Below are 57671 nucleotides of genomic sequence, written 5' to 3' on the forward strand. Positions count from 1 at the left end.
CCTTGGGGTAGGGTTAATCGAAGCAATCCCAATCATGGCTGTGGTTATTGCATTTATTTTGGTCTTCAGATAATAAAATAAGAAATGGAGTGAATTAATTATGTCAGCTATATTGGGATCGACCCCGATAGGGACAATATTAATGACTTTAATTTCATTTATTTTAGTTATTTATATTGTGTATAAATTTGCGTGGCTACCGATTGATAAGATTTTGAAAGAACGTCAAGATCAAATTACTAAAGATATCAATGAAGCTCACCAATTAAAAGAAAATAGTCAGAAAGAAATTCAAGACTCTAAAGTAGAAGTTGAAAAAGCTCTTAGCCAAGCTCAAGAATTAGTAAAGAATGCGAAGGCTCATGGTCAAGAAATGGCGGATAAAGTCATTGAAGAAGCAAATGTTAAAGCAGAAGGACTGATTGAAAAGACCAACGCCGACTTGAATCGTCAACGGCGTCAGTTCCATCATGAAATGGAAGAAAGTGTGATTAATATTTCAGTCATGATGGCCCAAAAGGTTCTTCAACGTGAAATCACAGAAGCTGACCATCGCGAATATATCCATGAATTCATCAATAGATTGGATGCTGAGTTCAAATGAGATCAAGTATCAAGAAGAAAGTTAAACAACATCAAGATGTCCTGACCATACGTTCTGCAGTTCCGCTCTTAGAAGAAGAACGTCAACAAATTATTCAAATTGTTTCAAAAAATACGGATAAAAACTACGATAAAATTGTATCCATTATCGACCCACGTTTAATTTGTGGAGTCAGTGTGAAATCTGATTCGATTGGATTTGAATACAGTGGTCGTCGAATTATTAATGAAATGGTTGACGAAATCAAACAAAGTAAGGAAATCAGTGCGATGGTTGACGAAATCTCCAGTCAATCCTAGGAGGCATACAAATGGATATAAAATCTTTTGAAAAGAATATTTTAGATAAAATCGACCAGTTCGATGTCGAGGCTGAAGTTGAGAACATAGGAACGATCGTCTCTGTTGGGGATGGGATTTCGAATGTGACTGGCTTAAATCGTGCGCGTTACGGAGAAATGGTCGAATTTTCTAATGGAACGATTGGTATGGTTCAAAACTTAGAATCCGATCATGTTGGAATTATTATGTTTGGAAATTATGACGATCTTGGTGAAGGTGACGTCGTCTACCAAACCGAAAAAATGATGGAAGTGCCGGTGGGTGAAGAACTATTAGGTAGAGTCATCAATCCGCTGGGTCAGCCAATTGACGGTTTGGGTCCGATTCATACCCAAAAGACGCGGCCGGTTGAAGCTGAAGCCCCTGGAATCATGGAACGCAAATCAGTCGATCGCCCCTTGCAGACAGGAATTAAAGCGGTTGATGCCCTGGTTCCGATTGGAAAGGGTCAACGGGAATTAATTATTGGTGACCGTAAGACTGGGAAGACGACCATCGCTGTAGATACCATTTTGAATCAAAAAGGAAAAGACGTTATCTGTATTTATGTGGCAATTGGCCAAAAAGCTTCAACAGTTAAAAATATTGTAGCAACTTTAAGTCGGTATGAAGCTTTAGATTATACCATTGTGATGTCTGCTTCCGCTTCACAAGCAGCCTCTTTATTATATCTTGCCCCTTATGCGGCGACGGCGATGGCTGAAGAATTCATGTATAATGGCCGTGATGTATTGATTGTTTATGATGATTTATCAAAACAAGCGACTGCTTATCGTGAAATGAGTTTATTATTGAAACGTCCGCCAGGTCGAGAAGCATATCCTGGGGATATTTTTTATTTACACTCTCGCTTATTAGAACGATCTGCTCAATTAAGTGACGAATTAGGTGGAGGGTCCCTAACTGCCTTACCGATTATTGAAACTCTAGCTGGAGACATTTCAGCTTATATACCTACCAACGTTATTTCGATTACCGATGGTCAAATATTCTTAGAAAGCGATTTGTTCTTCTCTCGGGTCTTACCTGCGATTAATGCAGGGCTCTCAGTGTCTCGGGTGGGGGGATCTGCCCAAGTTCCAGCCATGAAGAAAGTTGCAGGAACCTTACGGATTGACTTAGCAAGTTACCGTGAACTTGCCGCTTTTAGCCAATTTGGTTCTGATTTGGATGATGATACCCAACGCGCCCTAAACCATGGAGAGAAAACCGTCGAAATTCTAAAACAAGCAGCTCACCATCCAATCGCCGTAGGTAAGCAAGTGATTCTGATCTATGCTTTGACCCATCAATTTATGGTTGAGCTCAAAAGTGAACAAGTAAAATTATATGAAGAAAAATTGTATGAATATCTAGACACTAATTATTCTGACCTTGTTAAACAAATCGAAATCGATGGAAAATTACCGGATGCAGAAATCCTAAATCAATTGTTATCCAATTTTAATGAATGGTTTAAAGTAGAAAGTCAACGAGGATAGAGGATGATTGCATGTCATTATTTCAAATTAAAAAACAGATTGATTCGATAAATAAAACCAAACAAATTACCAATGCAATGCGTCTAGTTTCCACTTCTAAATATAATCGGATGGTTCAAGAGGCTAAGAATTATGATTTATATAGTTTAATGGTGCGTAAGTTGGTTTATCATATTATTTCGCGTAATATCCCTCGTTTTGTAAATACGGATCTTCAAAGTAATATTGGACTCGATCCAATTGATTACCACCATATGTTAGTTCAAAGACCTGTGGTTAAGACTGCTTACTTGGTAATTAGTTCGGACAAAGGTTTAGCCGGCGATTATAACTCTTCCTTGATTAAGAAATTCGATCAATATCTAAAGACTCATCATGAGGATTTTTCTGAGATCGTCGTACTGGGAATTGGGGATCCGATTATCAAGTATTGCAAAGCAAATGGCATCACAATGACTTTTGAAACGCATAATATCTCTGACTATCCAACCTTTACTGAAGTCCAAAAAGTGATTAAAGAAGCTATCGAGGGTTACAATAATAAAACTTATGACGCTTTGAAAGTGGCTTATAATCACTCTGAAAATATTATGCAGACCCAATTACGCTTAGAAACTATTCTTCCCTTAGGAAATATTGAATTCCCTGAGGACAGTGCTAATGAAGATATTGATTATATTATTGAACCGGATCCAGAAGTGGTTCTGGATGAGCTATTGGTTAAATTCGTTGAAAGTCAAATTTATGGAGCCATTATTGATGCCAAAACCGCTGAGCAAGCTAGTCGGATGCAAGCCATGAACCAAGCTACCCAGAATGCTGAGGATTTAATTTTTAATTTGAAGAAGCAATACAATCAACAGCGTCAATTAAGAATCACTAATGAGATCTTAGACATTATCAATGGATCGGCAGCACAGCAATAAGTGAAAGAAGGCTAAAGAATGAGAATTGGACATATCGAACAAATTATGGGGCCGGTAATCGATGTGAATTTCCCGGTGGAAGGAGGGTTCCCCGATATTCACAATGCCCTAGTAGTCTATCCAGACTTAAATGATCAAGAATTAACTGAAGAGAATATGGCCCAAGCTCACTCTATTGTGTTAGAGGTAGCTTTAGATATGGGCGATGGCTTAGTTCGAACAATTGCCATGGAAGCCACCGAAGGATTAGCTCGGGGGATGGTTGTGGTTGATTTAGATCGAACCATAGAAGTTCCTGTGGGTCGCAAAACTTTGGGGCGGGTCTTCAACGTATTAGGAGATACTATCGATGGATTGGAAGATCTAGAAGAACCTGTTCAAAGACAATCGATTTATCGGGCTGCTCCCACCTATGAAGATTTAACCAATGATTATCAAATCCTTGAGACCGGTATTAAAGTCATTGACCTACTTGCTCCATATTTAAAAGGGGGTAAAATTGGCCTCTTTGGTGGAGCCGGTGTCGGTAAAACTGTACTGATTCAAGAGCTGATTCACAATATCTCCGAACAACTGGGCGGGATTTCAGTCTTTACTGGTGTTGGAGAACGGACACGTGAAGGAAATGACTTAGTCTATGAAATGCGCGAATCTGGAGTAGATAAAAATACTGCCTTAGTATTTGGTCAGATGAATGAACCGCCTGGGGCGCGGATGCGTACTGTTCTTACAGGTTTAACAATGGCAGAGTATTTCCGTGACACCATGAAACAAGACGTCTTACTCTTTGTAGACAATATCTTCCGGTTCACTCAAGCAGGTTCTGAAGTATCCGCCTTATTGGGACGGATGCCTTCAGCAGTAGGTTATCAACCGACGCTAATGACTGAGATGGGCTCAATGCAAGAACGGATTGCATCTACTTTAGATGGATCTATTACTTCGATTCAAGCCGTCTACGTGCCAGCAGATGACTATACGGACCCTGCTCCAGCAACGACCTTTACCCACTTGGATGCGACGACTAACCTCGATCGTAAATTAACTGAGCAAGGAATTTACCCAGCGGTGAATCCTTTAGACTCTACTTCTATAGCCTTATCAGAAGAGATTGTGGGAGAGCGTCATTATCGTATCGCTCGTTCAGTTCAAGCAACCTTGCAACGTTATAAAGAATTGCAAGATATTATTGCTATCCTCGGGGTCAATGAATTGAGTGATGAAGAACAGATTATCGTTAAAAGAGCTCGACGGATTCAACTTTTCTTATCACAAAACTTCCATGTGGCAGAATCCTTTACGGGTATTCCTGGTTCCTTTGTGAAAGTATCGCAAACACTTGATGGATTCGAAGGCATTCTACAAGGTAAGTACGATAACTATCCTGAAGAAGCTTTCCGAAATGTCGGCCCGATTGAGGATGTGATTGCTAAAGCCCAATCAATGACGGATAAAGGGAGCGATAGCTGATGACTGAGACGAAGAAACGCTTCATGCGTTGTGAAATTATTACCCCCCAAGGGTTAATTTATTCTCATCGGGTCAAAAGTATCTCCCTCCAATCGCAAAACTCCGGTATGACCTTACTTTATAATCACATGCCGATTGTTACAACGGTTGATATCGGAGTGATAAAAGTGATTCGGGTGACCGATGATAAGGAATTACCAAATTATATCGCCGTTAACGGGGGTGTGCTAGAAATGCACGATAATGTGTGTACCATTGTCGCTACCTATGCCATCAGAGCGCGCGATATTGATGATGGGGCTGTATTGATTGAGAAGCAAGAAGCTGAAGCTGCAGCAGCTGCAGCATTGAGTCGTAAAGATGTCGTAGCTTACAAGCGGGCTCAACTCAGTCTGAAACGCGCTTTGAATATGCTCGAAGTCAGCAAGTTAAAACCCTAAAAATTTTCCTTATTAGTCTAGTTTGTTTCATTGGCTAATAAGGAATTTTTTGCTTATAATGTTACTTATTAACTTATCGTATTAAGTAGAATTAGAAATAATGAATAGAAGGAGCAGGATACGATGTTATACAATAATATTGTCGAAGCGATTGGAAATACTCCACTCATTAAATTAAACGGATTAGATGAAGAAATGGCCAATATCTATGTAAAATTAGAAAGCAGAAACCCAAGCGGAAGTGTTAAGGATAGACCCGTTCGTGCGATTCTTGAAAACATGTTAGAAACTAATGCGATTCAAGAAGGTGGCGTGATTGTTGAACCAACCAGTGGGAATACTGGGATTGCCTTAGCAGCAGCTGGAGCTGCCTTGGGATTAAAAGTGGTTTTAGTGATGCCTGAATCGATGAGTATTGAACGTCGCAAATTAATGACGGCTTATGGCGCTGAGATTGTTCTTACCGGAGAGGGTGGAATGGCGACTGCAGCTAAGAAAGCACAAGAAATTGCTGAAGAGCGTCAAGGTCTAATTTTTGGCCAATTTACCAATCAGCTGAACCCACAATCTCATGAAGAAACTACCGCTAAAGAGATCCTAGCCGATTTGAATCAGGTCGATGGATTCGTTGCTGGCTTTGGAACAGGGGGAACTGTCACTGGGGTCAGTAAAGTGCTTAAGGCTAATAATCCAGATACTTTAGTTTGGGCTTTAGAACCCAAGGATTCACCATTAATTAGCCAAGGAAAAGCAGGTGGCCATAAGATCCAAGGAATTGGAGCGAACTTTGTTCCTGATGTATTAAATTTAGAACATATCGACGAAGTGAAAGTGGTTGCGAATGAGGACGCGATTAATACTGCTGTAGCCACAGCCAAAGAACAAGGCATCTTGGCCGGAATTTCTTCGGGCGCTAACATCTTTATGGCGTTGCAAATGGCTAAAGAATTAGGAAAAGGAAAGAACGTAGTAACGATTGTAGCAGATACTGGTGAGCGTTACTTATCTTCAGGTATTTTCGGAAATGAAGGCGAATAAGCAGAAATGGAAGGAACTAGCTCATTATATCATGGCCAATGATCCGGCGAATCCTTCTTACCGTGAAGTGGTTCAATTATATCCAGGATTTAAAGCCATAAAAAATCATGAGCCAGCCCATCGCGCTTATTTGAAAGGACGTCACTTTCTTGCCCGCAAGCTTTCAGAACGTAATCGACATCAGACAGGCATTGAAATTCACCCAGGAGCTGAATTGGGCGATAATATCTTTATTGACCATGGTATGGGTGTTGTGATTGGTGAGACCGCGATTGTTGGTGACCGTGTTAAGATGTATCATGGGGTAACCCTAGGTGGACTTCATGGACATGCCGGTGAAAAGCGCCATCCAACTGTTGAACATGATGTCGAAATTGGAGCCCATGCGATTCTTCTTGGTGATATTACTATAGGCCACCATAGTAAAATTGGGGCTGGAGCGGTAGTCTTGGAAGATGTCCCACCTTATTCAACGGTGGTGGGGGTACCCGGTCGTGTCATTCACCGTCATAAATAAGTGAGGCCTATACTGATCAAACCCATTATGACAAACTTTGACCAAGCTCGTTTAGTGAGAGGTCATTCGTTCAATTCATAAAATATGGAATTAACTTCAAGCAAAAGCTGAATATTTACCCATCAGATGTGAAATTTATCTCGGCGTTGACTGATATTTGTCCTATCTAAGTCAATCTCGGATATATTTTCAAGAATATTACTGGTTTCTTCAAGTAATTATTATTGGGTAAATATTCAGTTTATTTTGCTTGATGAATGATTGATCGATGATGGGCAGACTCAATCATATTTTTTGTTATTTGGATTCGTTTACATTTGTCAAGACTTTTACATTCTTTTTTAAATAAGCTATTATATTAGTTGACTGGTATAAAGGAGGCAAGGGATGCAGACTTATCAATATCCGATTGATCCAGATTGGACCACCGATGAAATTATCAAGGTCGTATCGTTCTTAAATGTGGTCGAGAAGGCCTATGAATCTCAAATTTCTTGTCAAGAATTTGACCAGCATTATCAGGCCTTTAAAGAGGTCGTAGATAGTATTGCTGGTGAGAAACAAATCGACCGCCAATTTAATGAGGTTAGTGGCTATTCAATCTATCAATTAGTTAAGAAACGAAGAAGCCTTGATCAGGCAACTGTATTGAAGATGAACTAGGAGGAAGAATGGATTTTTTATTACATCAACGGATAGGGGTTTGGATGAAACAAGCTGGCCAACTCTTACTTGAATCCCTCAACGAATCATTACATATTGAAGAGAAGAAGAGTCCTCGTGATTTGGTTACTGAAATGGATCGATTAGTTGAACGCTTCTTCCGTGATAAGATGCAGACATATTATCCAAGTCATCGAATGATTGGTGAAGAAGAGACAGGCAAACATTTACAAAGTACCCAAGGGTATCTTTGGCTACTGGATCCAATTGATGGAACGATGAACTTTATTAAACAAAAAGATAAATTTGCAATTATGTTAGGCATTTATAAAGATGGCCAAGCACTGGCGGGCTATATTTATGACGTTATTCAAGGTAATTATTATTATGGCCTAGTGGGTGAAGGAGCCTACCTTAATGATGTTCCGCTGGAGCCTTTGCCAGTAAGTCAACTTGAAGATTGTTTGATTGCTGGGAATCCTTTTCACTTTATGGATCATGAAGATGCCTTCTTCCATATTTATCGTAAATCCTTAGGGATTCGTTATTATGGTTCAGCGTCTTTTGAAATCATTGGTGTCCTTAAAGGGGAATTGGGTGCCTATCTATCGGTTGGTTTACAACCCTGGGATTTTGCGGCTGGTTACGCAATTTGTCAAGCCCTTGGTTTTAAAGTGACAACCTTAGATGGATTGCCTCCCGACATCCTTCGAGCCTCTACAATGATCTTTGCACCGCCCCTAATCCATCGAGAAATCATGTCGATGGTTGAATCAACGAATAAATAGGAGAAATAAATATGAAAACAAGAGAAACGATTCGAAATATTGCCATTATTGCTCACGTTGACCATGGTAAGACTTCCTTGGTCAATGAATTACTCAAGCAGTCTGACACCTTGGACGCCCGTACTGAACTTGGCGACCGCGTGATGGATAATAATGATATTGAAAAAGAGCGCGGTATTACCATTTTGGCCAAAAATACAGCTGTTCAATACAAAGGGCATCGAATTAACATCTTAGATACTCCTGGGCACGCGGATTTCGGTGGAGAAGTAGAACGGATTATGAAGATGGTTGATGGGGTGCTCTTAGTCGTAGATGCTTATGAAGGAACCATGCCTCAAACTCGTTTCGTACTCATGAAAGCCTTAGAAGCTGGGGTAACCCCGGTAGTTGTGGTAAATAAAATTGATAAGCCTTCTGCTCGCCCTCAAGAAGTTGTTGACGAAGTTCTTAATTTATTTATTGAGCTCGGAGCAGATGATGAACAAATTGAATTTCCAGTCGTATATGCTTCTGCTCTTAATGGAACCTCAAGTTTATCTGATGACCCAGCTGATCAAGAAGCAAGTATGGATGCTATTTTTGATACTGTTCTAAAATATGTTCCAGCGCCGATTGATAATTCAGAAGAACCGCTACAATTTCAAGTTTCCCTGTTAGACTACAACGATTACGTGGGTCGAATTGGGATTGGTCGGATCTTCCGGGGGAAAGTCCGGGTAGGTGATGCGGTAACCTTGATTAAGTTAGATGGTAGCAAAAAGAATTTCCGAGTTACCAAATTATTTGGTTTCTTTGGTTTAGATCGGGTAGAAATTCAAGAAGCGAGTGCGGGTGACCTCATCGCTGTTTCCGGTATGGAAGATATCTATGTCGGTGAGACCGTGACAGCTCAAAGTCATCCTGAACCGCTACCTATTCTCCATATTGACGAACCAACTTTACAAATGACTTTCTTAACTAATAATTCTCCATTTGCCGGTCGCGAAGGAAAATTTGTGACTGCTCGCAATTTGGAAGATCGTCTGATGAAAGAACTTCATACTGATGTATCCTTGCGTGTTGAACCGACGGATTCACCCGATGCCTTTATCGTATCTGGACGGGGTGAATTACATCTATCGATTCTCATTGAGAATATGCGTCGACAAGGCTATGAATTCCAAGTGTCACGGCCAAAGGTAATTATTCGTGAAATCGATGGCGTTCAACATGAACCGTTCGAAAGTGTTCAAATTGATACACCAGAAGAATATATGGGGTCTGTTATTGAAGCCTTAGGCCAACGAAAAGCCGAGATGGCAGATATGATTAATACGGGAACGGGTCAAGTTCGTATTATCTTCTTAGTACCTGCCCGGGGCTTGATTGGCTTCTCTACCGAGTTCATGTCTATTACGCGTGGATACGGAATTATGAACCATACTTTTGATGAATACCGTCCAGTGGTTCCAGGTAATATTGGTCGACGGCGTTCAGGAGCCTTGGTGTCAATTGATCAAGGTCAAGCCACGACTTATTCTATTATGAACTTGGAAGATCGAGGAACTATCTTTGTCGAACCCGGTACTGAAGTATACAGTGGTATGATTGTGGGAGAACACAGTCGTGAGAATGATTTAACGGTCAATATTACTAAAGCCAAACAGTTGACGAACGTTCGTTCAGCGACCAAAGATCAAACTGCCGTCATTAAACAACCTAGAATCTTAACCCTCGAAGAGTCCATTGAATTTATGGATGATGATGAGTACTGTGAAATTACCCCAGAATCCATTCGTCTGAGAAAAATTATCCTAGATAAGGGAGCCCGGGAGAAATCGAATAAAAAAGCCAAATAAGTCTTGAGCATTTTCTTTTGGTTGATGGTCGGTCGATGCTATACTTAGGTTAGCAAGCCAAAAGATACAGGAGGAATTAGAATGACTTTCAAATTACCAGATTTACCTTATGCTTACGACGCTTTAGAACCTGTTATTGATGCAGAAACAATGAAATTGCACCACGACAAACACCACAACACTTATGTTGAGAATCTTAACAAGGCAGTAGAAGGTACTGAATTTGCTGATAAGAGTATCGAAGATTTAGTTGCTCATCTTGATCAAGTTCCAGAAGACATTCAAACCGCAGTAAGAAATAATGGTGGCGGTCACTTAAATCACAGCTTCTTCTGGGAAACGTTAGTATCTCCAAGTTCACAAAAAGAAATGCCAAAAGAACTTGAAGATAAATTAGTCGATGCCTTTGGTTCGGTGGACGCTTTCAAAGAAAAGTTTGAAGCCGCAGGCAAAGGTCAATTCGGTTCTGGTTGGGCTTGGTTAGTTGATAATCAAGGAACTTTAGAAGTAGTTTCAACTCCAAATCAAGACAACCCAATCAGTGAAGGAAAAACTCCGTTATTAGCTGTAGACGTGTGGGAACATGCTTATTACTTAAAATATCAAAACCGTCGTCCTGAATACTTAAAGGCTTTTTGGGATGTTGTTGACTGGGATAAAGTTGCTTCACGTTTAGCATAATGCCTTGTCCTCGTATTCATCATTCACTTGAAAATATTTGAGATAACTCGTTTTATAAGCTAATTTTTAAGACCTAAGTGCCTGTACTTAGGTCTTTTTTTGGTTTATTGTAATGGTTGGCTGAGGGATTTAAGCAGAAAGCTTGAATGACAAAGGAATTAGTCAGAGGTCGTTGAGGCGAGAGAAATTGTTTGCTATAATGAGACGGATAAAATTGAAAGGGGAGAACAGTGAATGACGTCAAATCATTTTTATGACGAAACCGAACATTCTCCTGTACGAAAACATGATCGATTTACGGGATATTGGTCACAGTTTAAGACCAATTTTGATTGGCCAATTTTCTTCTTTATGGCAACTTTAATTATTTTTGGTTTGGTCATGGTTTTCTCATCTACCATGTTTTTACCGATAAATGGGGGGCCGGCTGACCCATTTTCAGCTTTATGGCGGCAAATAGCCGCAGTAATGGCAGGTTTATTGTTAGGCGTCATTGCTTTTGTCACGCCGAGTCGTTATTATCGCAATCCAGTGATCTTATTGCTTGCGATGACAGTCATTATTTTATTATTGCTTTATACTCGTTTTTTTGGTCAAGAAGCTTTCGGAGCTAAGAGTTGGATTTTTCTTTTTGGATTTTCTTTTCAACCTTCTGAATTAACCAAAGTCTTCGCTATGTTATCGATCGCTTGGTTATCGGAATATACAAGTCGAGAAGTCCGCTTAACTCAAGAAGCTTTTCGCAAGTTTCCCATTCCTAATTTACTCGTCGTCTCTTTGATCATCACATTAGCGCTGATTTTCTTACAACCTGACTTGGGCATGTTATTGATTATTGCCTTATCGCTTGGGTTTTTTTGGTTGATTCAGAAAGAGAAACAAAGTCGGAATTTAATTGCTTATGTGGCCTGTATCGTCTTATTTGGGGTCTTTTATGCGTTTTCGTCTTATTTTTCAACTTATTTAATCCAATCAGGTACCCATTTTCTTGAAAGATTGGGAATTTTTGTGAATCCTTTCGCTGATCCAAGTGGGGTGGGCTACCAATTAGTCAATGGTTATACAGCAATGAGCAAAGGCAGTTGGTTAGGTCAAGGTTTAGGCCAAGGCACTATGAAATATGGCCAAATTCCAGCGATTAATAATGATTTTATCTTGGTTAATATTATTGAAGAACTGGGTTTCATTGGGGGTATTATTTTATTAATAATATTCTTGATGTTCTTTATGCGACTCTTCCGTAAAGCGGCCTTGATGGTTGATCCCTATCGTTCTAAAGTTATTACTGGTCTTGCTTTGGTTTTAGTGATTCAAACAGCTACCAATATTGGTGGTGTGCTAGGCATTATTCCGCTAACAGGTGTAACCTTACCCTTTATAAGTTCGGGCGGTTCAAGTATCATTATAAGTATGGTTGGTGTTTTCTTAATATTAAAGATGATATATATAGATAATAAAGAACAGGCAATTCAAGAAAAGTAGGTGATAAGATGGAATTAATTAAGCGGCAGGGTCTCATTGTTTGGTTGTACACATTGAAACATAGCAATGTATTAAAACGTTATGGGTTTGTTCACTATATCAGTCAACGATTAAAGTATGCTGTGATGTATGTTGACCAAGATCAAACCGATAAAACCATCAAACAGTTGGAGCAATTACATTTTGTAAGAAATGTTGAACTTTCTTATCAGGACGATATTGATATGACCTTCGCAGATGTCTTTGACCAGGAAGATCAGGATGATAGCAATCACGAGAACGGTGAATTCTTCTTACAAATTGCCGAGCAAATTCGTGAAAATCAGGCTCAAGATTAGGAGAAGAGCATGCGAATTATTTCTGGAAAATATGGGAGTCGTCATTTAAAAGCTGTTCCCGGTAATCATACTCGGCCGACGACAGATAAAGTTAAAGAATCTATCTTTAATATGTTAGGGATGAACTTTAGTGGAGGCAGCGTCCTCGATTTTTATGGCGGATCGGGAGCCTTGGCCATCGAAGCGATTTCACGAGGGATGGACCATGCTGTGATTTGTGATAATTATCGACCAGCGATTGAGACGATTAAAGCAAATGTGTCAGTAACCAAAGAAGCTGATCGCTTTACTATTTTGGCTGGCGACCATTATCATCGTTTGAAGGTCTATCTTAGTGAGCAGCCAAGCCAATTCGATTTGATTTTTCTAGATCCACCTTATAAGCAAGCGGCTATTGAGAAAGATGTTAGCTTTTTTGAAGAGATGGATTGTGTCAAAGTGGGCAGTTTAATCGTGGTTGAAACTGGAAAAGACACTACTTTGAGAGAAGAGATTGGTGCTTTTTCTTTATTAAAAGAGAAGATTTACGGTGAAAGTTACATTAGAATATATCAGAAAGGTGAAAGCAATCATGACTAAGAAAAAAATTGGGATTTATGCTGGAAGTTTTGATCCGCTGACCCATGGACACATTGATATTATTCGGCGAGCTAGCAAGATTTTTGATGAATTGATTGTCTTGATTGCCATCAACACAAGTAAGAAAACCTGGTTCACTGCTGAGGAGCGGGTCCTCTTAACTCAGCAAGCCGTGGATCAAATTTCGAACGTTCGTGTCGACACCTTAAGAAATGGACTGATTGCTAATTATTATCATCGGGTCGGCGCATCGGCTTTGGTTCGCGGAATTCGTAATTCCACCGATTTTGAATATGAATACGGAATTGCTTCAGCTAACAAAAAACAATGCGCGAATTTGGATACGGTGGTTCTATTCGCGTCAGATCAATATCGCTATTTAAGTTCTAGCTTGATTAAAGAAATTGCCTATTTCGATGGAGATATCACTGATATGGTTCCAGAGAATGTGAATCAGGCCATGCAGATTCGTAAGAAAGAATTAGCTCTACAACAGAGCAAGTAAAGGAGTGAAGGCGGAATGTCTCATAAAGAAGCTGCCTTAAAATCGTTTATTGGAATTCGGCGGACATCAGACCGATTACTTAAACTGGCAAAAAATGATGCAAAACAATATGGTTTAAATATCAATGAATTTGCCGTGCTTGAGGTACTCTATCATAAGGGGCCTTCTACGGTTCAATTAATTACCGAAAAGATTCTGATTGCCAACTCATCAACGACTTATATAATCGATCAACTGTGTTTGAAAGATTTGGTTTATCGCGAGAGTTCTTGTCAAGATCGGCGGGTCTGTATTGTTCATTTGACTGAGAAAGGGCGAGAATTGATTGCAAAATCTTTCCCGTGTCATGCTGATCGGATTGAAGAAGCTTTTGAAGATTTAGAAGAAAGTGAAATGAAGACATTAATTAGTCTGTTGAAACGCATTAAATAGAAGTTACCATATTTATTATGCAGAAAGAGATTCATTAAAATCTCTTTTTTTTTTGCATTATGGGTCGTTCGTCGCTATCTTTCTAGGAACTGATTCGGAGTCAGACATGTTAGTTTTAGCCAGCAATTTATTAAATGCTTCTGATTTAAATAAAGTGAGCTCGTTCTAATGACCAATGGGTAAAATATTTTTGATAAAAAATATTCATTTTACTGCAACTATTAGCTCACGGAATTGATCAAGCTAGGTTTTATGTGATAGTCATCAGGGAATGGGTTGGAAATTTTATAAATTGCTTTTTAAACTCGTATCTCATCTTTTTATCGGGTAATTGCTTAATGAGGTGGGGTGAATGGATCAATTACAAGGAATGATTAAGAAGCCAATCTTTCTGCTGATTTTATTGGGTTTAGTCCTGGTCGTCTATTTACAGCCGAATCAATCAGATGATCAACTAACTTTAGTTTCAGAGAAATTAGCAGAATCATCGACTGAGCAAAATCAGACCAATAGTGAAAAAATAGAAACAAGCAACCACTCTTTGATTTTTGTCGACCTTCAAGGTGAAGTCGAGCGTCCTGGTGTTTACCAATTGGAGCTAGGAAGCCGGATGGTTGATTTATTAGAGAAAGCCGGCGGTCTAACCCAAGAAGCCTATGACCGTAATATTAATCGGGCTATGATTCTAGAAGATCAAATGTCGATATATATAGAAAACATTCATGAGATTAATCAACAGGATGCTATAAATATTGAGGCGATTGTTCGACCAGAGGATCCTGACAAAAAAGAAGACAATTCATCGGCCTTGATTAATATTAATCTAGCGGAAGTTGAAGAATTACAGACACTGAAAGGAATCGGCCCGGCAAAAGCACAGGCTATTGTTTCGTTTCGTGAAGAGAATGGGGCTTTTGAATCCATTGAATCCATCAAAGATGTTCCAGGAATCGGGCCAAAAATCTTTGAAAATATTAAAGCGATGATTGTGGTGAAATGATGCAAACTTTCAAAGCTTATAAATATCTCTGGTTTCTGGTCTTGATGTTTACTTATTCAGGCCTATATCTTCTGTCAGAGAGAAATCTTCTCGCTCTCATGATCATCCTTTTATTAACTTATCGATTCGCACGTTATTATCCAAAATTATTAATCATTTCAGTCATTCTGACTTTATTGGCTAGCTTCAATCTTAATGCTAGCAAAAGTGAAATGAACCAATTTTATCAGGATTATAAGGCCAATCAGCAAGTAGATTTGATTACCCAACCTTATAATCTAAAAGAAACTAAATATTATCTTCAAGGATCAGCCGATATCATCACAACAGAAGGACGCCAATTTCCAGTGGTGTTTAAGGTTAAGCAATCTGGCTTTGAAGCTTGGTCCAAAGCATTAAAACAGCGTGCTTTAAAAAGCAAAGTTTGTATAAAGCGGACCGATATAGAAACTTTCAGAAATTTCTATGTGTTTGATTATTCGGCTTATCTTAATCAACAGCAGATTTTGGGACCTTTTGAAATTGTGCAAGTGAATGCAGTGAAGCCAGCAGACTCGGGCTTGTGGTCAATAAATTGGATGAAGCAAGCGATCTTATTTTGGCTTAACCAGCGGGGGACAGATCCGCTCATCAGTTTCTTTAATAAAATGTTTTTCAATATTGATAGTTTGACCTATCAAGAAACAAAAGATGAATTGATTGAATGGGGGATTATTCATTTCTTTGCTATCTCCGGCTTTCATGTCAGCTTAATCATCAGGAACGGTGAATATTTGTTGCGGCGGTTTCTACCTAGAATTGAATATCTTCCCCTGGTTTTGATATGTTTATTAATGGCTTACGGATGGTTAATTTCATGGCCAGTCGGTGCGTTTCGAGCCATAATGACCTATCTCATCGCTAACTTAGTGCGCTGGTTCAAGTTGCCTTTGTCGGGACTAGATCAGTTATCTTTGCTAGCTTTATGCATGTTAGTCTATCATCCAGTTTATTATCATGATTTGGCCTACATTTTAAGTTTTTTGATGGCTTTTATCTTATTTTTTTATCAAGAAGGTTCAATCGAGGCTTCCTATTCAGGAAAAATTTTGAACACTGCTTCAATAACCTTGGTTTGTTCCTTGTTTTCTTGGCCTATCCTGATTAACGTGAATCATCAGTGGAATCCCCTGCAGTTATTAGCGGTCATCGTCTTTAGCCTCTTCTTTGATTTAAGCTTTTCCTATTTATTAGCCATCATTGGCTTAGTTTTCTTATTTCCCTCTTTTAAGTTTGTTTTGGCTGATGTTTGGTCTTTAACCGATAAACTATGCTTCCCTCTCTGGCAATCCGTCAAGCAAGTTTATCAAGCATTCAATTACCATGTGGGTCAGTTATCTTTATTTTGGTGGATTGTCTTGATGGTTGGAGCCATTGTCTTTTTAAAGTATTTTACAAGTCATCAGAGGAAACGAGCCTTACAATCGGTATCAGTGATTTATATAATTTTTTGGTCAAGTTTCTTTTGGCCGAGGTATCAGGGTTATCTGACAATATTAGATGTGGGACAGGGGGATGCTACATTATTTCAACCAGCCATGTCGAGGGAAAACTGGTTGATTGATACTGGAGGCAAAGTGATTATGACGGAAACTTTGACGGCGAAGGAGCGTGAGATCCAAGAGCAAAAATTTGCTCAGAGGTCCATTATCACAGCCTTAAAAGCACTCGGTGTCCAGAAAATAGATTATTTAGTGCTAACTCACTTGGACCAAGACCATTGTGGGAACCTAGCTTACTTGGTTGAGGAATTTCAGATTGGCCAAGTCATTTTAAGTCTGAAAAGTGTTCAAGACTTAAGCGCATCAATGAGAAACTTGCTAAAAAATTATCCATTAACAGTCGTTTCGCCCGGAGAGGTCTTTAGTGATGTCAATAGCCAGATACAAATCCATTATCCGCCTACGGTTTTATCGGCGGACAGGAATGATCATTCATTAATGGTTCGCGTCACTTTGAATGGAAATTATTTTTGGAGTTTAGCAGACTTGTCCCAAGAAGTTGAAGATCAGACCATCCATCTTCTAAGCAAAGAAGGAGTAGATTATCTTAAGTTGAGTCATCATGGAAGCGCGGGTTCTAGTTCAGAAAAATTCTTAAAAAGCACTCAAGCAAAAATGGCTCTAATCTCGGTTGGTCAGAAAAATTATTATGGTCATCCGAGCCCTGAGGTTTTAGAACGACTAGATATATTGGCTATTCCGTATTATTCGACAGCGGACTATGGTGCCCTGAGATTCATTATCGAACCCTGTCAACAAAAAGTATATTTTAAGACCTGTGTGGAAAGATCGCCATTTAATCGCTGACTTCTGACATCCATCAAGCTAGCTATAGCATACCTATCCTTTAATTTGTTATAATGGGGAGCAAGGAGGTCAGAGGATGCGATTTAATATCATTCATACCAATGATTTACATGGTCACCTTGAACATTGGCCAATCATTGAAGAATTTATTCGTCGAAAAAAAGACCAATTTCAAGTTGCTGGAGAAGCTTATTTCATCGTTGACGATGGTGATGCGATGGATACGGTACATCCTCTGGTTGAAGCTACACAGGGACAAATTATGGTCGATTTATTTAACCAGTCTGCTTATGACGTGGTTACAATCGGTAATAATGAAGGCCTGAATTTTACCCAAGAACAATTAGGTCAGCGTTATCAACAAGCAGATTTTCAGGTTGTTATTGCAAATTTAGTGAATCAAACGACCCTTCAAACACCAGAATGGGCACAACCGTATTTGTTGAAGGAAGTTGACCAGTGCCGGATCGCCTTTCTGGGTGTTACTGCACCTTACCAAACTTATCAGCTGAATCATTATGAAATCATTGATCCCCTAGTAGCCATCAAACAGACCTTGGTCCAGATTCAGCAAGAAGGGGCAGATATTATCATTCTTTTGTCGCATCTCGGCTTAGATGTAGATCGAGACATCGCTGAAATTTTCCCAGAAATTAACCTAATTATTGGAGGACATACCCATCACCTGTTAGCTCAAGGAGAATGGGCCAATCAAAGCTTATTAACTGGCGCCGGAAGATATGGAGATTTTATTGGGGAAGTAACGATTGAATGGGATGCCCATCATCATCAAGCTGATCTTGTTGCCCAAACCTATGACATTCGCCATCTAGCTGAGCAATTTCAAATTGAAATTGGCCAGGACCCCTATTTTCAGCAGGGGCAGAGAGCACTTCAACAGATCAAAATAGCGACCTCGCCGCAAAATTACTTAGTGATGGATACACACAGTTCTGAATCTTTCATTCAGCTTGGTTTAGAGGCTATTTCTTGGGCAACAGACTGTCCCTTGGCCATGTTGAATACAGGCTTATTTCTTAGTGATCTGGCTCAGGGGACGATTAGTCTAAAAGAACTTCATGAAGCCTTACCACACCCCATGCATTTAGCTAAATTACGTTTCACTGGGAAACAGCTCACCGAGCTATTATATGAGGTGGCTGATCAGGTTGAAGATTTACAATACCAAATGGTGAATGGTCTGGGTTTCCGAGGTAAAGTCTTCGGGGAAGTAATCTTTAAAGGGATTGAATATCATTACCCTCAGGATCGCTGGCTAGTCGAAGGAGCTTATATTGATGATGATCAAATTTATCATTTAGTTACCGTCGATCATCTTTGGTTCCTGCCTTTCTTTCCAGCCATTGACCAATATGGACAGCCTGAGTTAATATTCCCTGATTTTCTTCGTCATGTCATCGCTAATTATTTGAAATATATATATCCGAGTAAAGATACAGAGTAAAAGGAGGTCAGATTTTGACCAAATTAGATAAAAGTGAAACGAAGTCTAACAAATTTGATGATTTATTGGCTGAGATCGTCCAAGATCAAATAGATGAAGAGTTGGTTCCCATGACCTTAGTCGATGAAGAGGAAGTGCTCATTCGAGAAGCGCACTATAAACTCGCCATGAATTATCGTGAAGGCTTTGACTTCAAAGAATTTCAACGTTTATATCAAGATTATTATGAAAAATATGATTATATTGTAGGTGACTGGGCTCATGAAAAGTTGAGATTACGTGGTTTTTATCAATTAAGAGCCAGAAAAGCTCCCAAAGACCGACTTATAAATTTTCTTGATGATTATTTAAAAGAGTATTGTAATTTTGGTTGTGCTTATTTTGTTTTAGGAAAAGCAGAAGTCGTCGAGAATTTTGATCAGAATTTGACCGCCTATCAAAATCAACAAGATCAAAAACCAATGAAAAAAAGAGACATGAAGACCAATGATATGAATCGTGATCGAGGTTCTCGTAAACGTAAGTCGTCAAAGTCTCGGAAAAAAGATGATTTTCTGATTAAAAAAACAAAATTAGTCGACAAATCAGAAGAGAGGACGCTTAAAGCCGAGCGAGTCCATAATAAAAGCAAAGGTTCTTTTATTATCAAAAAACAAAAAGGGAAAAATAATGCACAAAATTAATCGATCTTACCAGGCATATTTGATTGATCTTGATGGAACGATTTATGCGGGGGAAAGACGGATACCGACGGCTGAACGATTTATCAAGACGCTACAAGAAAGAGGCCTGCCTTTTCGTATCATAACGAATAATGCGACTGTTAAACCTGAGGTCTTGGTAGAAACTTTAGCCAAACATCATCATATCCAAGTCGATGTCGAAAATATCTATACCTCAACGATGGCTTTAATTGATTATCTAAAAAGAGTCCATCCAAATGATACATTCTTCGTGATTGGTGAGTCTGCCCTCCAGACCAGCCTGTTAGAAGCTGGTCTGTCTGTAGCGGATTCTGGTCAGGCTCAACATGTTGTTCAAGGTTTATCACGTCAGGTAGATTATCAACAATTGTCACAAGCAGTTAGAATTCTCCTAGCTGGAGGAGAATTTCTGGTGACCAATATGGATCGACTGATTCCCACTAAAGATGGTTTCTTCCCGAGTTCGGGAGCGATAACGAGTTTTATTGCTTATGCCAGCCAAGTAGAACCCAAAGTATTTGGCAAGCCGCACCGACCGATTGTAGAGGGAGCTTTGGCGAGCTTAAACCAAAGCGTAGAAAATTGCCTCCTGATTGGTGATAATTATGAGACCGATATCCAAGCCGGTATTCAAGTTGGGATGGACACCTTGATGGTCCTGACGGGCGTCAGTCAAAGATCTGACCTCGAAGGTAAAACTAACTTGCCTACATATGTTGTCAATGATTTATCAGAATGGGGTGATGGTAATTGGCTAAACACGGTGGGTTAAAAGTAGCTGCCAGCCTAAACTTTATTATTTTCTCTCTGTCTGGTTCAGTGTTAATGACTCTATTGACTTCACCCTGGCTGTATCGTCCCTTTATTACTTGGTTTCAACTAGAACAGTTGACTGGACTCAGCTATTATCAAATTGCTTTAACTTATGATGAAATCATTAAATTTCTTTTGAATCCGCAACAGAAATCTTTTTCTTTAAGTTATTTTGCGAGTTCAGCTCAAGGGGCTCAACATTTTGTCGATGTTAAGTTTTTGATTTTTTTACTGATCGTCATTTTTATGATTTCGGCTGGAGGTCTCATTTACTTCCTGCAAAGCAAAAGAAAAAGACGACTGAAACGCCAGATCGAGACTTATTTTTATTTCTCGATGGCTTTACCGATTTTTTTACTACTGGCGATGATTTTTGCCTTTGATCGCTTTTTTATTTTATTTCATCAAGTTCTTTTTGCCAATGATTATTGGCTTTTGAATCCGGCAACGGATCCAGTCATTCAAATTTTGCCCCAAGAATTCTTTTTTCTTGTCTTTTTTGTGGCGATCTTGGGCTATGAATTAATCCAATTTGGCTTATATAGTTGGGTTCGCCGTTAATGACGCTTACAGCAATGCTCTGATTAACATTTTGAAAATAAAAACTGCTTGAAAAATTTGGCTTTGAGCCTATTTTCAAGCAGTTTTTTGATTTAATGAATCGTCGTTAATTTTTTGCTGCTGGCTGGGCATGGGCAATCCGACTAGCTGCGGCTGCAGCAATTGCGCCCACAATATCATCGATGAAGGTATTACATTGAGTAACTTTATCCGCATTTAAGCGACCGACAATGCCTGGTTTGATTTTATCGACATAACCAAAATTGGTAAACCCAATCGATCCGTAAACATTGACGATCGAAAGAACGAGAATTTCATCAATACCATACAGGCCTTCGTCACGTTTTAACATATCAGAAAGAATCGGTGAAAGGTGACCTTGATCGGCTGCCATATCTAATTCAATGCCGGTAATAATCGCATTTTGAACTTCTCTTTTCAGTAGAACAGCATTGATATTTTCTAGACAAGTATCAAGGTTTAACCCTTCAACATAATCTTTTTGTAAATCATATACAATTTCGGCAATATCTGTCAGTTGAACTCCTCTACGTTCCAATAAAGCTAGGGCATAGTCATAGACGGTGTTATCTTGTAATATTTTTTGTTTCTTATGCATTAGATCACTCCTATAATAAATCTGAACTATGTAGGGGTGGTTGGACGTTAGCTGGATTAATATAAAGCAGGGCATTATTAACGGCTTGAGGCGCTTCACCAAAACCAGTCACGATTAATTTCACCTTACCAGGATAAGTGGCGATATCCCCAACGGCAAAGATGCCAGGTCGTGATGTTTCTAAATCAGCATTCACACAGATTGAATTTCTCTCAATGTCCATTCCCCAATGTCGAATGGAGCCCATGGATGAAGAGAAACCATAATTTACAATCAGTTCGTCAAGGGGAATTTGTCGGGTTTGGTTGCCACAGGCTTCCTTAATAACCAATTGCTCCAGTCTGCCATTCTGACCAATCAAACTTTCTGGCACATAAGGAGTAATGATTTCTACGGATGAAGCTTTTAATTTGTTTACTGAACTTTCCATAGCCCTAAATTTATCTCGTCGATGAATTAAGGTGACTTTTTGAGCAACTTTTTCAAGTTCGAGCGCCCAATCTACTGCTGAATCGCCGCCACCTAAGATGACCACTTCTCTATTATGGTAGTAATTAATCGGTTGAACATAATAATTAAGGTTATGTCCTTCAAAATCCTCTGCGCCTTCGAGTGATAATTTTTTAGGATTAAAAGCACCATTACCCACAGCGAGAATAATAGAACGCGTCCAGTGCATGTCCCCGTTCAAGGAAATTAACTGATACAAGTCTTCTTGTCGGTTGATTTGACTGATCTCTTGCCCCAGACACAAGTCATAATCAAAGCGATCAAGTTGGTGCAGAAGATTATTAGCTAATTGATCGCCTTTGATCGCTTCAAAGGCTGGGATGTCGTAAATATTCTTTTCTGGATATAAGTAACGGGGTTGACCCCCAACTTTCTCCAGACTATCGATAATTTTGAATTTAGCTTGGCGTAGTCCAGCATAAAACCCGGTAAATAAACCCACCGGCCCAGCGCCAATAATCGTAATATCAAATATATCCTTTTTCAAAAAATTCTCCTATCTATTCAGTTGATCATGTTGGAATTATCATGCGTACAATCATGGCGACAACCATGCCGGTCAAAACGCCGACGACGACTTCACTAGGTTTGTGACCTAGGTAACGATTAATAATCATCCGATCATAATTTTTTACATCAAATTTAGTAATCAGTGGATTTGAGTTTTCGTTTGGGTGGTGCTTGATATTATCAATCTCAGCAATATGGTGGCGTGCAATAATATCCAAGACGATTCCTTGCTCTCCACTTTGTCTTCGCACTCCCATCGAGTCGAACATGATAATCACACCAAAAATAGTTGAGATAGCCACTAGCGGGGAAGAGAAACCATATTCTAGGGTAAGTGCAGTAATCAATGAAGAAACGGCAGCCGAGTGAGAACTTGGCATGCCCCCGGTAGAAGTAATCACCGAAATTTTTGCCTTTTTCCGATTCGTAAGATAGGCAATAGGATATTTAATAACTTGAGTAAAAAAGATAGCTATGAAAGCAGTAATAAGAGGTAAATTCATTAAAAAACCTACTTTCTCAAAATATTAACTAACATGATAATGATAACAAAAAATGTCAGTGATAACTATGAAAAGATTTGTTAAATCTTTTAAAAATAGCTACAATATAATTAGATTAAATATAAAGGAGTCAAGATATTGAACTATCCACAATTAAATTTACCAAACAATGCAGATGTTGTTATTCATACCAATCTAGGTGACTTATCATTTGTTTTATTTGCCGATGAAGCTCCTAAAACAGTTGCAAACTTTGTCAAACATGCTCGAGACGGCTATTATGATGGTGTCATTTTCCATCGAATTATAAAAGATTTTATGGTGCAAGGTGGCGATCCAACCGGAACAGGTATGGGCGGCGAAAGTGTTTATGGAGCCAGCTTCGAAGATGAATTTGTTCCTACTCTATTTAATTTGCATGGTGCCTTATCGATGGCAAATGCGGGGCCTAATACTAATGGAAGTCAATTCTTTATCGTTTCAGCCAGTCAAGTACCTCATTCAATGCAGGGACAATTAGAAGGAGCAGGTTTCCCTAGTGAGATTATTGAAGCCTATGCTGAAGTCGGGGGGACTCCTTGGTTAGATCAACGTCATACCGTTTTTGGACATCTTCTTGAAGGAGAAGAAGTTTTACAAAAGATGCAAAATGTAGAAACCAATAGTCAAGACAAACCGTTAGAAGACGTAGTCATCCAATCGATTACTGTAAATATGAAATAGAGAGTTAGTATTCATGACGAAAGAATATAAAATTGGTGACATTGTAGAAGGAAAAGTGACCGGAATTCAAAATTATGGCATCTTCGTGCAACTTGATGAAGAACACCAAGGACTGATTCATATTTCGGAATGCCAACATGGTTTCGTGTCGGAATTAGAAGACATTGTGGCTATTGGAGATCAAATTAAAGTCATGGTCATCGATGTTGACGAATATTCTCACAAAATTTCACTTTCGCTGAGACAACTCCAGGCAACCTCGACACCGCCATTCCCGGCGCGAATCAAACATAAGCCTCGACGCCGTCAAGCAAATATTGGCTTTAAGACGATTGAGAAAATGATGCCGAATTGGATTGAAGAGGGACTTGAACTCATTGAAAAAGATGGCTTAAATTTAAATAAAAATAAATCAGACAAGGGTGATTAGGTGGAACGTTTAGTATTTAATTATAAGAATGCACAAAGTTTTTTTAATCAACATGAATTAGAACATATGCAAGCCCAAGTGAGTTTAGCTCACCAAGCCTTACAGGAAAAAACCGGGGCAGGAGCAGATTTTACTGATTGGCTATCTTGGCCGGAGGATTATGATCAAGCTGAATTTGAACGGATTCAATCAGCAGCCCAAAAAATTCGTCAAGACTCTGAAATTTTATTAGTAATTGGTATTGGCGGTTCCTATCTAGGTGCCCGTGCCGCCATCGAATTCTTGAATGATGCTTTCTATAATATCAAGGCTGGACAAAAAGGGAAGCCACAAATTATTTTCGTGGGCAATAGTATTTCATCTACCTATATTCATGATTTACTAGACCTTATCGCAGATCGAGATTTCTCTGTCAATGTGATTTCTAAGTCAGGAACTACGACTGAGCCTGCCATAGCATTTAGAATCTTTAAAGAGAAATTAATCGAAAAATACGGCGAAGCGAAAGCTAAAGAACGTATTTATGTGACTACTGATAAAGTTAAAGGCGCCCTTAAAGAAGAAGCGAACCAAATGGGTTATCAGACATTTGTCATTCCCGACGGCATTGGTGGTCGTTTCACTGTCTTGACTCCTGTGGGTCTACTACCCATCGCGGTCAGTGGTGCGGATATCGAAGCCTTGATGAATGGGGCAAAAGTGGCGATGGAACGTTACCATTCTGATGATATTTTTGAGAATGAAGCCTACCAATATGCAGTTATCCGTAATTTGTTATATCGCAAAGGGAAAATTATTGAAATCTTAGTCAACTATGAACCCACCATGCAATATTTTGCCGAATGGTGGAAACAGTTATTCGGCGAGTCTGAAGGAAAAGATCAAAAAGGAATCTATCCATCGAGTGCCAACTTCTCAACGGACCTTCATTCAGTGGGGCAAACGATTCAAGATGGTACGCGAAATATTTTCGAAACGGTGGTCAAAGTAGATACACCTCGATATGATATAGAAATTCCTTCCTTAGAAGAAGATTTAGATGGACTTGGTTATCTTCAAGGCAAGACAGTAGATTTCGTTAACCATAAGGCCTATCAAGGAACCCTATTAGCTCATACTGATGGGGGCGTACCAAACCTCGTCATCACCATTCCACAAATGAATGAACATTATTTAGGAGAATTAATCTATTTCTTTGAATTAGCCGTCGCTGTGTCCGGATATTTAAATGGGGTAAATCCATTCGACCAACCCGGCGTTGAAGCCTATAAAAAAAATATGTTTGCCTTACTCGGTAAACCTGGCTTTGAAGAACTCGCTGATCAATTAAACCAACGATTGAACGAATAAACTTAACTGAATTTAGAAAATTAACCTATACACCTCTGCTGAGAGATGGCCATTGAGTAAACACTTTTGTGAACTCTATAAATGGGAGCATCGCTTAGTGAGGTGTATTTTAAAATTTATTTAAAATAATCCTTGACTCTAAAAAGACTTGTATGGTATATTATTTCTTGTCGCTAAGGAGCAGACAAAAATGTATTTAATAATTAATAAAAATTAATTTTAAATTTTTGTTGACAGTCTGAAGGCGACGTGATATTATATTAAATGTCGCTACACCAAACAATGTAGCGCTTACATCGAGAAGAAAGTCCGCAAGAAACTTTAAATTAAATTAAAAAAACTTGTTGACAAAGTCATCGCTCGATGGTATGATGTAATAGTTGCGTCACAACCCCTCGATGAGGTCACCGGCGCACGAAAGCTCATTGAAAACTGAACAAAGACACACCAAACTTGTAATAGGGGTTCATTATGAACACCCCCGAATATAAATTCGAGACACTGGCGATACCCCAGTCTAAACTTGGTATCACACAGTCAGTATTGAATTGAGTAAAGACTCAAACAATCTTTCATGAGAGTTTGATCCTGGCTCAGGACGAACGCTGGCGGCGTGCCTAATACATGCAAGTCGAACGCACAAAGAAGGAGCTTGCTTCTTCCGCGTGAGTGGCGAACGGGTGAGTAACACGTGGGAAACCTGCCCTTTAGCGGGGGATAACATTCGGAAACGGATGCTAATACCGCATAGGCCAGTGAGTCGCCTGACTCATTGGGGAAAGATGGTTTTGCTATCACTAAAGGATGGTCCCGCGGTGCATTAGCTAGTTGGTAAGGTAACGGCTTACCAAGGCGATGATGCATAGCCGACCTGAGAGGGTAATCGGCCACATTGGGACTGAGACACGGCCCAAACTCCTACGGGAGGCAGCAGTAGGGAATCTTCCGCAATGGACGCAAGTCTGACGGAGCAACGCCGCGTGTGTGAAGAAGGACTTCGGTCCGTAAAGCACTGTTGTTAGAGAAGAACCATCCTGTATTAACTGTACAGGACTTGACGGTATCTAACCAGAAAGCCACGGCTAACTACGTGCCAGCAGCCGCGGTAATACGTAGGTGGCAAGCGTTGTCCGGATTTATTGGGCGTAAAGGGAGCGCAGGTGGTGGCTTAAGTCTGATGTGAAAGCCCACGGCTCAACCGTGGAAGGTCATTGGAAACTGGGTCACTTGAGTGCAGAAGAGGAAAGTGGAATTCCATGTGTAGCGGTGAAATGCGTAGATATATGGAGGAACACCAGTGGCGAAGGCGACTTTCTGGTCTGACACTGACACTGAGGCTCGAAAGCGTGGGGAGCGAACAGGATTAGATACCCTGGTAGTCCACGCTGTAAACGATGAATGTTAAGTGTTGGGGGGCTTCCACCCCTCAGTGCTGGCGTTAACGCAATAAACATTCCGCCTGGGGAGTACGGCCGCAAGGCTGAAACTCAAAGGAATTGACGGGGACCCGCACAAGCGGTGGAGCATGTGGTTTAATTCGAAGCAACGCGAAGAACCTTACCAGGTCTTGACATCCGCTGCATAGCTTAGAGATAAGCGAAATCCTTCGGGACAGCGAGACAGGTGGTGCATGGTTGTCGTCAGCTCGTGTCGTGAGATGTTGGGTTAAGTCCCGCAACGAGCGCAACCCTTATCATTAGTTACCAGCATTGAGATGGGGACTCTAATGAGACTGCCGGTGACAAACCGGAGGAAGGTGGGGATGACGTCAAATCATCATGCCCCTTATGACCTGGGCTACACACGTGCTACAATGGATGGTACAACGAGCAGCGACCTCGTGAGAGCAAGCGAATCTCTTAAAGCCATTCTCAGTTCGGATTGTTCTCTGCAACTCGAGAACATGAAGCCGGAATCGCTAGTAATCGTGGATCAGCACGCCACGGTGAATACGTTCCCGGGTCTTGTACACACCGCCCGTCACACCACGAGAGTTTGTAACACCCGAAGCCGGTGGCCTAACCTTAGGGAGGGAGCCGTCGAAGGTGGGACAGATGATTGGGGTGAAGTCGTAACAAGGTAGCCGTATCGGAAGGTGCGGCTGGATCACCTCCTTTCTAAGGAGCTTGGAAACAAGTGGCTGTCTTTGTTTAGTTTTGAGTGAGCTTTCACTCAATGATCATTGAAAACTGAATATCAAACACACCATAGATTGTGTCTCGATGCGAGCATAATTTATGGCAAATAATTTCTAGATAATGAACCGAGAAATAAACCGAGTTGTACGAAAGTATAACAAACCAAGAGCGCGAAAGAGTGGTTAAGTAACCAAGGGCGCACGGTGAATGCCTTGGCACTAGGAGCCGATGAAGGACGGGACGAACACCGATATGCTTCGGGGAGCTGTAAGTAAGCTTTGATCCGGAGATTTCCGAATGGGGGAACCCCACAACTGAAGGTTGTGACACGCAAGTGAGGTAAACGCAGAGAACTGAAACATCTAAGTACCTGCAGGAAGAGAAAGAAACATCGATTCCCTAAGTAGCGGCGAGCGAACGGGGAAGAGCCCAAACCATGGTGCATGCACCATGGGGTAGTAGGACTCCCATACGGGAGAGGACGCAGTAACCGAATGACTTGGGAAAGTCAGTCAAAGAGGGTGAGAACCCCGTAGGTGAAACTGTAACCTCCCCGGGAGGATCCTGAGTACGGCGGGACACGAGGAATCCCGTCGGAAGCGACCAGGACCATCTGGTAAGGCTAAATACTCCCTAGTGACCGATAGTGAACCAGTACCGTGAGGGAAAGGTGAAAAGCACCCCGGGAGGGGAGTGAAAAGAACCTGAAACCGTGTGCTTACAAGTAGTCAGAGCCCGTTAAGGGGTGATGGCGTACCTTTTGTAGAATGGACCGGCGAGTGATGATAGTTGGCAAGGTTAAGTTGAAGAAACGGAGCCGTAGCGAAAGCGAGTCTGAAGAGGGCGACAGTCAGGTGTTATCGACCCGAAACCAAGTGACCTACCCATGTGCAGGTTGAAGGTGTGGTGAAACACACTGGAGGACCGAACCGAAACACGTTGAAAAGTGTTCGGATGACGTGTGGGTAGCGGAGAAATTCCAATCGAACTTGGAGATAGCTGGTTCTCTCCGAAATATATTTAGGTATAGCCTCAAAGTAAGCGTCGTGGAGGTAGAGCACTGTTTGGACTAGGGGGTCTATCGACTTACTCAATCCAGATAAACTCCGAATGCCATAGACGTATCTTTGGGAGTCAGACTGCGAGTGCTAAGATCCGTAGTCGAAAGGGAAACAGCCCAGCCCACCAGCTAAGGTCCCTAAATTACTGTTAAGTGGCAAAGGATGTGGGGTTGCCTAGACAACTAGGAGGTTGGCTCAGAAGCAGCCATCCTTGAAAGAGTGCGTAATAGCTCACTAGTCGAGTGACCCTGCGCCGAAAATGTACCGGGGCTAAACAGTATACCGAAGCTGTGGATTCATCGTAAGATGAGTGGTAGGAGAGCGTTCTATAGGCGGCGAAGCGATACCGTAAGGAGTCGTGGAGCGTATAGAAGTGAGAATGCCGGTATGAGTAGCGCAAGACGGGTGAGAATCCCGTCCACCGAATGACTCAGGTTTCCAGGGGAAGGCTCGTCCGCCCTGGGTTAGTCGGGACCTAAGCTGAAGCCGAGTGGTGTAAGCGATGGCCAACAGGTAGAGATTCCTGTACTTATCATTTGTGATTGAGTGATGGAGTGACACAGGAGGTAATGTTCCGCATCCGGATGGAAGAGGATGTCGAAGCAACGAGGTGGATGAGGAGTAAAAGGCTTCTCATTGTAACATTGAGTTGTGACCGGGAGTGAAATGAAGTAGCGAAGGGAACTAGCCACACTGTCGAGAAAACCTTCTAGCGAATAAATGGTAACCCGTACCGCAAACCGACACAGGTAGTCGAGTGGAGCACACTCAGGTGATCGAGAGAACTCTCGTTAAGGAACTCGGCAAAATGACCCCGTAACCTCGGGAGAAGGGGTGCTGACTGACGTCAGCCGCAGTGAATAGGCCCAAGCGACTGTTTATCAAAAACACAGGTCTCTGCTAAACCGTAAGGTGATGTATAGGGGCTGACGCCTGCCCGGTGCTGGAAGGTTAAGAGGAGCGCTTAGCGCAAGCGAAGGTGCGAATTGAAGCCCCAGTAAACGGCGGCCGTAACTATAACGGTCCTAAGGTAGCGAAATTCCTTGTCGGGTAAGTTCCGACCCGCACGAAAGGCGTAACGATTTGGGCACTGTCTCAACGAGAGACTCGGTGAAATTATAGTACCGGTGAAGATGCCGGTTACCCGCGACAGGACGGAAAGACCCCATGGAGCTTTACTGTAGCTTGATATTGAGTGTTTGTTGACCATGTACAGGATAGGTAGGAGCCAATGAAGTGTGGACGTTAGTCTACATGGAGGCGCTGGTGGGATACTACCCTTGGTGAATGACCCCTCTAACTCGCGTTAAAGAAACGGAAGACAGTGTCAGGTGGGCAGTTTGACTGGGGCGGTCGCCTCCTAAAGTGTAACGGAGGCGCCCAAAGGTTCCCTCAGAATGGTTGGAAATCATTCGCAGAGTGCAAAGGCAGAAGGGAGCTTGACTGCGAGACAGACAGGTCGAGCAGGGACGAAAGTCGGGCTTAGTGATCCGGTGGTACCGTATGGAAGGGCCATCGCTCAACGGATAAAAGCTACCCTGGGGATAACAGGCTTATCTCCCCCAAGAGTTCACATCGACGGGGAGGTTTGGCACCTCGATGTCGGCTCATCGCATCCTGGGGCTGAAGTCGGTCCCAAGGGTTGGGCTGTTCGCCCATTAAAGCGGTACGCGAGCTGGGTTCAGAACGTCGTGAGACAGTTCGGTCCCTATCCGTCGCGGGCGTTGGAAATTTGAGAAGAGCTATCCTTAGTACGAGAGGACCGGGATGGACGCACCGCTGGTGTACCAGTTGTTCCGCCAGGAGCATCGCTGGGTAGCTATGTGCGGGATGGATAAGCGCTGAAAGCATCTAAGTGCGAAGCCAGCTTCAAGATGAGATTTCCCAATTCGTAAGACCCCTGAGAGACGATCAGGTAGATAGGCTAGGAGTGGACGTACAGTGATGTATGGAGCGGACTAGTACTAATCGGTCGAGGACTTAACCACGGATTTGAGGGAAGTGATGGGAATTATTTGGATGAAGGGTTGATATTCAGTTTTGAGTGATTAGACACTCAGCGAAGAGATTACCTGTGTGGTGATGAGGGCAAGAAGGACACACCTGTTCCCATCTCGAACACAGCAGTTAAGCTTCTTAGCGCCGATGGTAGTGGGACCTTTGGTCTTGTGAGAGTAGGTCGTTGCCGCGCAGGGTAATTTTCGCTTAATGATGTTGGGGGTTTAGCTCAGCTGGGAGAGCATCTGCCTTACAAGCAGAGGGTCAGCGGTTCGATCCCGTTAACCCCCACTATATTTTGACTTGTTAGCTCAGTCGGTAGAGCAACTGACTTTTAATCAGTGGGTCGCAGGTTCGATTCCTGCACAGGTCATTTCTGAATTCGATTTAGAATCTGCGGGTGTGGCGGAATTGGCAGACGCACCAGATTTAGGATCTGGCGCCGCAAGGCGTGGGGGTTCAAGTCCCTTCACCCGCATTAGAAAATAATTTGCCGGCTTAGCTCAGTTGGTAGAGCATCTGATTTGTAATCAGAGGGTCGAGGGTTCAAGTCCTTTAGCCGGCATTTACGCGGAAATAGCTCAGTGGTAGAGCACAACCTTGCCAAGGTTGGGGTCGCGGGTTCGAACCCCGTTTTCCGCTTAGCCTGAATCATTATGTTGGCAATATTTTGCCGGGGTGGCGGAACAGGCAGACGCACAGGACTTAAAATCCTGCGGTGGTTAACACCGTACCGGTTCGATTCCGGTCCTCGGCATTGCACTTGATTGTGTAAAATTGAATAGTGCACCCTTAGCTCAATTGGATAGAGTGTTTGACTACGAATCAAAAGGTTACAGGTTCGACTCCTGTAGGGTGTATATATCCGGGAAGTAGCTCAGCTTGGTAGAGCACTTGGTTTGGGACCAAGGGGTCGCAGGTTCGAATCCTGTCTTCCCGATATATATTATTATGGGGGATTAGCTCAGCTGGGAGAGCGCCTGCTTTGCACGCAGGAGGTCAGCGGTTCGATCCCGCTATTCTCCATTTTTTTGTTGGCGGTGTAGCTCAGCTGGCTAGAGCGTCCGGTTCATACCCGGGAGGTCAAGGGTTCGATCCCCTTCGCCGCTATATGACTTTGGACCTTTAGCTCAGTTGGTTAGAGCTGACGGCTCATAACCGTCCGGTCGTAGGTTCGAGTCCTACAAGGTCCATTTCAGTTCTGGAGGATTACCCAAGTCCGGTTGAAGGGAACGGTCTTGAAAACCGTCAGGCGTGTAAAAGCGTGCGTGGGTTCGAATCCCACATCCTCCTTTTTATATTATTATCGCGGGGTGGAGAAGCTGGCATCTCGTCGGGCTCATAACCCGAAGGTCGTAGGTTCGAATCCTACCCCCGCAATTGGTCCGGTGGTGTAGGGGTTAACATGCCTGCCTGTCACGCAGGAGATCGCGGGTTCAAATCCCGTCCGGACCGTTTATACTATGCGGGTGTAGTTTAGTGGTAAAACTACAGCCTTCCAAGCTGTTGTCGGGAGTTCGATTCTCCTCACCCGCTTTGTCCACTATACGGGCCTGTAGCTCAGTCGGTTAGAGCGCACCCCTGATAAGGGTGAGGTCGATGGTTCGAATCCATTCAGGCCCATAGCTGTTATATTGGCTATGGGGAAGTACTCAAGAGGCTGAAGAGGCGCCCCTGCTAAGGGTGTAGGTCGTTTTAATACGGCGCGAGGGTTCAAATCCCTCCTTCTCCGTGATTTTTGCTTTATTCTTATTATCTTGGTCCGTTGGTCAAGTGGTTAAGACACCGCCCTTTCACGGCGGTAACACGGGTTCGAATCCCGTACGGACTATATAAACTTATTCAACGGAGGATTACCCAAGCCCGGTTGAAGGGAACGGTCTTGAAAACCGTCAGGCGTGTAAAAGCGTGCGTGGGTTCGAATCCCACATCCTCCTTATCAATGGATCGCGGGGTGGAGAAGCTGGCATCTCGTCGGGCTCATAACCCGAAGGTCGTAGGTTCGAATCCTACCCCCGCAATCTTTCATTTTGCGGGTGTAGTTTAGTGGTAAAACTACAGCCTTCCAAGCTGTTGTCGGGAGTTCGATTCTCCTCACCCGCTTTGTTAAGACCTTTAGAAGGTCTTTTTATTTTGCATATTTTTAGCCGATTACGACGTCAATTCAGCTTTTTTTCTAAAAGAATTTGCACTTAATAAAAGAGTTAATTGCTCGTTCAAGGATTGTTCATGAGTAGTCATTTTTCTGATTTTCATTAATAGTTTTAAAGATCATTATAAAAAAGGACTGGAGCTTGTTACTGCTTCAGTCCTTCTGCTTAAAAGATATAGCTCAGGGTATAGCCAATGTTAAAAATTAAGAAAATACTGGCTAAATAATTTAATTTATTTTGAACTTGGTGTTGTCGGGTTGACTCGACCAAAAGCGGAGCAAAAACTAGTAGAGATAGAATCACAAATACAATCTGAACCAAGAAAAATGAATGACTTGGAAGTGAATCATAACTGGCTAAACCAATGGCAAGCAAAGCTAGACCTGCACTTATATATTTATTAAAAGGGAATTGTGGATTTCTTCTATCTGGCATCTGTCTGATTTTAAGTTGATTACTCTCTAATTCTAAAGCCAAGAATGCCATTGTGATTGGAATGACTTTGAGCAAGAAGTCCGCATGTAAGGCTGAACTTTGTGAGAAATAGGCAATTATTTGCCAGATAAATCCATTAAAGAACACATTTAAGACGAGATGATAGATACTCGTGGTAAATTTATATGGGAAATAAATTAAGTGATTATAGGCGATGGCTAAAAGAACGAGGACATTAATAATCCAGTGTTGGCTGAGAGCAAATAAGACATATAAGATCAGCAAGATGACTTCGCAAGCGATGAGAATGAAGTTGGGTGCCTGTTCACTCATCTTTTGATCTAGCCGAATCCTTAAGAAATGATTGATTACCTCAAGGATTGCTACTATCATATAAAGGAGTAAAAATGTTTTAATGTGAAATTGCCCCACTTGTCTTGCGCCCAATACACTACCAAAAAGCATCAGGGCCATTGGCGCTAAGAATAATTTAACAAAGGGGTTCTGTAATATCTTGATAAATGATTTCATAAAATTGACCTTTCGTTTAGAATTACTATTTCATTGTATTCTATAATAAGATATAATGAAGCTCGTTACAATAAAAATTCCCGAAAGGGTTCACAAATCAGTGAATATGCCTTGTAACCAATAAAGAAAATGGGGGAACGCTTAATGTATAAAAAATTAATAACTTCTGAATCTGTCACTGAAGGGCATCCCGATAAGATTGCCGATCAAATTAGTGACGCTATCCTAGATTCTATCATAATCCAAGACCCTAATGCACGTGTCGCAGTTGAAACAGCCGTTACGACGGGTCTAGTTTTTGTTTTTGGGGAAATTTCAACCAGTGCTTATGTCGATATTCAAAAGATTGTCCGTCAGAAAATTGCAGAAATTGGCTATACCGATCGTAAATATGGTTTTGATGCTGATAATGTAGCTGTCTTAGTAAGTTTAGATGAGCAATCAGCCGATATTGCTCAGGGTGTTGACCGAGCTCTTGAGAGTCGAGATCAAGTTGATAACTCTGCAGAGACCCTAGGTGCAGGTGACCAAGGGATTATGTTTGGTTTTGCTAGCCGAGAAACTGAAAGCTATATGCCTTTACCGATTGATTTAAGCCACCGTTTAGCCCGAAAACTCGCTGAAGTTCGTAAGATGGGACCTTTAACTTATTTAGGTCCTGATGGTAAGACTCAGGTTACCATTGAATATGATGAAGCAATGAATGTACGGCGGATTGACAATATTGTAGTTTCCAGTCAACATGCGGAAGAAATTAGTCAAGAACAACTGCATAAAGACATTTTCGAACATGTAATTAAACCAGTCTGTCCAGCCGAATGGTTAGACGAGCGAACTAAATATTTCATTAATCCAACTGGCAAATTTGTCATTGGAGGCCCGGTAGGTGACTCCGGCTTAACGGGTCGGAAGATTATTGTTGATACCTACGGTGGTATTGCCCATCATGGGGGTGGGGCATTGTCTGGGAAAGATGCGACCAAAGTAGACCGCTCAGCCTCATACATGGCTCGCTATGTAGCCAAGAATATTGTGGCCGCAGGTCTAGCTGATCGCTGTGAAATCTTGTTATCTTATGCGATTGGAGTGGCCCAGCCAACTTCAATTAATGTGAATACCTTTGAAACGGGTCATTATTCAGAAGCTAAGATTGAAGCAATGATTGAACGAGTTTTTGATTTGACCCCGCAGGGCATTATCGATCATTTACAATTAAGACGACCAATCTATAGTCAAACTGCTGCCTATGGTCATTTTGGTCGGACAGATCTTGATTTGCCTTGGGAACGACTCGATAAAGTGCAAGAAATTCAAAACTTTATGCAAAAAGCCTAACGTTTCTCAATCACTAAAGTAAATGGCGGATTATTTTTCTGATTGATAAAATTATATTGAAGAATACTATATTCCTCTTGGGACCAATCTTTGAGTACATCAAGGAGTTGGTCTCTTTCTATTTTTCCAGCTGGATGTCCAGAATACACGACGATAATAATCATGCCCTGTGGAACAAGCTGTCGGGAAATTTTCTCGATGGCCGTGATGGTTGAGGGATACTGGGTAGTAATTTGATGGTCGGCTCCTGGTAAATAGCCCAAGTTAAAGATGGCTCCATGGATGGGTAAATTTTCAGGAAGATATTGATCAACTTGTTCATGACTAGCCAGAAAAGCCTGGAAATTCTTAAATTGATTAAATTTCTCGAATGAATAGGCGAGGGCTGCTTCCTGAATATCAAAAGCAAACAGCTTTCCTTGAAAGTGAGCTTGTTGGAGTATAAATTGTGAATCGTGTCCTTTACCTAAGGTTGCGTCGATAAAGTTCCCTGCAGGAAACTTTTGGGTCAGTTGTTGTAATAGCTGATGACTATAATGAAGTGCATTTAACAAAACAAGGCCTCCTAATGTTACAAGTGAATTACATTTGTTAAGCTTTTAATAAATCAAACGCAAAACCACCTATACTTGTTTATTTAGTATTATAATAAAAATTGTGAGAAATTAAAATTTTGTTGGTAACGGAGGGACAATAGTGACGAGTAGACGAGAAATAATTTGCCAAAAGGCACAAAAAAACCGTCGGATAAAAAGCAGAAAACTTTTTAGTAAAGTTAATGTGAGTATGATGCTTTTATCAAGCGTGTTCGTACTGGAAAATGTTAAACCAACAAATACACTTCCTGTACTAACCAAAACGGTAGAAGCGAAAAATTCTCCAAGTCAATTTTTAGGTTTGGTGGCTGAATATGCGAAAGAAGTTGCTGCTAAAAATGACTTATATGCCTCAGTAATGATTGCCCAGGCAGCCTTGGAATCAGGCTGGGGAAATTCGACATTAGCGACAAACTATCACAATTTATTTGGGATTAAAGGATCTTATAATGGTCAATCAGCTCAAATGAATACCTTAGAAGATGATGGTAGTGGTAATTACTATGGAATTACTGATGGCTTTAGAGTTTATGACAATTATGGTCAATCATTAGCCGATTATGCGAGTGTATTAACTGGAGATAATAATCCTGATTCTTGGCGTTATAATTTCTATAAGGGTGCGCGAAAGAGTAATACCAGTTCATATACCGATGCTACAAGTTGGTTAACGGGTCGCTATGCTACCGATACTTCGTATGGTCAAAAATTAAACCAATTAATTGCGAATTATAATTTGACTCAATATGATGGCGGATATGCTCAAGCGGTTGAAACACAAGCAGCTACACCAAGTGACTCCACACAACAAGCTGTGGGTGCTGGTTCTTATCAAGTCAAGGCTGGTGATTCAGTCTGGGGCATTGCTCACCGTTATGGCATGACCATGGAAGCTTTACGAGCAGCTAATAACTTATCAGGTAACTTTATTTATCCGGGCCAAGTCTTAGCTGTTAGCGGAACAAGCATTGCAAGTCAACCAAGCCAAGCTGTAAACAATCAAACAGGTTCAGCTACCCTTGATAGCACGGAAGCAGCTGCTGGTTCTTATGTAGTTAAAGCTGGAGATTCAGTCTGGGGTATTGCCCATCGCTATGGTATATCTATGGAAGCTTTAACTTCAGCCAATGGAATTAGTAATAACTTTATCTATCCAGGTCAAGTTCTGCAAGTCAATGCTGGCCAAGTTCAAAAACAAACACCAAGTCAAGCGATTGATGCAACCAATGTGGCAGAAACTTCGACGGGTTCACTGTCAGGTTCATCTTATACCGTTAAAGCTGGAGATTCTGTTTGGGGCATTGCTCACCGCTTTGGCATTTCAATGGATAGTCTAGTAAGTGCCAATGGTATTGTTAATAATTTTATCTATCCAGGTCAAAGTTTAGCCATTAATGGCCAAGCTGTAGCAGCCCAAACAAATAATCAAACAGAAACAACACCTGCCGAACCTGTTGCTGAAACAGCTCAACCGGTTGAAACTACTGTGGCTGATAACGGCGTGGCTACTAGCGCTAGCTCACAAGGAACTTATGTTGTTCAACGTGGGGATTCATTATATGCGATTGCCCGAAAAAATGGTATTTCATTGGATGAATTAGTGACTTTAAACGGATTTTCCGGGTATGATCAATTGATTTTACCAGGTCAAGTTGTTTTAGTTTAAATTAAATAGTGTAAGGTTTGAAGTATTAGAAGTGTAATGATTTTAAGAGAGCTTACATTTGCTGCGAGTAAGTAATCATCGCTTTGAACTCGTCAAACAGACTTATTCTTCTGAACGATAGTAAGAAGAATCGTAAACTCTGCGTTAAAGATTTTAAGGGGATTTATCCCGAATAATAGGTGGTACCGCGTTAACTCGCCCTATATTATCTGCTAAAGCTAGATAATGTGGGGTTTTTTTGTATAATAAGAATTAGAATCATTAGGAGGAGCATTATATGACCTATCAACATCAATCCATTGAGAAAAAATGGCAAAAATATTGGCAAGACAACCATACTTTTAAGACACAAAATCGAGGAATAGATCATCCCAAATACTATGTTTTAGATATGTTTCCGTATCCATCAGGACAAGGATTACATGTGGGACATCCTGAAGGATACACAGCGACGGATGTGATGGCGCGGATGAAACGTGCGCAAGGTTATGATGTACTCCATCCAATGGGCTGGGATGCTTTTGGTTTGCCCGCTGAGCAATATGCTTTGGATACGGGTAATGACCCAGCTGAATTTACTCAAGATAATATTAAAAATTTCAAACGACAAATAAATTCGCTTGGATTTTCCTATGATTGGGATCGGGAAATTAATACCACAGATCCAGAATATTACCGTTGGACTCAGTGGATTTTTACTAAACTTTTTGAAATGGGCTTAGCATATGAAGATAACATTATGGTAAATTGGTGTGAAGCCCTAGGAACGGTCTTAGCAAATGAAGAAGTTATTGATGGTGTTTCAGAACGAGGAGGCTATCCAGTTGTACGCCGACCGATGAAACAATGGGTCTTAAAAATTACGGCCTATGCCGATCGCTTGTTAGAAGATTTAGACGAGATTGATTGGCCAGAGAATGTTAAAGATATGCAGCGAAACTGGATTGGCAAGTCCGAAGGGGCTTTAGTTAAATTTGCCGTAGATGGTTATGCAGAACTAGAATGCCAAGTCTTTACTACACGACCTGATACGCTTTTTGGTGTATCTTATATTGTCTTAGCACCGGAACATGAGCTTGTAGGTCAAATTGTTACGGATGAACAAAAAGCACAAGTAGAAGCCTATCAAGCCCAAGTTGCTAGTAAGTCTGACCTAGATCGGACCTCACTCGCTAAGGAAAAAACAGGGGTATTTACTGGAGCTTACGCCATTCATCCAGTGACCCAAGAGAAACTTCCCATTTGGATTGCCGATTATGTACTTGCTAGCTATGGAACCGGCATGGTGATGGCCGTACCTGCTCATGATCAAAGAGATTATGAATTTGCCCATCACTTTGAATTACCTCTGAAAGCTGTGATTGAAGGGGATATAAGTCAAGAGGCTTATATTGAAGATGGCATCCATATTCATTCGCAATTTTTAGATGGTCTAAATAATCAAGCAGCGAGTGAGAAAATGATCGCTTGGCTTGAAGAACATGATCGAGGTCAGCGAAAGGTTAATTACCGGCTTCGGGATTGGATTTTCTCTCGTCAACGTTATTGGGGAGAACCTATCCCAGTCATTCATTGGGAAGACGGTACAACGACGGCAGTTGCTGAAGCCGATTTACCAGTCGTTCTACCAAAAGCTGACAATATTAAACCGTCAGGAACTGGCGAATCGCCACTAGCTAATATTGAAGATTGGTTATATGTGACCAATCCTGAGACCGGAATGAAAGGTCGTCGAGAAACAAATACCATGCCACAATGGGCTGGCTCTTCTTGGTATTTCATTCGTTATATGGATCCTCATAATCAAGCGGAATTAGTATCGAAAGAAGCGATGGAAAAATGGCAAAATGTTGACTTATATATTGGTGGTGTAGAACATGCTGTGCTCCATTTACTCTATGCTCGCTTCTGGCATAAAGTTCTGTATGATTTGGGACTAGTTACGACTAAAGAACCTTTCCAAAAGCTATTTAACCAAGGAATGATTCTAGGCGAAAATAATGAGAAGATGTCAAAATCAAAAGGGAACGTGGTCAATCCGGATGATGTGGTTAAAGAATATGGGGCAGATACGCTTCGGGTATACGAGATGTTTATGGGGCCTCTGGATGCTTCGATTGCTTGGAGTGAGAATGGTCTAGAGGGTAGCCGGCGATTCCTTGACCGTGTCTGGCGCCTGATTATCGATGAAGAGAATAATCGCTTGCAAGCAAGTATCCAAGATGCAGCCAACCCTAATTTAGAGAAAATCTATCATCAAACTGTTAAGAAAGTCACCCAAGATTATGAAATCCTACATTTTAATACAGCAATTTCACAACTTATGATTTTCTTAAACCAAGCGAAGGATGAAGAAATTCTTCCACGAGAATATATTGAAGGTTTTGTTAAACTCTTAGCGCCAATTGCGCCTCATTTGATGGAAGAAATTTGGCAATATTTAGGTCATCAAGAATCTATCAGCCTAGCAGCTTGGCCAAGTTATGATGAAAGCTTAACATTAGAGAAAATGATTGAGATTGTGGTCCAAATTAATGGTAAAATAAAGGCAAAACTTCAAATAGAAAAAGATATGGCTAAAGATGCCTTAGAAGAGAAAGTACTGGCTCTAGATGAAGTCAAACAAGCTTGCCAAGACAAAGAAATTAAGAAAGTGATTGTGGTTCCAAATCGGTTAGTGAACATAGTGGTTAAATAATTTAAGGAGGTGTTTTCTTGAAGAGTCCTTTAAATGACAATGATCTGAATAATAAACTAAATCAAGACCATGATATGGATGCCAATGAGGAGTTAAGTCAGGTATCCTATCGACAAAAGAACAAGCAACCTTTAGATGATGATTATTTCACTTATCAAGAGCTTCATGATTTACAAGCGGCTAAACAAAAAGCTTCAGAGAATGAATTCCGCTATCATTCAATTAAAGATGATTTAATTCGACAACGACAAGAACAAAGTCGTGTTCATCGAAAAAGTAACTTATTAAGTGATCTTTTTCAAAAGAATTATGAGGAATACTACGATCTAAATAAATTAGAACCGATCCAATCCTACAATCAGTTTCCAGAAGAAGCAGAGAAGGAAGAGACCCCTGTTGCAGATAATTCCAATGAGGAGTTTGAACAAAACGCTGATCTGAATGAAAGTCAAGCTTCCGCGATTGAAGGATCACCAAGCGATGCAGAATCTTCGCCTGGAATATTTCAAGCTTTACGTCGTTCGATTAATCACTTACAAGCTTCAAGTGAACAAATCGTCCAACGGAAAGAAAAGAAGAAAAGCTTTCTAGATTCTATTGCCCAAGCAAAAATGAAAATTAAAAACTTCCGGCAAGATGCAACTGGACTGGATCAGCCATCATCAGCTGAATCCATGAAGCAGAATGATCAAGCTGAAATCCAGGATAAGAATCGCATAGCCACTCAAGAACTTGAAAAAGATCAAACGGTCTATTATGTTCGTGACCGAGAAAATATGGATCGTTCTGAACTTGCTGATAACGAAAACGAGTCGTTTGAGCGAGTAGATCCGATTGAGATTGAACCGACGCCTTCGACGCCGAATATCTCTGCTGAAAGTAGCGAAGAAGAACAAGCGATTGTGGCGACTGAACCGGAAGAAGAACAGACTGAAGAACCAAGCTTATCTGCTGACCAAAACCAGAATAACCTTGAAGAAGAAGTATTATCAGCAACCGCTGAATTCCAAGAACCGATTTTGACGGATACGGTCTTGAGTGATGTGACTGCTGAAGCAGATATTACGATTGAACAACAGATTCATGAAGAGAAAGATGAGATTGATCGTAGTGATAAACTGATTAAAAAAGATAATTTTGTTTCAGGGGCGGCCTGGCTATCGGTCGGTTACGTAATTTCCAGGGTGATAGGGGCCTTATATGTGATTCCTTGGGCGACTTGGTTTGGCGAAGGTTGGAAGCAAGCCAATACCCTTTATAGTGCCGGATATAAGCCTTATTCTTTATTCTTAGCGATTGGTACGGCTGGATTTCCTTCGGCAATTGCCAAACAAATGGCCTTGTATCATGCAAAACGTGAATATCGCGTGGCTGATCGACTCTTCAAGCATAGTTTAATGATTATGCTGGCCACGGGATTAATTTCTGGCTTAATCTTATTTATCCTAGCACCTTTCTTGGCTGAAATGTCACCTAATGTTAATAAAGAAGGGGCAGTCTTGGTTTTAAGATCTTTAGTCCCAGCCTTGCTTATTCTACCGATAATGAGTCTGTTTAGAGGGTATTTCCAAGGCTTTAATGACATGAAACCTTCGGCGGTCTCTCAATTACTTGAACAATTTGCCCGGGTCATTTATATGTTAGTGGCAACTTACGCGATTATGGTCGTGATGAAGGGCGAGGTGACGCCAGCGGTGGTACAGTCAACCTTTGCTGCCTTTATTGGTGCGCTTGTATCCTTGGTCTATTTAGTAATTATTTATCTTCGTCGTTTGCCTGATATTAAGCAATTGCTAGAACAATCCGAAGATAAGATTACTGTCGATTTTAAGGATAGTCTAAAAATTATGACCTTTGATTCCATTCCGTTTATCATTTTGGGATCAGGCATTATCATTATGCAATTAATTGATACCTATAGTTTCGGTAAAATTCTAGAAAAGAGCTCAATTCTATTGCTTACCGAAATCGATGAGTTATATGGCGTCATGAGTTTGGACGTCGATAAGCTGATCATGATTATTATTTCCTTATCAATTGCGCTCTCATCAGCCTTTGTTCCTTCCTTAACTGGGGTCTTCGCTCAGAAGAAATATCAAGAAACGGCCAAAATGGTCCAACATATTCTTTCTGTATTCTTTATGGTGATGATTCCATCTGCGATTGGTTTAATGGCCATTTCAGATAATATTTATCAATTATTCTACCCCTTAGGTAGTGAAATGGGGCCAGCACTCTTAATTACCGGTTCTTTTACGGCGATTATTCTAGGGTTATATACGGTCTTATCGACGATTCTACAATCGATGAACTTTAGACGCTTAGCAGTTCGTTTCTTAGTCGTCGGAATTATTGTTAAGATTCTCTTGCAATATCCATTGGTAGTCTTCTTCCAAGCTCATGGTGCTTTACTATCAACCATGTTTGCTTTGGCCATTTCTAGCTTATTGATGTGGATCAAACTCAACCGAGTTCTGAAATTTAACACTTATCAGTTAACCTTAGACTTCATCAAGATATTGGTACCGGCCATGTTGATGGGTGTTGCTGCCTTGATGTGGAATCGGGTCTTCAATCTTTTATTTGGACCTGTGGGACGTCTGCTAACCTTCTCCAAGGTCATGATGGTAGTCATTATCGCTGTCTTTATCTATCTCGTCTTGCTGGCCGTTCAGGGGATGCTATCCATTCTGATTGGTGATCGTTACCAAGCCTTACAAGAAAAGATTAGGATAAAACTATGAGATTAGATAAGGTGCTTGCCCATGCAGGTTTAGGAACACGGCGACAAGTCAAGAAGATGATTCAAGCAGGTAAAGTAGAAATAGACCAAGAGGTCATTAAAGATCCGGCTTTCCACTTAGATCCGAAATTGGTTGAGATTACCTGTGAAGGGCAGCCTGTTCACTATCAGCAATATTATTATCTGATGCTGAATAAACCTTCAGGAATTGTTTCAGCGACTGAGGACCATTATTTTGAAACCGTCATTGACTGGGTCGCTGCAGATTATGGTCATGTCGACCTATTTCCGGTCGGCCGTTTAGACCGGGATACCACGGGTTTATTGTTATTAACCAATCATGGTCAATTAGCCCATCAATTATTATCGCCCAAGCAAGAGATTGGTAAAGTCTATCGAGCTTGGGTCCAAGGCCGGGTTGAAGCGAATGTCATCACAGCCTTTGCAGATGGGATTGACTTAGGCGATTTTATCACTTTGCCGGCACAGCTATCGATGATCAATTATGATCCGGCACAAGATCGGACATATATTGAAGTTGAAATCTATGAAGGGAAATTCCATCAAGTCAAGCGTATGTTTTCAGCCTTTGATCATCAAGTTCTGACTTTGCAACGGATTCAAATGGGCCCGATAGTCTTAGACCCCAACTTAGCTTTAGGACAGTATCGTCCTTTAAAGCCTGAAGAAATGCAACAATTAAAGCCTTTTGGCTTAATAGAATAAAAGGAGTGGGAAAATGGAAAAAATTCATTGGTTAGACGAAGTGACTGCGAGAAAAGAGGATTTATTAGCCGATCTGTTTCGATTATTAAAGATTGAATCAGTTCGAGATGATGCTTTAGCGAGTGAAGAAGCTCCTGTGGGACCAGGACCTTTGAAAGCCTTGAATGAATTTATGCAGATGGCTGAGGAAGATGGATTTACGACCCAAAAATTTGGACCTTGGGCCGGACGCATCGAACTTGGTCAGGGAGATGAGTTAGTCGGAATATTAGGACATTTGGATGTTGTTCCTGCAGGTTCGGGCTGGCAAACTGATCCCTTCGATCCGGTAATCAAAGATGAACGAATCTATGCTCGTGGTTCAAGTGATGACAAGGGGCCAACCGTTGCCGCCTATTTCGCTTTGAAATTGCTACGTGAACTCGGGGTTGAATTTAATAAACGCATTCACCTAATCGTTGGAACTGATGAAGAAAGTGGCTGGCAATGTATGGATTATTACTTTAAACATGCTGAAATGCCAGACTTAGGATTCTCACCCGATGCTGATTTCCCAATTATCAATGGAGAGAAAGGAAATGTTTCGGCTCTATTCTCTTCTAAAAATACTGAAGAACAATCTGGCCAACTAGAATTAGTCAATTGGCAAGCTGGTTTAAGACCGAACATGGTGCCTGAATCGGCCCAAGCTCAAGTTAAACTAGTTGATGCTAACTTATCTGCAGAGACTTTGGCGAATGCCTTTAATCATTACCTTGAGCAGCATCAATTTAAGGGTCAAATAGATATCAAAGATCAAATCGCTGATTTAACCTTAGTTGGAAAATCCGCACATGGATCTACTCCAGAAAAAGGGATCAACGCAGCGACTCATTTGGCCAAGTTCTTAGCTGACTATGCTTGGACGCGTCTAGATGCCCAACAAATGATTCAATTATTAAGTCAAGAATTATTTGAAGGCTTTGATGCGAGCAAAGTGGGCGTAGCCCACCATCATCCGGTAATGGGCGATGTTTCAATGAATGTCGGCATTGTTAATTTCAACCTGGATGATGGCGTATCAATGAATGTGAATTTCCGCTTCCCTGAAGGTACAGATCCAGAAAATATGCTAGCACAAATGAAAAATCAATTGACGGAATATACGGCATTAAGTTTTGAAATGGGTGCCCATAAAGAACCTCACTATGTGCCAGCGGATGATCCGCTTGTAGCCACTTTACTAGACGTATATCATCGCCAAACCGGCTTACCAGCTCATGAACAAACGATTGGTGGCGGCACTTATGGTCGTCTAATGCCTCGCGGTGTTGCCTACGGAGCCCTATTCCCTGATTCGATCGACACCATGCATCAGGCTAATGAATTCCTCGCGGTTAAAGACTTGTTAAGAGCAACGGCTATTTATGCTGAAGCGATTTATGAACTTACAAGATAGCATGAAAGTCATCCAATCCAAGCAGAATCCTCAAGTCAAACAATGGAAAAAATTGCATACCGCAAAAGGTCGTAAACAGACCCAGACTTATTTGATTGAAGGATTTCATTTGGTAGAAGAAGCCATCCAAGCGGGTTGTCAGTTGCAAACGTTGATGGTCACCGACCCTAATTTTCTTGAGCCGAGCTGGCAAGATCGTTGTCCAGCTATTGAAATTAGTCCAGAGATTGCTAAAGAAATCAGTCAGACGGAACAAAACCAGGGCATTTTTGCAGTAATTAAAAATAACCATGATTCTGTGAATCTTGAAACTTTAATCAATCAAGGGAGTCGCTTCCTAATTTTAGATAATATCCAAGATCCAGGAAATTTAGGAACCATGATTCGAACTGCGGATGCTGCGAATTATTCAGCGGTTTTTATGAGTCCGCAAACGGTGGACATCTATAATGACAAGGTTATTCGGGCGACCCAGGGTTCTCTCTGGCATCTTCCTTGTATTAGCTATCCTTTAGCTGATTTAATCCCAAAATTACAAGCCGCAGCGATTAAGGTTTATAGTTCAGCACTTGATCAGACATCGCTAGATTATCGGCAAATATCTCGAGATCAAGACCTAGCTTATGTGATTGGCAATGAAGGTCAGGGAGTTTCGCCAGAAATCCAAGCCTTAAGTGATGGGCTTGTCCATATCCCGATGCCGGGTCAAGCTGAATCTTTGAATGCAGCAGTGGCAGCCAGCATTTTAATGTTTTATTCTTTGCCTGATACTGAAGCCTAATTAGGGTAAAGAGATTGTTCGATGTCCATCAGATTCAGTCAAAAGAAAATTTTTATTGAAAAATAAAGTTCAAAAATATTTATGTATCCATAGCAAAATGACCGCATTGAGGTTCATAAATCTTGCTATTTTAAATTAAAAGCTCCCTCTTAAGTAGCTTGCTAACATTGATTTCAAGCTACTTCATGGGGACTTTTTTTGGTTAACGTACGCAGGATTGGCAGATTTACACAATTTTTACAATAAATTAACCAATCCTTCATGAATAATTTACATTGGTTCTCTATAATAGCTGTGGTATTGAGAAATAGTGTATTGGAGGATTGTTGATGACTTTAAATTGGCAAGCAGATCGTGAATATATGTCCATTGTAGAAGAAATCATGAATCTAGAAGAAGTTAAAGGTCTAGAGAAGTATGTCCATCATCGTTTTACCAATCGGTTGGCTCATTCAATTTCAGTATCTTATCGCTCATTTCGTTGGGCGCGACGTCTAGGTTTAAATCGACGGTCGATTGCTCGAGCAGGCTTGTTGCATGATTTATTTTTCTATGAAAGTCATGAGAAATCAACCGTAGGTGGTAAAGGGCACAATTATGAGCATCCACGGATTGCTTTGGCCAATGCGATCAAGTTGGTAGAATTATCAGATATGGAACAAGATATTATTTTGAAACATATGTTTGGGGCGACCTTAGATTTACCACGTTATGCTGAAAGCTGGGTTGTCACCTTAATGGATAAAGAAGCTGCGATTAGTGAATTGTATCATGGTTATCTTTCCGTCTTCGTGAATGAATGGCGGCAAGCTGCGGATACTTATCGATCATTAATTAAACCAGCTTTTCGGTTTTCTAATTCCTTGAAATAAATAACTGATTGACCCATGAGCTAAATCTCGCTATACTATAGGTAATAAAGGCCTTGACGAAATCCGTTGAAACGCTAAGCACAGGGAGATTTAGCATGACTGAAACTAGATCAGTAAGTCGTTATCAACCTTCAATTTCCGAGCTGATCTGTTAAGACATCTGTTGAAAAGGATCCCGTTATCCCGGTTAAAGATTTAAGAGTTTGAATTTTTAGGTAATAAAGATTTAAAAATAAGGGTGGTACCACGGTAGCGCGTCCCTTTCGGGGGATGGGCTTTTTTTTATTTTATTCAAGGAGATGATTGTGATGAAAGAGATTAACGAGTTAATTCATGCGATGGAAGAGTTACTAAAACAAGCCTTAAACGACATTGAGCAAGCAGATTCAAGTGATGCGTTAAAACAGATTCGGGTGAAATATACGGGTAAGAAAGGAAGTTTAAATCAATTTACCCGACAAATGGGACAGCTGTCTGCTGAGGAAAAACCGCAACTCGGCCAAGCGATTTCTCATTTCCAAAAGGATTTCAATCAAGCCTTTGCCGAAGCCAGTGCAGCCATTCAGGCTGAAGAAATGGCTCAAGCCTTAGCCAGAGAAGCTATCGATGTTACTCTACCAGGTAAACGTAGAAAATATGGCACTCGTCATATCTTGACCCAAACGCGACAAGAAATTGAGGATTTCTTCTTAGGTATGGGTTATCAAGTCATCGAAGGGCCAGAAGTCGAATTAGATGCTTATAACTTCGAACGTATGAATTTGCCTAAAGATCATCCAGCTCGCGATATGCAGGATACATTTTATATTGATGAAGAAGTCTTGTTAAGGACCCATACATCGCCAGTTCAAGCACGGACTTTAGAAATTCATGATTTCTCTAAAGGACCATTGAAGATGATTTCTCCAGGTAAGGTATTTCGACGCGATGATGATGATGCGACGCATTCTCATCAATTCCAACAAATTGAAGGCTTAGTGGTCGATCAAGGAATTACTATGGCTGATTTATCTGGTACCTTACTAGCCTTTTCAAAACAAATGTTTGGCGAGGATACTGAAATCCGCCTACGTCCTTCTTATTTCCCCTTTACTGAGCCTTCTGTAGAAGTTGACGTGACTTGTTTCAAGTGTCATGGTCAAGGCTGTGCTATGTGTAAAAAGAGTGGTTGGATTGAGATCCTCGGTGCCGGCTTGGTACTTCCCAATGTCTTACGGATGTCAGGCATAGATCCAAGTATTTATTCTGGATTTGCATTTGGTTTGGGGATTGAACGGGTGGCTATGTTAAGAAATAATATTGATGATATTCGCCACTTCTATCAAAATGATATTCGTTTTCTTCAACAGTATAAGGGAGGCGCTTATTAATGAACTTATCTTTAGAATGGTTAGCAGAATATTTAGATTTAACCGGTGTGTCAGCAGTAGAATTAGCTGAACAAATGTCACGTACAGGGATTGAAATTGAGTCAATTCACAATTATGGCGATAGTCTAGATCAATTGAAAGTTGGCTTGGTATTAGATTGTCAACCCCATCCCGACAGTGATCACTTAAAGATTACACAAGTAGATGTTGGTCAATCAAAGCCTTTGCAGATAGTCTGTGGAGCACCTAATATTGGTCAAGGTCAGAAAGTCATCGTCGCTGTACCTGGCGCTAAGCTACCTGGCGGCATTAAGATTCAATCCACAGAATTAAGAGGAGTTGCTTCCCAAGGGATGATTTGTTCCCTACAAGAGTTAGGTTTTGCCGATAGCGTAGTGCCTAAGAAATATGCTCAAGGAATTTATCTGCTTCCCGAAGAAGCTGAAGTAGGTCAAGACATCGTTGAATTATTTGCTTTAGATGATCCGATCTTAGAATTAGATCTGACCCCCAATCGAGCCGATGCTTTAAGCATGCATGGTTTAATTTATGAAGTGGCAGCTATTTTGAAACAAGACGTTAATTTGTCTGCCATGCAGCAAGGTCTCCCTGAAACCGAAGAAAAACCATTGCAAGAGACAGTGATTAAGCTGGCAGATTCGAACCTAGCGCCAATTTTCTCGCTAAGACATATTTCTGATGTGACCGTTAAGGAAAGTCCTTTGAAGATTCAAATTCGCTTGATGAAAATGGGGATACGGCCGCTAAATAATATTGTCGATCTGACCAATTATGTCATGTTATTGCTGGGGCAACCCTTGCATGCTTATGATTATGAGAAATTGCCAGGCAAAGATATTACCGTACGTCTGGCCAAGCCAGATGAACAGCTAAAGACGTTAGATGGTGAAGCTCGGCAACTTACTGATCAAGATATCGTAATTAGTTCAAATAACCAAGCAATCGGCCTAGCAGGGGTAATGGGCGGTTTTGATACGGAAGTAACGGAGTCAACACGTGAAATTCTCTTAGAATCGGCCATGTTTATGGCGACGCCAATTCGTAGAACGGCTAATAAATATCATCTACGTTCACAAGCCAGTCTACGAAATGAGAAAGGTTTGGATCCTAATCGGGTCCTAGTTGCCAGTCAATTAGCGGGTCAGCTGATTGGTCAGTATGCCGAAGCCAACCCAGTTCAATCAGTCAGCCAGCTTGAACATATCGATCAAACAGAACATCAAGTTACTATTCCTTATCAGGATATTATTAGAAAAATTGGCATTGATCTAAGTCGTGAAGCCTTGAAAGAAATTTTCGATCGCCTTCATTTTGAAGTGAGTTATGGAGAAGCTGATTTTACGGTTCGGATTCCAAGTCGGCGAGGAGACTTACATATCGATGCTGATATTTTCGAAGAAATTGCTCGAATATATGGTTATGATCGGATTCCTTCCCGTCTACCGGCTAGCAAGGGGCAACCGGGAGCCTTAACCACCAATCAGAAATTTAATCGCAGAAGTCAGGATATTCTGGAGGGATTCGGACTAAATCAAGTCATTTCTTATATCTTAACCTCCGAGGACAAGGCCAAGCTATATCAACCCGTAGCTCAACCACTTGTTCATTTGGCCTTGCCAATGAGTTCGGATCGAACAACCTTAAGACAAAGTATGTTTCCTGCTTTGCTTGAAGTCACTCAATATAATCTAGCTCGACAAGCCAAAGATATTGCTATTTATGAGATGGGACGGGTCTTTATTCATCAAGGCCGTCACCAACAACCGTTAGAGCAAGAACGTTTAGCCATCATGGTTTCCGGTCAGGAACAAGCTAAAACTTGGTATGGTTCTGAAAATACTTATGATTTTTATGTTTTAAAAGGTATGGTTGAAACCTATTTTGCTCAATTTAATCTTCTTGAACGAATTGAATTTGTGCCATCCGACCAAATTCCGGTCATGCATCCAGGTCAAACGGCCAGTATCTTGTTGGATGGGCAAGGAATCGGCTTTATGGGTCGGGTTCATCCTAATATTTGTGATCAATACGATTTAGCCAAAGCGACCTATTTCATGGAAGTAGATTTGGAAGCAATCCAAAAGACGGAACGGACCATGAAGAAAACACTGGCCTTAGCCAAATATCCGGCCAGCACACGAGACATTGCTATGGTCCTACCACAAAACGTTCAACATGGTCGAATTGTTAAGTTACTCGAAAGCCATGGTGGAAGTTATTTAAAAGAGGTCGAGTTATTTGACCAATATATTGGCGAACAAATTGATGCGGATAAGCAATCATTAGCTTATCATCTGACCTTTCAAAATCCAGAGGCTACGATTCGTGATGAAGAGATTAATTTGGCTATGGACAAGATTTATCAAGCGTTAGTCACGATTGATGGCTTAGAAATTCGTTAAGACAAGCGAGTGTTAAATGAGCTATTCCGTTCAGTGGATAGACTAAAGTGTTAATCTAAATGATGATGATCAGCTATGGGCACCATTTATATTTCTAATTGAATAGATGCATGAATAGCTTAGCTAATTGAGACCGTTGGTACAATCATGGATGGATAGTCATCTGTGATTTTACTGAGGGTCTCTTTGCGTATTGTATTTGTATATTTGATCTATATTTTTATGCTACGGGTGAGGAAATTCTGTTAAATTTTATTTTGTGATTGATTTTATCTGTATTAATTGTATAATACAAGTGAGATGTATTACATAGGTAATACAAAAGAGGAGGGTGCCTATGAAATTTGATGCGCAGATACCAATCTATCAACAACTGATCCACCAATTTAAACTAGCTTTTGTTCGTGGAGCCTACCAACCTGGAGCGTCACTTCCTTCTCGGCGAGAGATTGCTCAACAACTCAAGATTAATCCCAATACCGTTCAAAAAGCTTTTAAAGAAATGGAAGAGCAGGCATTGATCGTCACTCAAGCTAATGTTCCAAGTCAGTTAACCACGGACCCAGAAAGGTTGGCCCAGTTACGGGAGGAAATGGTCGGCCAAGCAGTCAGTCAGTTTGTTAAGGAAATTCGTGCCATGCACATTTCACGTCAAGAAGCGATTGAATATTTGAATAAAGCAGAATGGAGTGAGTCAGTAGATGATCAAGATTAATCAAGTAAGTTATGCTTATGCCAAAAAGCAAGTGCTCAATAATATTTCTTTTGAAATCCCTCGGGGTGAAATTACCTGCTTAGTGGGGTTAAATGGCTCAGGCAAGACGACCCTGATGAATTTAATCATGCGTTTATTACCTTGGCAGAGTGGGGACATTACCATCGATGGGAAAGTGATTTGCCCGGATAGTTTGGATCGCTTATCCTATGTGCCCGATCAAATTATTGTCTTAAATTCGATGACCGTCCAAGAAAGTTTGGCGATGATGCAACGCTACTATTCCACATATAATCCACGTCGGGCTAGTGAATTATTAGAATTCTTTCGTTTGAAGCGAGAAGACAAGATTGGCAGTCTTTCCAAAGGGAATGTAGCTAAGATGAATCTTTTATTAGGTTTGACCCTCGATACCGATTATTTAATCATGGATGAACCCTTTTCTGGGATCGATGCTTTAGCCCGCGAACAAATTCTTCAAGTCTTCACCTCAAATTTGATGGAACAGCGGGGGGTCTTAATTTCAACGCATGAAGTGAATGAAATTGAAAGTTTAATTGATAATGTGGTAATTCTTAAAGATGGAGAAATCGTTGAGAATTTCAAAGCAGAGGAGCGCCGAGAAGAACAAGGGCAATCTATTCTTGATGTGATGCGGGAGGTGTATTAAATGAAGAAATTTTGGAATCTTTTTGTAGATGAAATGAATCGGAGTAAACATTTCTTCGTGAGTTTTGTGATGATTTTATTAATCGCTGAGGGGCTAAGTTTTGTCCGCATGATCAAATTTCAAGGAGTATTTCAGCCTCAGAAAGATTTTGGTTTAGAAAATCTATTTGCTGAGAACAATCTTTTTTGGATGATTGTGGCCGTCGGTTTAGCGGTTACCATTCTATATGTTCATTATATTTGGTTTCGTGAGTGGCATTTACAGGGGCGATTTATCTATCGATTATTGAGCCTGCCAGGTTCTCGTTTAGCCATTTCCTGGGCTAAATGGTCCGCCAGCATGTTAATGTCCTTAACGATGATTGTGATTCAATGGTTGGTTTTCATCATTGTGGATCAACTTTGTCAAGCGCTGTTTGATAACTACATCAGTATGGGATGGCGATTAGAACTCTTAAATCTGACCCCCTTAAATGTACTGATTCCTTTAAATTTGAAGGGATTTGCCTTTATCGCTTTACTCATCTCACTAGTTATTTTGATTTCTAGTAATCTTCAAATTTTATTTAATAGTCTGAAACAACAATCAATGAAACGAAGTATCAGCCTGACAGGGATTTATTTGATTCTTTCCATTTTATTAATCGTTTTTGCGATTTGGTTGGATTCAGTTGTATTTCATTTAACGGATCGGGAAACTTTCGTCTGGCTGATTTGGCAACTCTTATTTATCAATCTCTTGCAAGGCTTATGGATGTCCTTTATCAGTCAACGAGTTATCAGCATATAAGGAGGCGCTTATGAAACGTCAAGGATATACCCTCAGTTTAATCATTTTGGCTAGTCTTGGTTTTATTATCTTAATGATGCCTTATCATGTTCCGGTGAAATTCAAGCAAATTGAAGCAAGTGGCGATTCTAGCTTGCTGGATCAGGTACTGTTACGGACTTCCGTCCTCGAGGAAAAGCCAACCGAAGACAAAGATGCCATTGAATTGGATTTTGTTATCGACCAGGGACGGGTTGAACAAGCAGTCGATAATCCAATGATTATGAAACTCGACCGCTATGTCTGGGAGAAAAAACTCAAAAAAATCGCTCCGAATAAACGGAGCAAACAAGATTCTTTAACAAAAGTGGCTGAGAATAAAGGTAAAGAAATCTGGATTCCCCTTCATTTAGCTTATTGGTTGAATGTCGAGCAGACTTTCAATTATGCCATCTTCGACCAAGCTTCCCAGAGCTTTACCGATAAAGCATACTCGCTCGAACCTGGAGACTACGACTATAAATTTCTCGGATTTGTCCGTCATGAACAAGTGATCAATATATTAATAGAAAGAATAGCACCGGATAATGCAGGGATATATCAAGCAGCCGGCGATTGGCTGCTATTGACCTTAGATGTCGAAGCCGGGGAAGTCAGTAAAGTCGCAGAAATTTCTCGACCTCAACAGAATCTTTACCTAGAGTATAGTCGGCCGATGATGGGCATTTATCCGGAATATATGGTTCTTTCGGCCTATCAGGATGGATCAACGAATCCAGAAACAGTTAGTTATCATTCAATCCAGCCCAATTACGAGTTATATAATTATCAAGGGGAAAAAGAAGTCGATTTACCCGACGAAGGATTTATCGATCAATCGACTAAACATTATTGGGTCCACGAAGGCCATGTTTATCTATACGAGTCAGCAGAAATTCCTCAAGAATCCCTGTCTTGGCAAGGTCAAATGCCAGCGATGGGTAAAGGAATTCTTTCCAGCTTTAACTTGAAAAATAAAAAATTAGAAAAAATAAAAGAATTTGGTGAGGATTATCAATCAGTATGTTTAGCTGCGGGCAAGATTTATTTAGCACAACAAATCTCAGCGACAGAATATCAATTAGAAGTCTTCGATCCAGTTACTGAACAAGTGGTCTACCATTCAAGATGGCAGGTGGAGAGTGTCGATCCCACCCGATCATTTGTCTTTCTCGATTTATCGGTTAGCGAGTATTAGGATTTAAGATTTTTTGTGTGTTTTTGAAATGTAACTTTGCGGTATTTTTTAGAACTTCAGGGCCCCATTGAGCGACCAATTGTCGGCCAAAATTGTCAACTTGTAGACCCGCACCGGAAGGCAGTTTAGTGTGATAAGCTTGCCCCAAATCCTGTAAGGATTGCAAGAAAGCGGCTCGAGCAAGGATCGAGGCACTGGCGACAGATAGATGAATTGATTCTGATCTAACTTTAAAGTGGAGACCTTGCTTCAGCGGGGTCTCTTCTTTATTTAAATATTTATAGTAATTAGCCGGAGAGGTAAATTGATCAATCAGGATGCCTTGGAGAAGCGACTTTTCTTTAGGATTGAGCTTGTTCAATAGGTCTAAGAGGACTTGGTTGTGAAGGTGGACCTTAAGACTGACTGCATTATAGGGCCCAATTAATCGATTATATTCGCTAGGATTACAAACCCGTAGGCTATGTTTGAATTCAGACCGGATAATCTGACTCAGTTTAATTATCTGCTGATCGTTCAAGTGTTTTGAATCTTTAATACCTAAAGTCTGAGCATATTTAATCTGATCAGCTGTTAAGAACACCGCAGCCACTGTTAGGGCACCGAAATAGGATCCATTACCTACCTCATCCGAACCCATCAATACACTGGTAGAGTGGATTGAACTTTTCCGAGGTTTATTTTTTTCTTTACTAGGACTTTGCCAGGTGGAGGACTTGCTTTGCCAAGGATTAGCATGGTCTTGGGCGAGCTTTCCTTGAAATACGACCTTACCAGAATGATAGGCAGTAATCGTAAGTTGAGGTATTTGCAAGCGATAATGAGCATAGGGAACGGCGCTAATTTTTGCCTGAGGGTATAAGGCTTTAAGCGTTTGAATTTGCTGAGCAGTTAAAGTTAGTGTCACTGTATTCATAGAAAATTCCTTTCATCTTCACTTATTATCTATTATACTTAATCAATGATAAATGTTAAAATATGAATTAAGCATCTATACCATCGGAGTATATAATATAGTGAAAGGGAATGTCGCATGCAAAGTAAACGAAGAGTGAAAGTGACGATTGAAGGTCGCGATTATACGATTATTGGTCGCCAGTCAGCTCAGCACATTGAAGCCGTCGTAGAAATTGTAAATTCCCAATTAAAGCAACTGAGTCAATTAGATCGTCGTTTATCTTCTCAAGATAAGGCTTTATTAATGGCAGTGAATGCAGTGTCTGATCAGCTTATTAAAGAACAAAAAATAATGGAATTGGAACATGCCTTAGCCGAATATAGTGATATGAATTCTGTAGGACATGAACCAAATCCGACGAAAGAAAGTCAGAAATTTGATCGAACGATTCCTTTTCATCATGGATAGTTCGTTTTGAGGTGGAAGTATGTTTACAATTATTGTTTTAATTATTTTATTACTTGGTTTCTATCAAGGTTACCGTCAAGGCCTGGCCATGCAGTTAATTCGCTTGCTGGGTTATTTAATCAGTTTTTTTGTGGCCAGTCGTTATTATGAGGCCATTTCAAAATGGGCCGAAATGTTGATTCCTTTTCCAGCGATTCAGCCAGATACCGAATTTACCTTATATAATGAAGCAACTAGCTTCCTGATTAATGATGCCTTCTATCGGGTGGTTTCATTTATTTTCATTTTAGTCATTGGCTATATTGTGACTCGAATTGTTTCCGTCTTCTTCAGTCGGGTGCAATATTATAACTTACTCGATTCGGCCAACGGGATTGCTGGTGGTATTGTCAATTTATTAATTACTTATATCATGGTATTTTTACTCTTATTTGTCTTATCTTTATTGCCCATTGAATGGATTCAACAACAATTTGTGAATAATCCTTTATTATATTGGATTGTTTCCCAGACGCCAATCTTATCGGATTTGGCGGCCAATGCTTGGCTGAATGCAAACCCATTTAGCTAATGGGATTTATTAAATAATAAGAAAGGAGTAGACATTGAACACCCCAAAAATATACCAGACTTTAGAATTCGCTCGGATTCAAGAGAAAGTGAGTCAATATGCACAAACGCCTATGGGCAAAGAGCATATTAGCGCAATGAAGATGTCTGATGATGTAAACCAACTGGAACAATGGCAGGCCGAAACAGCGGAAGCTTTAGATTTAATTCTGCAAGACAAATCGATGCCGATTGGGCGAATTGATAACCTAACTGCTGCTTTGAAGCGTTTAGAACTCGGTGCGAGCTTAAATGGTCCAGAATTTGCTCAGATTGGGAGATTGTTAAAAACGGTTCTCGACTTAGGCAATTTCTTTAAGCAATTAGCTGCTGAAGAAGTTATGATCGAAGCCTTGCAATTCTGGGCGGATCAATTGATTCTACAGCCTAAATTGTTGCAACAAATTAATCTAATTGTGGATGAGTCGGGGAATATATTATCCACAGCTTCCAGTGAGTTAGCTCGAATCCGGCGTCGCCAAAATCAGTTAGAAAGTCAGATTCGCCAACAGCTGAATCAATTACTCAAGTCCAAGGCTAATTATCTGTCGGATGCTTTGATTACCATTCGAAATAATCGTTATGTGGTTCCTGTTAAGGCCGAATATCGTAATCAGTTTGGTGGCACGATCCATGACCAATCTTCTACGGGTCAGACTTTATATATTGAACCCCAAGCCGTCGTTCAATTAAATAACCAATTGACCGATTTGCAAAGTGCTGAGCGTAAAGAAATTGAACGCATTCTTGAAGAAAATACTCAAGCCTTGATGCCTTATTCCCAAGATATTAGGGATAATCAAACTTGTTTGGGTCAATTAGATTTCATTCAGGCTCGCGCTTTTTATGCTCGTGAGATAAAGGGTGTGCGACCTATTTTTTCAAAGGAACAGCATGTCGCCTTGTGGCAGGCTCGTCATCCCTTAATTGCTGAGGATAAGATTGTGGCTAATGATATTATTCTGGGTCAACATTATCGGGCTTTAATTATTACAGGGCCGAATACCGGTGGGAAAACAATCTTACTCAAGACACTTGGCTTAATTCAGATGATGGGCCAAGTAGGTTTACATATTCCCTGTGATTCTGGGAGCCAATTAGCTTTGTTTGACCAAATTTTTGCGGATATTGGTGATGAACAATCGATTGAACAAAGTTTGTCTACATTCTCGGGTCATATGACCAATATTGTGTCGATTCTCGAACAAATGACCGCAGATTCACTGGTCCTCTTCGATGAACTAGGTTCAGGGACCGATCCGCAAGAGGGGGCTAGTTTAGCGATGGCCATCTTGGATCATTTACGGCAACATCGGGTCATGGTGATGGCGACGACTCACTATCCAGAATTAAAAGTTTATGCCCATCAAGCAGCAGATACAGTAAATGCTAGTATGGAATTTGATAGTGATAGTTTATCGCCTACTTATCGCTTGTTAATCGGTATTCCCGGACGGTCTAATGCCCTAGAGATTTCCAAACGGCTGGGTCTACCTGCTTCGATCCTGCAATATGCTCAATCGGGAATCTCCCAAGCTGATCAATCGGTTAACGAGATGATTTCTCAGCTAGAACGAGAACATCGTCTGGCCGAACAAGATCATCATCAAAGTCAACAAATTTTGGCTGAAGCCGAGAAGATTCATGCTGATTTAATGACAGAATATCAACGGTTCATGA

General features: G+C 40.9%; 50 protein-coding genes, 21 tRNA genes, 3 rRNA genes, 1 riboswitch and 1 other annotated feature (2 of these 76 only partly in view). Of the genes, 68 read left to right on the forward strand and 6 right to left on the reverse strand.

The genetic code is table 11. From position 1 onward, the window contains the following. From atpE to M0R79_RS03425, 24 genes are all read left to right on the forward strand, one after another. Nucleotides 1-73: the final stretch of a F0F1 ATP synthase subunit C gene (gene atpE, locus M0R79_RS03310; RefSeq protein WP_092570343.1), read on the forward strand. It extends 140 nt beyond the left edge of the window; 73 of the gene's 213 nt are visible here — the last part of the coding sequence; its start codon lies off the left edge, out of view; it ends in the stop codon at nt 71-73. Nucleotides 74-100: 27 nt separating this feature from the next. After that, nucleotides 101-604: a F0F1 ATP synthase subunit B gene (atpF, locus tag M0R79_RS03315; RefSeq protein ID WP_092570341.1), complete on the forward strand. Its 504-nt coding sequence runs from the start codon at nt 101-103 to the stop codon at nt 602-604. After that, nucleotides 601-903, forward strand: a complete 303-nt coding sequence (locus M0R79_RS03320) for a F0F1 ATP synthase subunit delta (protein WP_248416445.1) — start codon at nt 601-603, stop codon at nt 901-903. The genes atpF and M0R79_RS03320 overlap by 4 nt, the downstream gene beginning before the upstream one ends. An 11-nt stretch (nt 904-914) precedes the next feature. Beyond that, a complete protein-coding gene (gene atpA, locus M0R79_RS03325) occupies nt 915-2426 on the forward strand; it encodes a F0F1 ATP synthase subunit alpha (protein ID WP_248416443.1) in 1512 nt (503 codons plus the stop codon). Between the two features lie 11 nt (nt 2427-2437). Then, a complete protein-coding gene (atpG, locus tag M0R79_RS03330; RefSeq protein WP_248416441.1) occupies nt 2438-3352 on the forward strand; it encodes an ATP synthase F1 subunit gamma in 915 nt (304 codons plus the stop codon). Nucleotides 3353-3370: 18 nt separating this feature from the next. Beyond that, nucleotides 3371-4822 carry a F0F1 ATP synthase subunit beta gene (atpD, locus tag M0R79_RS03335; protein WP_248416439.1) on the forward strand — a complete coding sequence of 484 codons (1452 nt, stop codon included), beginning with the start codon at nt 3371-3373 and terminating at the stop codon, nt 4820-4822. Then, nucleotides 4822-5262, forward strand: a complete 441-nt coding sequence (atpC, locus tag M0R79_RS03340) for an ATP synthase F1 subunit epsilon (RefSeq protein ID WP_092570329.1) — start codon at nt 4822-4824, stop codon at nt 5260-5262. Before atpD ends, atpC begins: the two co-directional genes overlap by 1 nt. A gap of 123 nt (nt 5263-5385) precedes the next feature. Then, entirely contained in the window at nt 5386-6300 is a 915-nt protein-coding gene (cysK, locus tag M0R79_RS03345) for a cysteine synthase A (RefSeq protein ID WP_248416437.1), read from the forward strand. After that, nucleotides 6287-6817: a serine O-acetyltransferase EpsC gene (gene epsC / locus M0R79_RS03350; protein WP_248416435.1), complete on the forward strand. Its 531-nt coding sequence runs from the start codon at nt 6287-6289 to the stop codon at nt 6815-6817. The genes cysK and epsC overlap by 14 nt, the downstream gene beginning before the upstream one ends. Before the next feature lie 387 nt (nt 6818-7204). After that, on the forward strand, nt 7205-7480 hold the full coding sequence (locus M0R79_RS03355; protein WP_092570323.1) for a UPF0223 family protein: 276 nt from the start codon (nt 7205-7207) through the stop codon (nt 7478-7480). Between the two features lie 8 nt (nt 7481-7488). Further along, a complete protein-coding gene (locus M0R79_RS03360) occupies nt 7489-8268 on the forward strand; it encodes an inositol monophosphatase family protein (RefSeq protein WP_248416433.1) in 780 nt (259 codons plus the stop codon). Nucleotides 8269-8279: 11 nt separating this feature from the next. Next, nucleotides 8280-10109 carry a translational GTPase TypA gene (gene typA, locus M0R79_RS03365; RefSeq protein ID WP_248416431.1) on the forward strand — a complete coding sequence of 610 codons (1830 nt, stop codon included), beginning with the start codon at nt 8280-8282 and terminating at the stop codon, nt 10107-10109. An 81-nt stretch (nt 10110-10190) separates the two neighbouring features. Beyond that, nucleotides 10191-10790, forward strand: coding sequence for a superoxide dismutase (locus tag M0R79_RS03370; RefSeq protein ID WP_248416430.1), 600 nt, complete (start codon nt 10191-10193; stop codon nt 10788-10790). A 234-nt stretch (nt 10791-11024) separates the two neighbouring features. After that, nucleotides 11025-12272, forward strand: coding sequence for an FtsW/RodA/SpoVE family cell cycle protein (locus M0R79_RS03375; RefSeq protein ID WP_248416428.1), 1248 nt, complete (start codon nt 11025-11027; stop codon nt 12270-12272). A gap of 8 nt (nt 12273-12280) precedes the next feature. Further along, nucleotides 12281-12610 carry a YlbG family protein gene (locus M0R79_RS03380; protein WP_092570312.1) on the forward strand — a complete coding sequence of 110 codons (330 nt, stop codon included), beginning with the start codon at nt 12281-12283 and terminating at the stop codon, nt 12608-12610. Between the two features lie 9 nt (nt 12611-12619). Further along, nucleotides 12620-13189 carry a 16S rRNA (guanine(966)-N(2))-methyltransferase RsmD gene (rsmD, locus tag M0R79_RS03385; protein ID WP_248416426.1) on the forward strand — a complete coding sequence of 190 codons (570 nt, stop codon included), beginning with the start codon at nt 12620-12622 and terminating at the stop codon, nt 13187-13189. Next, the gene (gene coaD, locus M0R79_RS03390; protein WP_092570307.1) at nt 13182-13694 is read left to right on the forward strand and encodes a pantetheine-phosphate adenylyltransferase; all 513 of its coding nucleotides are present in this window, start codon (nt 13182-13184) and stop codon (nt 13692-13694) included. The genes rsmD and coaD overlap by 8 nt, the downstream gene beginning before the upstream one ends. A gap of 15 nt (nt 13695-13709) precedes the next feature. Then, a complete protein-coding gene (locus M0R79_RS03395; protein ID WP_092570305.1) occupies nt 13710-14126 on the forward strand; it encodes a MarR family winged helix-turn-helix transcriptional regulator in 417 nt (138 codons plus the stop codon). Between the two features lie 352 nt (nt 14127-14478). Further along, nucleotides 14479-15126 carry a helix-hairpin-helix domain-containing protein gene (locus M0R79_RS03400; RefSeq protein WP_248416424.1) on the forward strand — a complete coding sequence of 216 codons (648 nt, stop codon included), beginning with the start codon at nt 14479-14481 and terminating at the stop codon, nt 15124-15126. Between the two features lie 98 nt (nt 15127-15224). Then, entirely contained in the window at nt 15225-17474 is a 2250-nt protein-coding gene (locus tag M0R79_RS03405) for a ComEC/Rec2 family competence protein (protein ID WP_259561049.1), read from the forward strand. A 76-nt stretch (nt 17475-17550) separates the two neighbouring features. Further along, complete coding sequence (locus M0R79_RS03410) at nt 17551-18939, forward strand: bifunctional metallophosphatase/5'-nucleotidase (RefSeq protein WP_248416421.1); 1389 nt, start codon at nt 17551-17553, stop codon at nt 18937-18939. Between the two features lie 14 nt (nt 18940-18953). Beyond that, nucleotides 18954-19622 carry a YutD family protein gene (locus M0R79_RS03415; RefSeq protein ID WP_248416419.1) on the forward strand — a complete coding sequence of 223 codons (669 nt, stop codon included), beginning with the start codon at nt 18954-18956 and terminating at the stop codon, nt 19620-19622. Continuing rightward, the gene (locus M0R79_RS03420; protein ID WP_248416417.1) at nt 19609-20415 is read left to right on the forward strand and encodes a TIGR01457 family HAD-type hydrolase; all 807 of its coding nucleotides are present in this window, start codon (nt 19609-19611) and stop codon (nt 20413-20415) included. Before M0R79_RS03415 ends, M0R79_RS03420 begins: the two co-directional genes overlap by 14 nt. Beyond that, nucleotides 20394-21017 carry a TIGR01906 family membrane protein gene (locus tag M0R79_RS03425; protein WP_248416416.1) on the forward strand — a complete coding sequence of 208 codons (624 nt, stop codon included), beginning with the start codon at nt 20394-20396 and terminating at the stop codon, nt 21015-21017. Before M0R79_RS03420 ends, M0R79_RS03425 begins: the two co-directional genes overlap by 22 nt. Before the next feature lie 106 nt (nt 21018-21123). On the opposite strand, the gene M0R79_RS03430 is transcribed toward M0R79_RS03425, so the two are convergent. The 3 genes from M0R79_RS03430 to M0R79_RS03440 are packed head-to-tail and all read right to left on the reverse strand — an operon-like array spanning nt 21124 to nt 23159. After that, nucleotides 21124-21636, reverse strand: coding sequence for a phosphatidylglycerophosphatase A family protein (locus M0R79_RS03430; RefSeq protein ID WP_248416414.1), 513 nt, complete (start codon nt 21634-21636; stop codon nt 21124-21126). A gap of 10 nt (nt 21637-21646) precedes the next feature. Next, nucleotides 21647-22633: an NAD(P)/FAD-dependent oxidoreductase gene (locus tag M0R79_RS03435; protein ID WP_248416412.1), complete on the reverse strand. Its 987-nt coding sequence runs from the start codon at nt 22631-22633 to the stop codon at nt 21647-21649. 25 nt (nt 22634-22658) lie between these two features. Next, nucleotides 22659-23159, reverse strand: coding sequence for a divergent PAP2 family protein (locus M0R79_RS03440; protein ID WP_092572712.1), 501 nt, complete (start codon nt 23157-23159; stop codon nt 22659-22661). A gap of 114 nt (nt 23160-23273) precedes the next feature. Here M0R79_RS03440 and M0R79_RS03445 point away from each other — a divergent pair, with 114 nt between their 5' ends. From M0R79_RS03445 to M0R79_RS03575, 27 genes are all read left to right on the forward strand, one after another. After that, a complete protein-coding gene (locus tag M0R79_RS03445; RefSeq protein ID WP_375163578.1) occupies nt 23274-23882 on the forward strand; it encodes a peptidylprolyl isomerase in 609 nt (202 codons plus the stop codon). A gap of 13 nt (nt 23883-23895) precedes the next feature. After that, entirely contained in the window at nt 23896-24312 is a 417-nt protein-coding gene (locus M0R79_RS03450) for a CvfD/Ygs/GSP13 family RNA-binding post-transcriptional regulator (protein WP_092572714.1), read from the forward strand. Then, entirely contained in the window at nt 24313-25662 is a 1350-nt protein-coding gene (locus tag M0R79_RS03455; RefSeq protein ID WP_248416408.1) for a glucose-6-phosphate isomerase, read from the forward strand. A 570-nt stretch (nt 25663-26232) separates the two neighbouring features. Continuing rightward, nucleotides 26233-27779: ribosomal RNA gene (locus tag M0R79_RS03460) — 16S ribosomal RNA — on the forward strand. 201 nt (nt 27780-27980) lie between these two features. Next, nucleotides 27981-30849: ribosomal RNA gene (locus tag M0R79_RS03465) — 23S ribosomal RNA — on the forward strand. Between the two features lie 87 nt (nt 30850-30936). Continuing rightward, nucleotides 30937-31052: ribosomal RNA gene (gene rrf, locus M0R79_RS03470) — 5S ribosomal RNA — on the forward strand. The 16S, 23S and 5S rRNA genes sit together here with 21 tRNA genes alongside, the layout of an rRNA operon. 25 nt (nt 31053-31077) lie before the next feature. Beyond that, nucleotides 31078-31150: transfer RNA gene (locus M0R79_RS03475), tRNA-Val, on the forward strand. A gap of 9 nt (nt 31151-31159) precedes the next feature. Then, nucleotides 31160-31232, forward strand: a tRNA-Lys gene (locus M0R79_RS03480). Nucleotides 31233-31255: 23 nt separating this feature from the next. Then, a tRNA-Leu gene (locus M0R79_RS03485) sits at nt 31256-31337 on the forward strand. 14 nt (nt 31338-31351) lie between these two features. Beyond that, nucleotides 31352-31424, forward strand: a tRNA-Thr gene (locus tag M0R79_RS03490). Between the two features lie 5 nt (nt 31425-31429). Next, nucleotides 31430-31501 (forward strand) — tRNA-Gly (locus tag M0R79_RS03495). Nucleotides 31502-31531: 30 nt separating this feature from the next. Beyond that, nucleotides 31532-31616: transfer RNA gene (locus M0R79_RS03500), tRNA-Leu, on the forward strand. Nucleotides 31617-31645: 29 nt separating this feature from the next. Then, nucleotides 31646-31719: transfer RNA gene (locus M0R79_RS03505), tRNA-Arg, on the forward strand. A gap of 6 nt (nt 31720-31725) precedes the next feature. Further along, nucleotides 31726-31799, forward strand: a tRNA-Pro gene (locus M0R79_RS03510). A gap of 13 nt (nt 31800-31812) precedes the next feature. Continuing rightward, nucleotides 31813-31885: transfer RNA gene (locus tag M0R79_RS03515), tRNA-Ala, on the forward strand. A 10-nt stretch (nt 31886-31895) separates the two neighbouring features. Then, nucleotides 31896-31969 (forward strand) — tRNA-Met (locus M0R79_RS03520). A gap of 9 nt (nt 31970-31978) precedes the next feature. After that, nucleotides 31979-32052: transfer RNA gene (locus M0R79_RS03525), tRNA-Ile, on the forward strand. A 10-nt stretch (nt 32053-32062) separates the two neighbouring features. Further along, nucleotides 32063-32152, forward strand: a tRNA-Ser gene (locus M0R79_RS03530). A gap of 14 nt (nt 32153-32166) precedes the next feature. Continuing rightward, a tRNA-Met gene (locus tag M0R79_RS03535) sits at nt 32167-32239 on the forward strand. Between the two features lie 2 nt (nt 32240-32241). Beyond that, a tRNA-Asp gene (locus M0R79_RS03540) sits at nt 32242-32314 on the forward strand. A gap of 10 nt (nt 32315-32324) precedes the next feature. Then, nucleotides 32325-32395: transfer RNA gene (locus M0R79_RS03545), tRNA-Gly, on the forward strand. A 13-nt stretch (nt 32396-32408) separates the two neighbouring features. Continuing rightward, nucleotides 32409-32482, forward strand: a tRNA-Ile gene (locus M0R79_RS03550). A 19-nt stretch (nt 32483-32501) separates the two neighbouring features. Then, nucleotides 32502-32591: transfer RNA gene (locus M0R79_RS03555), tRNA-Ser, on the forward strand. A 27-nt stretch (nt 32592-32618) separates the two neighbouring features. Continuing rightward, nucleotides 32619-32690: transfer RNA gene (locus tag M0R79_RS03560), tRNA-Glu, on the forward strand. 16 nt (nt 32691-32706) lie between these two features. Continuing rightward, a tRNA-Ser gene (locus tag M0R79_RS03565) sits at nt 32707-32796 on the forward strand. 11 nt (nt 32797-32807) lie between these two features. After that, nucleotides 32808-32880 (forward strand) — tRNA-Met (locus tag M0R79_RS03570). A gap of 11 nt (nt 32881-32891) precedes the next feature. Continuing rightward, nucleotides 32892-32962: transfer RNA gene (locus M0R79_RS03575), tRNA-Gly, on the forward strand. 215 nt (nt 32963-33177) lie between these two features. On the opposite strand, the gene M0R79_RS03580 is transcribed toward M0R79_RS03575, so the two are convergent. Further along, nucleotides 33178-33840, reverse strand: coding sequence for a hypothetical protein (locus tag M0R79_RS03580; protein ID WP_259561057.1), 663 nt, complete (start codon nt 33838-33840; stop codon nt 33178-33180). Between the two features lie 198 nt (nt 33841-34038). Beyond that, nucleotides 34039-34125, forward strand: a riboswitch (SMK box riboswitch). Here M0R79_RS03580 and metK point away from each other — a divergent pair. After that, on the forward strand, nt 34123-35313 hold the full coding sequence (gene metK / locus M0R79_RS03585) for a methionine adenosyltransferase (RefSeq protein ID WP_248416404.1): 1191 nt from the start codon (nt 34123-34125) through the stop codon (nt 35311-35313). (Overlaps the previous riboswitch by 3 nt.) On the opposite strand, the gene mnmM is transcribed toward metK, so the two are convergent. Beyond that, the gene (mnmM, locus tag M0R79_RS03590) at nt 35310-35867 is read right to left on the reverse strand and encodes a tRNA 5-(aminomethyl)-2-thiouridylate-methyltransferase MnmM (RefSeq protein ID WP_248416402.1); all 558 of its coding nucleotides are present in this window, start codon (nt 35865-35867) and stop codon (nt 35310-35312) included. The genes metK and mnmM overlap by 4 nt on opposite strands. 346 nt (nt 35868-36213) lie before the next feature. Between mnmM and M0R79_RS03595 the strand changes: the two genes are divergently transcribed. The 13 genes from M0R79_RS03595 (at nt 36214) to M0R79_RS03655 (ending at nt 54016) form a co-directional block, all read left to right on the forward strand. Then, on the forward strand, nt 36214-37575 hold the full coding sequence (locus tag M0R79_RS03595; protein WP_259561059.1) for a LysM peptidoglycan-binding domain-containing protein: 1362 nt from the start codon (nt 36214-36216) through the stop codon (nt 37573-37575). A gap of 1 nt (nt 37576) precedes the next feature. Further along, nucleotides 37577-37781: a binding site (T-box leader), on the forward strand. Between the two features lie 71 nt (nt 37782-37852). After that, entirely contained in the window at nt 37853-40273 is a 2421-nt protein-coding gene (leuS, locus tag M0R79_RS03600) for a leucine--tRNA ligase (protein WP_248416399.1), read from the forward strand. A 17-nt stretch (nt 40274-40290) separates the two neighbouring features. Next, nucleotides 40291-43017, forward strand: coding sequence for a putative polysaccharide biosynthesis protein (locus M0R79_RS03605; RefSeq protein WP_248416398.1), 2727 nt, complete (start codon nt 40291-40293; stop codon nt 43015-43017). Further along, nucleotides 43014-43742, forward strand: coding sequence for a pseudouridine synthase (locus M0R79_RS03610; RefSeq protein WP_248416396.1), 729 nt, complete (start codon nt 43014-43016; stop codon nt 43740-43742). The genes M0R79_RS03605 and M0R79_RS03610 overlap by 4 nt, the downstream gene beginning before the upstream one ends. A gap of 13 nt (nt 43743-43755) precedes the next feature. Continuing rightward, nucleotides 43756-45180, forward strand: a complete 1425-nt coding sequence (pepV, locus tag M0R79_RS03615; RefSeq protein WP_248416394.1) for a dipeptidase PepV — start codon at nt 43756-43758, stop codon at nt 45178-45180. After that, a complete protein-coding gene (locus M0R79_RS03620) occupies nt 45164-45961 on the forward strand; it encodes a TrmH family RNA methyltransferase (protein WP_248416393.1) in 798 nt (265 codons plus the stop codon). The genes pepV and M0R79_RS03620 overlap by 17 nt, the downstream gene beginning before the upstream one ends. A 329-nt stretch (nt 45962-46290) precedes the next feature. Then, nucleotides 46291-46833 carry an HD domain-containing protein gene (locus M0R79_RS03625; protein ID WP_143440715.1) on the forward strand — a complete coding sequence of 181 codons (543 nt, stop codon included), beginning with the start codon at nt 46291-46293 and terminating at the stop codon, nt 46831-46833. A 299-nt stretch (nt 46834-47132) separates the two neighbouring features. Beyond that, nucleotides 47133-48203, forward strand: a complete 1071-nt coding sequence (gene pheS / locus M0R79_RS03630; protein WP_375163569.1) for a phenylalanine--tRNA ligase subunit alpha — start codon at nt 47133-47135, stop codon at nt 48201-48203. Next, nucleotides 48203-50626 carry a phenylalanine--tRNA ligase subunit beta gene (pheT, locus tag M0R79_RS03635; protein WP_248416391.1) on the forward strand — a complete coding sequence of 808 codons (2424 nt, stop codon included), beginning with the start codon at nt 48203-48205 and terminating at the stop codon, nt 50624-50626. Before pheS ends, pheT begins: the two co-directional genes overlap by 1 nt. A 337-nt stretch (nt 50627-50963) precedes the next feature. Beyond that, complete coding sequence (locus M0R79_RS03640) at nt 50964-51341, forward strand: GntR family transcriptional regulator (RefSeq protein ID WP_092570251.1); 378 nt, start codon at nt 50964-50966, stop codon at nt 51339-51341. Next, the gene (locus M0R79_RS03645; protein ID WP_248416389.1) at nt 51328-52011 is read left to right on the forward strand and encodes an ABC transporter ATP-binding protein; all 684 of its coding nucleotides are present in this window, start codon (nt 51328-51330) and stop codon (nt 52009-52011) included. The genes M0R79_RS03640 and M0R79_RS03645 overlap by 14 nt, the downstream gene beginning before the upstream one ends. Further along, a complete protein-coding gene (locus M0R79_RS03650) occupies nt 52012-52800 on the forward strand; it encodes a hypothetical protein (protein WP_092570247.1) in 789 nt (262 codons plus the stop codon). Between the two features lie 10 nt (nt 52801-52810). Then, on the forward strand, nt 52811-54016 hold the full coding sequence (locus M0R79_RS03655) for a hypothetical protein (protein WP_248416388.1): 1206 nt from the start codon (nt 52811-52813) through the stop codon (nt 54014-54016). On the opposite strand, the gene rnhC is transcribed toward M0R79_RS03655, so the two are convergent. Continuing rightward, a complete protein-coding gene (rnhC, locus tag M0R79_RS03660) occupies nt 54003-54932 on the reverse strand; it encodes a ribonuclease HIII (protein WP_248416386.1) in 930 nt (309 codons plus the stop codon). The genes M0R79_RS03655 and rnhC overlap by 14 nt on opposite strands. 117 nt (nt 54933-55049) lie before the next feature. Between rnhC and M0R79_RS03665 the strand changes: the two genes are divergently transcribed. The 3 genes in view from M0R79_RS03665 to M0R79_RS03675 are tightly spaced (at most 34 nt apart) and all read left to right on the forward strand, a layout consistent with a single transcriptional unit that may run on beyond the window. Then, nucleotides 55050-55382: a cell division protein ZapA gene (locus M0R79_RS03665; protein ID WP_092570241.1), complete on the forward strand. Its 333-nt coding sequence runs from the start codon at nt 55050-55052 to the stop codon at nt 55380-55382. A 19-nt stretch (nt 55383-55401) separates the two neighbouring features. Next, entirely contained in the window at nt 55402-55953 is a 552-nt protein-coding gene (locus M0R79_RS03670; RefSeq protein WP_092570239.1) for a CvpA family protein, read from the forward strand. Nucleotides 55954-55987: 34 nt separating this feature from the next. Next, on the forward strand, nt 55988-57671 hold the 5' portion of the coding sequence (locus M0R79_RS03675) for an endonuclease MutS2 (protein ID WP_248416384.1). The gene runs 674 nt beyond the window's last position; the window shows 1684 of its 2358 coding nt (coding positions 1-1684); the start codon lies at nt 55988-55990; the stop codon falls past the right edge of the window.

The organism is Ignavigranum ruoffiae, assembly GCF_023195815.2.
Lineage (GTDB): Bacteria > Bacillota > Bacilli > Lactobacillales > Aerococcaceae > Ignavigranum > Ignavigranum ruoffiae.

Coding starts and splice junctions, on each gene's coding strand:
- atpF (WP_092570341.1), top strand. CDS start 101: ATGTCAGCTATATTGGGATCGACCCCGATAGGGACAATATTAATGACT.
- M0R79_RS03320 (WP_248416445.1), top strand. CDS start 601: ATGAGATCAAGTATCAAGAAGAAAGTTAAACAACATCAAGATGTCCTG.
- atpA (WP_248416443.1), top strand. CDS start 915: ATGGATATAAAATCTTTTGAAAAGAATATTTTAGATAAAATCGACCAG.
- atpG (WP_248416441.1), top strand. CDS start 2,438: ATGTCATTATTTCAAATTAAAAAACAGATTGATTCGATAAATAAAACC.
- atpD (WP_248416439.1), top strand. CDS start 3,371: ATGAGAATTGGACATATCGAACAAATTATGGGGCCGGTAATCGATGTG.
- atpC (WP_092570329.1), top strand. CDS start 4,822: ATGACTGAGACGAAGAAACGCTTCATGCGTTGTGAAATTATTACCCCC.
- cysK (WP_248416437.1), top strand. CDS start 5,386: ATGTTATACAATAATATTGTCGAAGCGATTGGAAATACTCCACTCATT.
- epsC (WP_248416435.1), top strand. CDS start 6,287: ATGAAGGCGAATAAGCAGAAATGGAAGGAACTAGCTCATTATATCATG.
- M0R79_RS03355 (WP_092570323.1), top strand. CDS start 7,205: ATGCAGACTTATCAATATCCGATTGATCCAGATTGGACCACCGATGAA.
- M0R79_RS03360 (WP_248416433.1), top strand. CDS start 7,489: ATGGATTTTTTATTACATCAACGGATAGGGGTTTGGATGAAACAAGCT.
- typA (WP_248416431.1), top strand. CDS start 8,280: ATGAAAACAAGAGAAACGATTCGAAATATTGCCATTATTGCTCACGTT.
- M0R79_RS03370 (WP_248416430.1), top strand. CDS start 10,191: ATGACTTTCAAATTACCAGATTTACCTTATGCTTACGACGCTTTAGAA.
- M0R79_RS03375 (WP_248416428.1), top strand. CDS start 11,025: ATGACGTCAAATCATTTTTATGACGAAACCGAACATTCTCCTGTACGA.
- M0R79_RS03380 (WP_092570312.1), top strand. CDS start 12,281: ATGGAATTAATTAAGCGGCAGGGTCTCATTGTTTGGTTGTACACATTG.
- rsmD (WP_248416426.1), top strand. CDS start 12,620: ATGCGAATTATTTCTGGAAAATATGGGAGTCGTCATTTAAAAGCTGTT.
- coaD (WP_092570307.1), top strand. CDS start 13,182: ATGACTAAGAAAAAAATTGGGATTTATGCTGGAAGTTTTGATCCGCTG.
- M0R79_RS03395 (WP_092570305.1), top strand. CDS start 13,710: ATGTCTCATAAAGAAGCTGCCTTAAAATCGTTTATTGGAATTCGGCGG.
- M0R79_RS03400 (WP_248416424.1), top strand. CDS start 14,479: ATGGATCAATTACAAGGAATGATTAAGAAGCCAATCTTTCTGCTGATT.
- M0R79_RS03405 (WP_259561049.1), top strand. CDS start 15,225: ATGATCATCCTTTTATTAACTTATCGATTCGCACGTTATTATCCAAAA.
- M0R79_RS03410 (WP_248416421.1), top strand. CDS start 17,551: ATGCGATTTAATATCATTCATACCAATGATTTACATGGTCACCTTGAA.
- M0R79_RS03420 (WP_248416417.1), top strand. CDS start 19,609: ATGCACAAAATTAATCGATCTTACCAGGCATATTTGATTGATCTTGAT.
- M0R79_RS03430 (WP_248416414.1), bottom strand. CDS start 21,636: ATGCATAAGAAACAAAAAATATTACAAGATAACACCGTCTATGACTAT.
- M0R79_RS03440 (WP_092572712.1), bottom strand. CDS start 23,159: ATGAATTTACCTCTTATTACTGCTTTCATAGCTATCTTTTTTACTCAA.
- M0R79_RS03450 (WP_092572714.1), top strand. CDS start 23,896: ATGACGAAAGAATATAAAATTGGTGACATTGTAGAAGGAAAAGTGACC.
- M0R79_RS03580 (WP_259561057.1), bottom strand. CDS start 33,840: ATGATAGTAGCAATCCTTGAGGTAATCAATCATTTCTTAAGGATTCGG.
- metK (WP_248416404.1), top strand. CDS start 34,123: ATGTATAAAAAATTAATAACTTCTGAATCTGTCACTGAAGGGCATCCC.
- leuS (WP_248416399.1), top strand. CDS start 37,853: ATGACCTATCAACATCAATCCATTGAGAAAAAATGGCAAAAATATTGG.
- M0R79_RS03610 (WP_248416396.1), top strand. CDS start 43,014: ATGAGATTAGATAAGGTGCTTGCCCATGCAGGTTTAGGAACACGGCGA.
- pepV (WP_248416394.1), top strand. CDS start 43,756: ATGGAAAAAATTCATTGGTTAGACGAAGTGACTGCGAGAAAAGAGGAT.
- M0R79_RS03620 (WP_248416393.1), top strand. CDS start 45,164: ATGAACTTACAAGATAGCATGAAAGTCATCCAATCCAAGCAGAATCCT.
- M0R79_RS03625 (WP_143440715.1), top strand. CDS start 46,291: ATGACTTTAAATTGGCAAGCAGATCGTGAATATATGTCCATTGTAGAA.
- pheS (WP_375163569.1), top strand. CDS start 47,133: ATGATTGTGATGAAAGAGATTAACGAGTTAATTCATGCGATGGAAGAG.
- pheT (WP_248416391.1), top strand. CDS start 48,203: ATGAACTTATCTTTAGAATGGTTAGCAGAATATTTAGATTTAACCGGT.
- M0R79_RS03640 (WP_092570251.1), top strand. CDS start 50,964: ATGAAATTTGATGCGCAGATACCAATCTATCAACAACTGATCCACCAA.
- M0R79_RS03645 (WP_248416389.1), top strand. CDS start 51,328: ATGATCAAGATTAATCAAGTAAGTTATGCTTATGCCAAAAAGCAAGTG.
- M0R79_RS03650 (WP_092570247.1), top strand. CDS start 52,012: ATGAAGAAATTTTGGAATCTTTTTGTAGATGAAATGAATCGGAGTAAA.
- M0R79_RS03655 (WP_248416388.1), top strand. CDS start 52,811: ATGAAACGTCAAGGATATACCCTCAGTTTAATCATTTTGGCTAGTCTT.
- rnhC (WP_248416386.1), bottom strand. CDS start 54,932: ATGAATACAGTGACACTAACTTTAACTGCTCAGCAAATTCAAACGCTT.
- M0R79_RS03665 (WP_092570241.1), top strand. CDS start 55,050: ATGCAAAGTAAACGAAGAGTGAAAGTGACGATTGAAGGTCGCGATTAT.
- M0R79_RS03670 (WP_092570239.1), top strand. CDS start 55,402: ATGTTTACAATTATTGTTTTAATTATTTTATTACTTGGTTTCTATCAA.